This window comes from Streptomyces griseomycini (assembly GCF_014203535.1).
Lineage (GTDB): Bacteria > Actinomycetota > Actinomycetes > Streptomycetales > Streptomycetaceae > Streptomyces > Streptomyces griseomycini.
On record NZ_JACHJI010000006.1, the window covers coordinates 111,237 to 165,400 of the forward strand.

The window sequence follows — 54,164 nt, forward strand, 5'->3', positions numbered from 1 at the left end:
CCCATCTCCTGCGCCCGCCCCCGTCGCTGTCCGCCGCGCCCTCCCCTGGCTCGTCCAGTATGGCGACATCTCGCCCGAGTTTGTACCGCGCCGGGCGGCCGTGCCCCGTCCGGCGCACCGACGGCCTCCCCGGCCCGGCGGGCGTCCCCGGGCGGGGCGTGCGGTCCGGATCGCCCGGGCCGCTCAGTTCAGGGTGGTGAGGAAATCCGTGCAGGCCCGCGCGCAGGCCCGGCAGGCCTCCGCCGTGCGCTCCGCCCCGGGATGCGCGTCGAACACCTGCGCGCTCTCCAGGCACACCTGCCGGCACCACTCCACCTGGACCCGGATGGTCTCCTCGTCCACCTGGTTCTGCTCGGACAGCACGCGGCAGGTCGCGTCGCACACCTCCGCGCACATGATGCCCTTACGTCGTACGAGTTCCTGGTTCTCGGCGCCGTCCGGGTCCACGAGACTCGCCCGCGTCGCACAGGCACGCGCGCACTCGGTGCACGCCTGGGCGCACGCGAAACGGTCCTCCAGGAACCGGAACAGCTCCTCCTGGGATGTCGTCGTCACACTGCGCGGGTAGCCCCGGCCGTTGCGGTCAAACCCGGTGTTCCCAAGGGTTCCGCACGGTTTTCCGGACCCGCCGCCGGGCACTCGGGCGGCGCTCGGACCCGAGGAGGCACGGAGGTGGGACAGGTGCCCGGACGGCAGGAACTCCCCTCGACCCTGGAGCGCTCCTCCGAGGACGCCCAGCACACCTGGATCAAGGCGCACGACTCGGCCGTGGAGCAGTACGGCGAGGGCGAGCGGGCGCACCGCGTGGCCTACGGGGCGCTGAAGCACACCCACGAGAAGGTCGGGGACCACTGGGAGCGCAAGGAGGGCGGCCGCAGGGGACCGTCGGACCCGCGCTCGGCCCGGCCCCGGGAGCAGGGCGGCCGCAGCGGGGAGGGCGTGGACGAGCGGGCGTCGAAGCAGCACCTGTACGACGTCGCCCGGCGCCTCGGCGTCGAGGGACGGTCGCGGATGTCGAAGGCGGAACTGCTCGACGCGGTCCGCAAGGCGAACCGCTCCCGGACGCGCGCGTCGCGGTCGCAGTGAGCCGGTTCACCGGGAGGACCGGGGGTACTCGCGAGCCATGACGAACACCTCATGGATGCAGACGGCCGACCTCGCCGCGGGCCGCGGTGCCCTGGGCGCCGGGCTCGTGGTGGCGGCCGTGGTCGTCGTCGCCCTGCTGATCGGCGCGTTCGCCTTCGGCAGCCGCCGGGTCGCGCGCAGCCGGGTCCGCAGGCCCCGCCCCGAGGAGCAGCCCCGGACGCCCGGGGACGGACCGGTCCGCGAGGTCCGGGAGCACCGGGAACCCGACGGGGTGCCCAGGAGCGACGAGCGCCTGACGCCGCACGAGATGGACGGTTTCGGCAACTCCGGCACCCGCACCGGCGCGCCGCAGGAGCGGCCCCGCTGGGACGGGGGCAGCAGCGGGGGGTTCGGCAGCGGCGGTCCGGGCGGCCGCTGACCGTCCGCGCGGCCCGGCCGCCGTCGCGCCCCGCCACGTCGTGCACAGGGAAGTGAGGACCGTGACGGACCCCGCCCGGAACACCCTGCCGCTGCCCGGTTACGACCATCTGCCCATCGGCGGCCCGGAGAGCCGGATCCGTTCGCTGTCCGCGGGCGAGGTCGAGGAGATCCTGGTCCACGAGCGCTCGCACGCCGACCGGTTCCCGGTGACCGAGCTGCTGACGGCCCGGCTGGAGCGGCTGCGCGCGGGGGCCGAGCCGACGTCCGGCGATCCGGGCGCGCCGCGCCCCGAGCAGGGAGCGGGCCGCACGGGTTCCCCGGTGTCGCCCGCTACTTCGCCGCAGCCGTTCAGCCCGCCGCCGCACGGCACTCCGGACCGGTTCGGCAAGCCGAAGGGCGACCGCACTTAGCACCACGGCACCCGGAACCACTTCCGGGTCGTCCCGGGGCGGGTCGCGCGCCCCCGACCGTTCTCACGCGGTCGGGGGCGCGCGGCCCGCCCTTCGTCGTGCGCCCACCCCCTTCCCGCACGCCCGGGGTGAGGTGGATCACAGGGGTTCGGTGCATCGTTTCGCGGGGTCATGAGTCTTTGTCTGAGGTGTAAGGGCGTGTTCGGATACGGGGCGGTGGGGATGGAGCGGTTTCGGGCAGACGGCTTCGACGAGTTCGTGGCTGCCCGCTGGTCGGCGCTGCTCCATGTCGCGCGTCTGCTCACCGGCGGCGACCGCCAGCGGGCCGAGGACCTGCTCCAGGAGGCCCTCGTGAAGCTGTGGTTCGCCTGGCCGAAGGTCGCCGAGCAGGCTCCGGAGGCGTACGTCCGCAAGGTGCTCGTGCGGATGGCGGCCCGCTCCGCCCGGCGGCGCTGGTGGGGCGAGCGCCCGGTGGGTGAGCTGCCCGACCGTCCCGAGCCGGGCGACGTGTCCGCGACCGTGGCCGAACGCTCGCGCCTGGAGGCCGCGCTGGCCCTGCTGTCCCCCCGGCAGCGGGCCGCGGTGGTGCTGCGCTACTACGAGGACCTGCCCGAGGCCCAGGTGGCGCATGCCCTCGGCTGTCCGGTGGGCACCGCCCGGTCCCACGCGTCACGCGGGGTGGCGCGACTGCGGCAGCTCCTGTCCGACACCGTCAGGCCCGTGGGGTGAGGGGAGAAGCGATGGACGACTTCGAGCGGGAGCTGACCCGCATGATGCGCGACACCCGGCAGCAGGCCTCCTTCCCGCCCGAGCAGCGGCAACGCCTGTACGAGGGCATCCGGGCCCGTCGCCGGTCCCGGATGCTGTGGCGGGCCGGCGGCTCCGCCCTCGCCGTGACCGGGCTCAGCGTCGGGCTCGCCCTGCTGCCCTGGGCGGGGTCAGGGCCCACCGACGACCGGCCCCTGCCGGCGACCAGTCCGACACCGCCTCCGGCCGTCGGCCCGACGCCCACCGCATCGGTCCCGGGCGCCACCGCGAGCACGTCCCGGCCGGCCACGAGCCCGCCCGCGACCGCGGACGCCGGCACCACGGTCCCGGCCGGCGACAGCACGCCGACCTTCGCCCCGCCGCCCGCCGCGACCGCCGAGGGCGAGCGGGCGGCACCGACCTCCACACCTCCCGTCCCCCCACCGCCGACGTCTCCGCCTCCGTCGTCGTCGGAGCCCTCCGGGGAGCCCTCCGTCCCGGCCGGCCACGAGTCGGCCGGCAGCGGTTAGCGACCGCACCGCCGCCTCCGCCCGCGGGCCCCTCGGCCCCGGGTCGTCCACCCGACCACCGACTCGGGCGACCTCGGCATGCCTCTTCGGGCCCCACCGTGCCGTCCGCCGGAAAGAGACCGCGTACCCGTCATGAGAACCGCCAGGCGGTCCACGCCGATCGGCCGCCCCGCCCCCGCAGCGTCCGCGGACCCGGTGGCCCTGCCGCGCCGCACACCGCTGCCCGCCCGCCACCCGGAGCCCGTCCTGGACGTGGTCGTCCCCGTGCACAACGAGGAGACCGACCTGGAGCCGTGCGTCCGCCGGCTCCACGCGCACCTCGGCGAAACGTTCCCGTACCCGTTCCGGATCACCATCGCCGACAACGCCAGCACCGACCGCACCCCGCGGATCGCCGCCCGCCTGGCGCGGGAGCTGCCGGGGACGGACTGGATCCGGCTGGACGAGAAGGGACGCGGCCGGGCCCTGCACACCGCCTGGTCGCAGTCGTCGGCCCCGGTGCTGGCCTACCTGGACGTGGACCTGTCCACCGACCTCGCGGCCCTGCTGCCCCTGGTCGCCCCGCTGATCTCCGGGCACTCGGACATCGCGATCGGCACCCGGCTGGCCCGCGGCGCCCGGGTCGTGCGCGGGCCGAAGCGGGAGATCATCTCGCGCTGCTACAACGGCCTGCTGCGCTCCACCCTCGCCGTGGGCTTCTCCGACGCGCAGTGCGGCTTCAAGGCGGTGCGGCGGGACGTCGCCGAGCGGTTGCTGCCCCTGGTCGAGGACCGGGAGTGGTTCTTCGACACGGAGCTGCTGGTGATAGCCGAGCGGGCCGGCCTGCGCATCCACGAGGTGCCCGTGGACTGGGTGGACGACCCCGACAGCCGGGTCGACATCCTGGCGACGGCGCTGGCGGACCTGCGCGGCACGGCCCGGCTGGGCCGCGCCCTGGCCGACGGCCGGCTGCCGCTGGCGGCGCTGCGCCGCACCGGCGGGCCGGGCCAGGATCCCGAACTGCCGCCCGGCCTGGTCCCCCAGTTGCTCCGCTTCGCCGCCGTCGGCGTGGCCAGCACGCTGTTCTACCTGCTGCTCTACACCGTGCTCCGGCCCACGGCGGGCGCCCAGGCCGCCAACGCGCTCGCCCTGCTGGCCAGCGCCGTCGCCAACACCGCCGCGAACCGGCGGCTCACCTTCGGGGTGCGGGGCCGCGGCGGGATGATCCGGCATCAGGTCAAGGGCCTGGCGGCCTTCCTGGTCGGGCTCGCCCTCACCAGCGGGTCCCTGACCGTCCTGCACCACACCGCGCCCGGCGCCGGCCCGCGCGTGGAGCTGCTGACGCTGGTCCTCGCCAACCTCGCCGCGACCCTGCTGCGCTTCCTCCTCCTGCGGGCCTGGGTGTTCCCCGGCCACCGCTCCCGCCGTACGACAGGATCCTCCGCCTCATGACCACCGCCCGGACCAGCCCGGCCGTCCCGGCCCCGTCCTCCGAGGCCCGGCCCGACGTCTCCCCTCCCACGGCTCCGGGCCCGCGGGAGCGGCTGCGCCGCGCCGCCGTGCGCCACGGACCCGTCCTCGCGACCTACGGTGTGCTGAAGCTCGTGGGCTTCGCCGTCTTCATGTACCTGCTGGACTCGGCCGGCGACTTCCGCGAGAAGCATCCGCGCTTCGGCGGCGGCGCCCACACCTGGGACGTGCTGGGCAGCTGGGACGGCTGGTGGTACCAGCAGATCGCCCTGCACGGCTACGACCCCGCGCTGGAGCCGATACCCGGCGCCACCGGCCTGATCACCCTCGAGGGCAACTCGGCGGCGTTCTTCCCGCTCTACCCGGCACTGATGCGCATGGTCTCGGAGGTCACCGGCCTCGGCCCGTACGGCGCCGGCATGACCGTCTCGGTCCTCTCCTCGTTCGTCGCGGCGCTCGGGATACACGCCGTCACGGCCCGGCTGGGCGGCCGCAGGGCCGGTCTGATCGCCGTCGGGCTGTGGGCGGTGTGGCCCGGTTCCGGAGCGGAGTGGGCGGTGTACTCGGAGTCCGTGTACACGGCGCTGGCCGCCTGGGCCTGCTACGCCGTGATGACCCGCCGCTGGCTCACCGCCGGAGTGCTGACCTTCACCGCCGGGCTCGCCCGGCCCACCGCGGTCACCCTGGTCGCCGCCCTCGCCGTCGCCGGGCTGCTCGCGGTGTGGCGGCGTCAGGAGGGCATGCGCCGTCCCCTGGTCGCGGTGGCGATCGCGCCGCTGGGCGTGTTCGGCTACCTGGGCTGGGTCGGTTGGCGCATGGGTGACTGGAGCGGTTACAGCAAGCTCCAGGACGGCGCGTGGGCCCACAAGTTCGACTACGGCCGGCACACCCTCGACGTGCTCACCTCCGTCCCCGTGGGCCACAACGACTACCTCTTCGCGATGCCCTTCGAGGACATCATCGGGGTCGGGGTGGCGCTGACGGTGCCGGTGCTGACGGTGCTGCTGGCGCGGCTGCGCCCGCCGGCCGTGCTGGTCGTCTACACGGTGCTGTCCTACCTGATGGTGATGACCACCCAGCAGATCTTCGGCAACGTCTCCCGCTACCTGCTGCCCCTCTTCCCGCTGTTCATCCCGCTCGCCCTGGCCATGCGCCGCCTGAGGTGGCCCTCGCTGGCCACGGTGCTGGGCACGGCGGCCCTGGCCTCCGGGTCGTACGCGGGATACGTCCTGTTCGAACTCGGCGTGCCGTAGGCCGCGGGACGCGCGGCGGCGGCGTTCGCGCCCGCCCCGCCTCTTCGCGGCAGCGGTGAACGCGCCGGCGTGAGGCAACGCCACCGACACCACGGGTCCGTTTTTTTCGTACCGTCTATGTATGAGACGCATTGCACGGTTCACGGACCTCGGCGTGTCGACGGGTGCGGGGCGCGTGGGTGATGGACTCCGGGACTGAGCGGGTGGACTTCGAGCGGCAGCTGCTCGACCAGATCTTCGGCGGCCTCCTGCGGGAGGTGGGTGCGCACGTGGGCAGCGTCTACCTGTTCGACGAGGACCAGCAGGTGCTGGTGCTGGAGGTGACGGCGGGGGTGCCGCCCGAGGTCGCGGAGCTGTGGGGGCGGCTGCGGATCGGGGTGCCGCTCCCGGTGACCGACGCGGTCCGGCGGCGGACGCTGATGTGGGTCGGCTCGGAGGCCGACATGGCCGGCCGCTATCCGCGTGCCGCTCTCGTGCTGCCCTACCCGCTGGCGCTGGCGGCCGCGCCGATCCGCACGGGGACGACCGTCCGGGGCGCGGTGCTCCTGCTGTGGCCGAGTTCGCGGCCCGACGTGCTGAGCTCGCACGAGCGGGAGCGCATCGGCGCGGCCTGCGACCGGCTCGCCCGGCTGCTGGACCTGGCGGACGGGGCGGGGCAGCGGATACTGCCCGGTCCCCGGCCCCGCAGCCTGCCCCAGCCTCCCGCCGTTCCGGAAGGGCATGACGCGGATTCCGGCGCCGCCCTGCTGATCGACCGGCTCCCCGGCGGGACCTGCGCCCTCGACCGGCAGGGCCGGCTCACCTACGTCAGCTCCAAGGCCGCCGACCTCCTGGGCGTACCGGCGGACGGGCTGCTGGGGGCCCGGCTGTGGGAGGCGCTGCCCTGGCTGCGGGACCCCGTCCCCGAGGACCGCTACCTGGCGGCGCTGATCAGCCAGGAGTCCACCTCCTTCACCGCCCTGCGACCGCCCGACCGGCAGCTCGCCTTCGCACTCCACCCGGACGCCACCGGCATCAGCGTCCACATCACCCGTACCGCCGATGCCGTCCCGCAGCCGGCGCGTGCGGCCGGTCCGTCCCGGGCCGGCGCCCTCTACCACCTGATGCACCTGGCCGGAGCGCTGACCGAGGCCGTCGGCGTGCGGGACGTGGTGGACCTGGTCGCCGACCACATCCTCCCCGCCTACCACGCCCAGGCACTGGCCCTGCTCGTGGCCGAGGAGGGAAGACTGCGGATCGTCGGCTCGCACGGCTACAGCCGCGCCGACCGCGAGCGGTTCGACAACACGCCGCTGACCGCCCCCACCCCCGGCACCCGGGCCCTCACCGACGGCGTCCCCTCCTTCTTCGCCTCCCGCCGCCAACTGGAGGAGAGCTACCCCGAGATCGCCGACGCGGCGACGAACGCGGCCTGGGCCTTCCTCCCCCTGATCGCGTCCGGCCGCCCGGTGGGCTGCTGGCTGACCGCCTACGCCCAGCCGCATCCCTTCAGCGCGGAGGAACGCGCCGCGCTCACCTCCCTCAGCGGCCTGATCGCCCAGGCGCTGGACCGCGCCCGCACGTACGACCGGCAGAACCAGGTCGCCCGGGGTCTGCAGGCCGCCCTCCTGCCCCACGTCCTCCCCGCCGTCCCCGGTCTGGAAGTGGCCGCCCGCTACCTGCCCGCCACCCACGGCATGGACATCGGCGGCGACTTCTACGACCTCATCCGGCTGACCCGTCACACGGCCGCCGCCGTCATCGGCGACGTCCAGGGCCACAACGTCACCGCGGCGGCCCTCATGGGCCAGGTCCGCACCGGTGTGCACGCCCACGCCACCGCCGGGGCCGCCCCCGACCAGATCCTGACCCGCACCAACCGGCTCCTGGCCGACCTCGCCCCCGAGTTGTTCACCAGCTGCCTCTACGCCCACCTCGATCTGGCCCGGCACCTCGTCCGCCTCGCCACCGCGGGCCACCCCCCGCCCCTGCTGCGCCATCCCGACGGCCGCACCGAGATCCTCCACCCCGATCCCGGTCTGCTCCTGGGCATCGCCCCCCACGCCTCGTACACGACCCTGGACGTACCCCTGCCGCCGGGAGCGGTCCTCGCCCTGTACACCGACGGGCTCGTCGAGTCCCCCGGCACCGACCTCGAGCAGGTGCTGGCCGGCCTCGCCCGCCACCTCGCCCGCACGCCCGCCGAGTCCCTGGACGACATCGCCGACGACATGCTCCGGTACGCCGGGCACCGCATCTGGGAGCACACCGACGACATCGCCCTGCTCCTCGTCCGCCCCACCGCGGACCGGTGACCGCCCGGCCGCAAGCCGCGTCGGGGCGACCGGCAGGCCCCTTCTAACGGTCGGCGGGGTCCCCTCCCTCGTCGTCCGGCTCCCGCCGGTCGTGCTCCTCGGTCTCGACGCCCTCCAGGGGCTTGCCCGCCGTCGTGCCCCTCTGCGTCCGGTACCCCTCCTCGGCGCTCGCCGTGCCCGGCACGGACCGTTCCTGCGCCTGGCTCTCCGCGCCCGAGTGCGCTCCCGGCTCGTCGTGGCTGCGCGCCCGGTCGTAGCGGTCCCCGCGGTCGTTCTTCCGGCCGGTCATGTCCGCCCCTTCCCTCGGCGTCGGGTCCCCGCCGGGTTCCCCGGGGCGGACACCGGGAAACGGCCGCGTCAGCCGAGGAGGCCGGCGACCAGGGCGGCGAACTCGTCCGGGGTGGCGAGGCGGACGCCGAGTTGTCCGGCCTCGGCGCGCTTGGAACCGGCTCCCTCGCCCGCGACGACGGGGGAGGGCCTCCTGGAGACGCTGGAGGAGGAGCGACCGCCGGCCCTCTCGACGAGTTCGTTCACCTCGTTGCGGGAGAGCTTCTCCAGGCTCCCGGTCATCGCGCCGGTGACCACCACCGTCATCCCGGCCAGCGGGCCGTCCTCCGTCGGCGCCGCGGCCGTGCCGTCGTCCCCGGGAACGGCGTCGGCGGCCGGGGGCGGCGTGGCGCCGGGCCGACGCGGCGGGCCAGGGAAGCGGTCCAGGCGGTGAACTCCTCCGCGGAGAACACGTTGTCGAGGCTGAGCATCGGCACCGTGTGCGGCACGTCGCCCTCCACCGCACCGCCGGCCACCTTCCCCGTGGGGGAGTCCGGAAGCACCTGACCGGGGTGCGCCGCCTCCCAGTCGGCGATCCCGCGCACCAGCCGGTCCACCACTGACAACACCCCGGGCGGAGGTCGCCGGCGGGGTGCCCGGCGAGAGGGCCGCTGCAGGCGCGGCCCGGCCGTCGCGCACCCCCGGCCGCCTCACCTTCCCGTGCCGTGCCGGTCGGGGGCGGCCTGGTCCCGGACGCGCACCTCGAAGCCGCCGCGGCCGTCGAACCGCACCTCGTGCACCGCGTCGAACCCGTCCTCCGCCGAGGGTTCGCGGAGCTGCCTCGACGTGGCCAGGACGCCGACGTCCGGGACGCGGTCGCGGCCCTCGCGGGCGGCGTTGCGCCGCAGTGAGCCGGCCACGTCCGGCGGGAACCAGTACGCCGTCGCGGTGGCGCCGTGGGCGTGCGCCAGTTCCACCAGCGGGACCCACTCGTGCGGTGACGGGTTGGTGTTGTCCACGGCCACCGGCCGTCCGGCGGCCAGGTGCTCCTCCACCAGCCGCATCTGCCGCCGCTGCTTGTTGCGGGCGCCCCGCGGGAACAGGTCCTTGCTGACCAGCGCGTACCGGCCGGACAGGCGCTGGTCGTAGAAGGTGGACTTGCCGGACGCCTGCAGTCCGACGAACACGGCCACGTCCGTTCCTGTCGCCATACGGCCACGATGCCACGCCGTCCGGTGGCGGCGGGCCGCCGGAGCGATCACCGGCCGCGTCGCGCCCCGGCGCGCGCCCCGGCGTCACCCGGTCGGCCCCCTCCGCCCGCACCGCGCGGAGGGGAGCCCGGCGGTGCGCCGGTGGCCGGTCCCCCGTCGGAGCGGCCGCGTGGAGGGAGCAGGGGGAGCGGGTCCGGGGACGGGCGGGAACGCGTCCTCACCGTCGGAGCGGCCGCCGCCGTCACCGGCGGCCTGATCGCCACCCGGTGACACCCCCTTCCGGGCCGCACCGGAAGAGGCGGTCCCCAGGGGCCGGCACCGGGCTTGCCGGTGTAGCGGCGGCACCCCGGGTACTCGCCCGTCGTCCGACCGCCGGCCTTCTCGGACGGAACGCACCACGGGGAAGGACGCCCACCTCATGCAGCACGATGAGATGATCGGAAAAGTACAGGCGCTTGCTCAGTTGCCGGACCGGGGATCGGCCGAACAGGCGACGCGGACCGTACTGCGGACCCTGGCCGAGCGACTGCCGTCCGGACTCGCGGACCACATGGCCGCCCAGCTGCCGCCCACACTGGCCACCGCCGTCCGGGAGGCGACGGACTCCCCCGGTGACGGCCGCCCGGGCACCGCGGGCGAGCGATTCGACCTGACCGTGTTCGCGGGCCGGATCGCCGGTCGCGCGGCGACGGACGAGGACACGGCCGTACGCGAGGCCGCCGCCGTGCTGGAGGTACTGGACGCCGCCCTCGCTCCGGAACTGACGGAGAAGGTGGCCGGGGCGCTGCCCGCGGACATCCGCGAACTCATGCCCGCGCGCCGCACCGCCGACGACGCGGACTGACCCGGCGCGTACGCCGGCCGTGGTCCGGTTCCGGCGTCGTCACGCCTCCTCCACGACCCACGGCGACCCCGCCCGCCCCCGCTCGACGGCCTCCCCGGCCGTACCGGGGAGGCCGTCGAGCAGGGCCCCGCAGCGGACACCGGTCTCCCGTGCGAGGTCCCGCAGGTCCCGGACGCGCGCGAGGAGCTCCGGACGCCGCTGCGGGAACTCGTCCCACAGCCGGTCCAGCTCCGCCAGCAGCAGCCCGGACTGCTCGCGCGCCACGCCGACCAGCGTCGGTGCTCCCAGCCGGCGGGCGAAGTCGAACACCTTGCCGGCGTAGGGCAGGGGCAGCACCGGCAGGCCGGAGAGCGCCGCGAAGATCAGGAAGTGCAGGCGCATGCCGACGACCAGGTCCAGGTGGCGCATCAGTCCGAGGACCTGTCCGGGACTGTAGGAGCCGTTCAGGATCCGGCCCCGGTCGGGTGCCGCCATCCTGGACAGGACCGCGTGGGCGTGCCGGACGTCCTGGCGTTCCATCGGCACGAAGACCACGTGGGCGTCCAGGCGCCGTACCAGGAAGTCGGCGACGCCTGCGATCAGCGCGTGGTAGTCGCCCTCGTTCAGGTGCTCCGCCGCCCGGCCCGGCTCCCGCACCGACATCCCCACCAGGCGGGCGTCGGCCGGGACGCCCTCCTGGGCCATCATCTGCGCGGTGAACGGCTCCGGCGACAGCAGCAGCGCCGGGTCGGCGGTGACGGTGACGTCCCGCTCGACGCCGACCTCCTCCAGGACGAGCCGCGTCTCCTCGTCCCGCACCACGACCTCGTCCATGGCGGACAGCACCGTCCGCACCGCCTCCCGGTCGTCCGGCTCGCGCAGGGGCCCGGCGCCGACCGCGAAGGCGAAGGTCCGCACGCCGCCGAGCTGCGCCGCCCTGACCAGTCGCAGATAGCGGCGCGCCTCGCCGTCGTAGAGGATGCCGCCCCCGCCGAGCACCAGCAGGTCCAGGCCCGAGAGGGTCTCGAGCAGCGTCCGGTGCGGGACGCCCTCCCAGGCCGGCACCTCGTCCGCGAGCGGCTGGTGCGCGCGGGTGTGCCCGGCGTCGCGGCTGAAGACGACCAGGCGCGCCTGCGGGCGGAGGGCGCGCAGGCAGGTGAGGACACAGGTGAGGATCGCCTCGTCACCCGTGTTCAGGCCGCCGTACGAGCCGAGCACTCCGATACGCGGCTCCGGCGGGACGAGCGGGCTCCGAGTGGTCATGCGGATCTCCTGGGGGAAGCGCGGGGTGCGCGGGGCGGGGTGCGCGGGCGTCCGCCGGTCGGGGCCGTCACGGGCCCGGTGCCGGAAATCCTTCCACGAGGCGTGGACCTGCGCCGGACGGGTTTCCCCGGGCTCCGGGGGGCGCGAGGGTGACGGCCGACGTCGTCCGTGCCGAGTACGGCACGCCGTTCGAGGAGGCGGCCCGGCTGCTCGCCGAGCACCGGATCAGCGGCCCGCCGGTGGGTCGACACGCGTTCCGTGCCGTGGCTGGTGGACCCGATGAGGTCCGGACGCCTCCGGGCCGCGCCGCCGGTCACCGGCGTCCGGCCGCTCGCCGGGACACCGGACGTCGACGAGGCGTTCGCCCGCGGAGCGGAGACGGGCGACCTGAAGATCGTCGCCCTCCGCCGGACCGCCGTTCCCCGGCCTCTCCGGACGTCGCCTCACGTGACCTCCGCGGTCGCAAGGCCGATACTGCCCCCGTGGGACTCCTGCCGGCGCGCGGTCGACTCGCCGCAGGAGCCCGGCACCGCGTCACCGAAGTCAGCACCAGTACCGTCGGAACCCGCCCGCGACCGCCGCGGACCGCCGAGGTCGAGAACCGTCCACACCTGCCTCGACCGGCAAAAGCGCAGGTCGAGGACCCACCTGTCAAGCCCAGGAGGTACCCGTGAAGATGCTCATCAACGTCCCGGAGACCGTCGTAGCGGACGCGTTGCGCGGCATGGCGGCGGCCCATCCCGAACTGACGGTGGACGTGGAGAACCGGGTGGTCGTGCGCAAGGACGCGCCCGTGGCCGGGAAGGTGGCCCTGGTCTCCGGCGGGGGCTCCGGGCACGAGCCGCTGCACGGCGGGTTCGTGGGGCCGGGGATGCTGTCGGCGGCCTGTCCCGGTGAGGTGTTCACCTCGCCCGTGCCCGACCAGATGGTGCGGGCGGCGGCGGCCGTGGACAGCGGGGCCGGGGTGCTGTTCGTCGTGAAGAACTACACCGGTGACGTGCTCAACTTCGACATGGCCGCCGAACTGGCCGAGGACGAGGGCATCCAGGTCGCGAAGGTGCTGGTCGATGACGATGTCGCGGTGACCGACAGCCTCTACACGGCCGGGCGCCGGGGCACGGGGGCGACGCTGTTCGTGGAGAAGATCGCCGGCGCGGCGGCGGAGGAGGGCCTGCCGCTGGAGCGGGTGGAGGCCGTCGCCCGGCAGGTGAACGAGAACTCCCGCAGCTTCGGTGTCGCGCTGAGTGCCTGCACGACGCCCGCCAAGGGCAGCCCGACCTTCGACCTCCCCGCCGGTGAGCTGGAGTTGGGCATCGGCATCCACGGCGAGCCCGGCCGGGAGCGGCGGCCGATGATGACCTCCGGTGAGATCGCCGAGGTCGCCGTCGACGCGATCCTGGAGGACCTCGCCCCGCGCAGTCCCGTCCTGGTCCTGGTCAACGGCATGGGCGCGACCCCGCTGCTGGAACTGTACGGATTCAACGCCGAGGTGCAGCGGGTGCTCGGCGAGCGCGGTGTGCCCGTCGCCCGCGTGCTCGTCGGCAACTACGTCACGTCCCTGGACATGGCGGGCGCCTCGGTCACCCTGTGCCAGATCGACGAGGAACTGCTGCGGCTGTGGGACGCGCCGGTGCGGACCCCGGGGCTGCGCTGGGGTATGTGAGGGACGCCGGGGCAGTGGTTCACGAAGACCCAGTACACGAGGAGATCCCGTGCTCGACGCCGACTTCTTCCGCCGTTGGATGACGGTGACCGCCGCGTCCGTGGACCGCGAGGCGCAGCGGCTCACCGCCCTCGACTCGCCGATCGGCGACGCCGACCACGGCAGCAACCTCCAGCGCGGGTTCGCGGCGGTGCGGGCCGCGCTGGAGAAGGAGCCGCCCGCCACCCCCGGCGCGGTGCTGATCCAGTCCGGGCGGCTGCTCATCTCGACCGTGGGCGGCGCCTCGGGCCCGCTGTACGGGACGCTGCTGCGGCGCACCGGCAAGGCGCTCGGGGACGCCGCCGAGATCGATGAGCGGCGGCTGGCCGAGGCCCTGCGCGCCGGGGTGGACGCGGTGATGCAGCTCGGGGGCGCCACGGCGGGCGACAAGACGATGATCGACGCGCTGCTGCCCGCCGTGGACGCGCTCGGTGACTCGTTCGCCGCGGCCCGCACCGCCGCCGAGGAGGGCGCCGTGGCCACGACGCCGTTGCGGGCCCGCAAGGGCAGGGCCAGTTACCTCGGTGAGCGGAGCATGGGACACCAGGATCCGGGGGCCACGTCGGCGGCGCTGCTGATCGCCGCGCTGGCCGATGTCGCCGCGGAGGCGGGAGCCGGGGATGAGTGACGAGAAGCGGGTGGGGATCGTGCTGGTGTCGCACAGCGCGTCGGTGGCCGCGTCGGTGGCGGAGCTGGCGAAGGGGCTGGCGGGCGCCGGTGCCGCGGTGCCGGTGGCGCCGGCGGGCGGCACCGAGGGCGGCGGTCTCGGCACGAGCGCGGAGCTGATCGCCGCGGCGGCCGCGTCCGTCGACCGCGGGGCCGGCGTCGCCGTCCTGACCGACCTGGGCAGCGCGGTGCTCACGGTGAAGGCGCTGCTCGCGGAGGGCGACGAACTGCCCGGGAACACCCGTCTGGTGGACGCGCCGTTCGTGGAGGGCGCGGTGGCCGCGGTGGTCACGGCGGCCGCGGGAGCCGATCTGGCGGCGGTGGAGGCGGCGGCCGCGGAGGCGTACACGTACCGGAAGGTGTGAGGGGCCGGAGGGCGCGAGGGGCCGGGGGGCGGAGGCCCCCGCCCCCTCCGCTTCGCCTTCACCGCCCCCGTCGGCCGGTTCAGCCGCCGTCCACGAACCGCCGGGCCAGCCGCTCCCCCGCCGCCACCGCCGCCCCGTGGTCCTCGATGGGGGTCACCCGGCTGTCCCTGAACACGATGTAGGTGACGCCGGAGGGTGCGCCGCCGCCGTGCGGGTCGGGGTCGATGCCGAGGGTCTCGGCCATGGCGTAGGAGGCCTCGCCGATGATGCCCGCGGGGCCGGTGTCACCGACGACCCCGTACCGCACCCGGTCCCCGTACACCACCGCCGCGACCGATCCTCCGCGCACGCCGTGGGCCCGGTAGTCCCACACGGCGCTGGGCGCGGGCACCACCACGAAGGGCAGGCGCTCGGAGCTCAGCGGGCGGCCGTCGGACTGCGCGAAGGCCGTGGCGGCGGAGAAGTACGGGTCGGTCCGGGCGTTGCAGCGGCTGCCGGGACGGCCGTCGCAGTCGATGTCCATGTCGGCCTTCCAGAACACGGCGTCGTGCGTGCCGCACACCGGGACGGTGGCGCGGGAGCCGTGGTCCGTGCGGTAGAGGCCCCGGGAGACGGGCGTGCAGTCGCGCACCCCGGCCAGCAGTTCGGCCGCGGTGACGGAGGCCGCGCGCCGCGTGACCGGTTCGGTGCGGGGCTGCGGCGCGGCGGCGGCGGGGGACGCGGCGACGGCGGGGAGTGCCGTGGGGGCGAGCAGGACGGCACCGGCCATGGCCAGGGTGAACGACTGGACTCGGGACACGATCACGAGGGCCTCTCGTCGGGGGCACTGACGGTCACTCGGCCCCATTTGATCCCGCAGCGGTGGCGGCGCCACCTCGGCAGGGCCGGACGAGGCACGGTCGCACCAGTGGCCGCGACAGGGCCGGGGACCCGAGCCCGTGTCCGCTCCCGGCCCCCGGCCGCCCGCGCCGGCGCGGGATCTGCGACGACAGCGGTCCGCGCCACGGGCCTGAACTCCCGAGCCCTCATGGGCAGTTCAGCCGTTCGGACGCTCAGCATACGTAATGCGCCGGGACACCCGCCCACGACCGCCCTCTTGATGTGACCCCGCCAGCAGGGCCATATTGGTCCGGACCATTGCCCAGGCCGTTGCCCGGACCCCCGTCCGGGCGCCGTCCGGGCGACGGTCCGGACCCGTCCCGTGTGCCGCCCCGGGAGGCAGAGTCGTGCGAGGCGTCCCCGTCGCCGTGTCCCCGCGCCGTCTTGTCGCGCTCTGCGGGGTGTTCCTGCTGGTCGCCTCCTGCGGAGGGGACCGGTCGGGTGAGGCGGCGGCGGACCGGCCGCCCGGAGCGCCGACGGGCGTCACGGCCGAGGCCGGCAGCGCCACCAGCGTCCACGTCATGTGGAACGCGGTCGCCGCGGCCGACGCCGAGGTGAGCCGGTACGAGGTGTACCGGGGCGCCACCAAGGTCGGGGAAGTGCCCGGCTCCGCGCACATGGCGGATGTCACCAGGCTCCGTCCCTCGACCACGTACGTCTTCACCGTGCGGGCGCGCGACGCGGACGGGCGGCTCGGACCGAGCAGCCGGGAGGTCCGGGCGACGACCCCCGGGGCGGTGGCGGCCGACGACTCCGCCCCCACCCGTCCGGCGGAGCTGCGCGGCCGGGCGGCCGGGAGCCGGGCGGTCCAGCTGTCGTGGTCCGCCTCGACGGACGACCGGGGCGTGCTGTCGTACGACGTCCACCAGGGCGGAACGAAGATCCACAGCGTCGGCGGGAACCAGACGGCCGCCGTGGTCACGGGGCTGCGGCCGGGCACCCGCTACGTGTTCACCGTCCGGGCCCGGGACGCGGCCGGCAACCTCTCCCCGGCCGGTGCCGCCGTCCGCCTCACCACGGCCGGCAGCGGGGACGGCCGGGCCACCGCGCCCACCGGCTTCCGCGCCGCGAGCCACCGGTCCGACGGGGCGTACTACCTCGACCTGAGCTGGGTGCCGCCGCGGGTGGACGGGGTGGTCACCGAGTACGAGGTGCACCTGGACGGCCGTGCGGCCACCTCCCTCGTCCAGGGCGGCGACGCCCCGCGCGACCGGGCGACGTACCGCTTCTACGTGGGGCGGGACCCGGGGGTCACCCACCGGGTCCGGATCCGGGCGATGCTGCCGGACGGGACCTGGGGCGGCTTCTCGGCGGAGCGCACGGTGACGACGGGCGCGCGGGGCTGACCCGCGCCCTCCGGTCGGCCGGACGGCGCGGGGCGTCACCTGCCCGGCGGCGGCCGGAGTGCGCGCGGGGCCGGGTGCGTCTTGGCTGGCCTCGTGGCAGCACGGGCGTTCCCCGATTCTGGCGGCGCAAGGAACGTACCGCCGACCGTGCCGCCGGAAGGCAGTCCACATGCGCACTTCGAAGCCACTGTCCGGCTCCGGCCCGACCGCGGCGGCCGCCGCCGCGCTCGCCCTGGCCCTGACCGGTCCGGCCGCCGTCGCGAACACCGGGATCTCCGTCAGCACCACCGGGTCGACGGTCTCGGTCATCACCAGTGCGTGCACGCAGGTCGACGGAGGCTGGGGCACCGCCTCGCTGCTCACCAGCAGCCAGACGAGCTTCTCCCAGGGCCGTCAGGTGACGCTGTCGGGGACCGCCGCGGGACAGTCCGCCGCGTGGGGGGACGTCACCCCGGGCACGTACACGGTGATCGTGATGTGCTCGAACGGCAACCCCGCGGGCACGCAGTCCGTGGTCGTCTCCCCCGCGCCCAGCCCGTCGGCGGTCTCCCCCACGGCCTCGCCGTCCCGCGGGGTGATGGGCGGCATCGGCGGCGGCTCGGAGGACTACGGCACGGAGACGCTGGTGGCGGGCGGCGCGCTGGTCGGCACCGGCCTGCTCGCCACGGCCTGGTACATGCGCCGCCGCGGCAGGCCGCGCCACCTGTAGACCCGGCGCCGGCCGCCCTCACGTCCGACGCGCTCCGGTCGGGCGGCCGGCGTCGCCCCACCGGGTGGTGCGGCGGCTACGCCCGGGGCTCCCCGGACGGTTCCGCCTCCCCGGCGTCCGGCAGGTGCGCGAACTCCGACAGCGCGTGGCCGAGCCACTGGGTCCAGAAGGTCTCCAGGTCGATGCCGGCGCGCAGCACCAGGTGCCGCAGCCGGTCCTGGGGCCCGTTCTTGCCGGGCGGGAAGTCGCGCCGCTCGATCTCCCGGTACTCCGCCAACTGACGCTCGTGCAGCTCCAGATGGCGCCGCAGGTCGGCCTCGAGGCCCGCGGTGCCGACCACCGCCGCCGCCCTCAGCCGCAGCAGCAGCGCGTCGCGCACGGGTTTCGGGTCCTGGGCCGCGCCGGTCCAGCGGGCCAGTTCCGCGCGGCCCGGGGGCAGGACCTCGTAGGCCTTCTTCTGCCCCCGGGCCGGCTGCTCGGCGGGGAGGGCCCGGATCAGGCCCTCGGCCTCCAGTTTCCCCAGCTCGCGATAGATCTGCTGATGCGTCGCGGACCAGAAGTAGCCGATCGACTTGTCGAAGCGGCGGGTCAGCTCCAGTCCCGACGACGGCTTCTCGAGCAGGGCGGTGAGGATCGCGTGCGGGAGTGACATGGGGCTCATCCTAGGGACGGCCCCGCGGCTCCCCTACAGCGCCGCCGCCAGCTCCGTGCCCTGCTTGACGGCGCGCTTGGCGTCCAGTTCGGCGGCCACGTCGGCACCACCGATCAGGTGGACGGTCCGTCCGGCGGCGACCAGTTCCTCGTAGAGGTCGCGGCGCGGCTCCTGGCCGGTGCACAGCACGACCGTGTCGACCTCCAGGACGGTGCTCTCGCCGTCGACGGTGAGGTGCAGCCCGGCGTCGTCGATCCGGTCGTAGCGCACGCCCGGGACCATGGTGACGCCGCGGTGCTTGAGCTCGGTGCGGTGGATCCAGCCGGTGGTCCTGCCGAGGCCGGCGCCGACCTTGGACGTCTTGCGCTGCAGCAGGTGGACGGTGCGCGGCGGGGCGGGGCGCTCGGGGGCGGCGAGGCCCCCGGGGGCGCGGTAGTCGAGGTCGACGCCCCACCGGCGGAAGTACGTCTCGGGGTCCTCGTGCGCCTTGTCGCCGCCGTCGGTGAGGAACTCGGCGACGTCGAAGCCGATGCCGCCGGCGCCGAGGACCGCGACCCGGTCGCCGACGGGGGCGCCGTCCCGCAGCACGTCGAGGTAGCCGAGGACGCTCGGGTGGTCGACGCCGGGGATGTCGGGGACGCGGGGGGTGACGCCGGTGGCGACGACGACCTCGTCGTGGCCGGTCACGTCGTCGGCGGTGACGTGCGTGTCCAGGCGTACGTCGACGGCCAGTTCGGCGAGCCGGGTGCGGAAGTAGCGCAGGGTCTCGTCGAACTCCTGCTTGCCGGGGACCTTGCGGGCCACGTTGAGCTGGCCGCCGATCTCGCTCGCGGCGTCGAACAGGGTGACGTCGTGGCCGCGTTCGGCGGCGCTCACCGCGCAGGCGAGGCCGGCCGGGCCGGCTCCGACGACCGCGATCCGCTTGCGGCGGCGGGTCGGGGACAGCACGAGTTCGGTCTCGTGGCAGGCGCGCGGGTTGACCAGGCAGGAGGTGATCTGCCCGCTGAAGGTGTGGTCGAGGCAGGCCTGGTTGCAGCCGATGCAGGTGTTGATCGCCTCCGGGCGGCCGTCCGCGGCCTTGGCGACGAAGTCGGGGTCGGCGAGCATCGGGCGGGCCATCGACACCATGTCCGCCGATCCCTCGGCGAGCAGCCGCTCGGCGAGTTCGGGGGTGTTGATCCGGTTGGTGGTGACCAGCGGGACCGACACCTCGCCCATGAGGCGCTTGGTCACCCAGGTGTAGGCGCCGCGCGGGACCGAGGTGGCGATGGTGGGGATGCGGGCCTCGTGCCAGCCGATGCCGGTGTTGATGATGGTCGCCCCGGCGGCCTCGACGGCCTTGGCGAGCGTGATCACCTCGTCCAGGGTGGAGCCGCCGGGCACCAGGTCCAGCATGGAGAGCCGGTAGACGAGGATGAAGTCCTCGCCGACCGCCTCGCGCACCCGGCGGACGATCTCGACGGGAAAGCGCATCCGGTTCTCGTAGGAGCCGCCCCAGCGGTCGGTGCGGTGGTTGGTCTGCGCGGCGATGAACTCGTTGATCAGGTAGCCCTCGGAGCCCATGATCTCGACGCCGTCGTAGCCGGCCCGCCGGGCCAGGCGGGCGGCGCGGGCGTAGTCGTCGATGGTGCGCTCGACCTCGGCGTCGGTGAGCTCCCGGGGCGGGAAGGGGCTGATCGGCGCCTGCAGGGGGCTGGGGGCGACCAGGTCCCGGTGGTAGGCGTACCGGCCGAAGTGCAGGATCTGCATCGCGATGCGCCCGCCCTCGCGGTGCACGGCGTCGGTGACGGTCCGGTGCTGCTCGGCCTCGGCCTCGGTGGTGAGCTTGGCGCCGCCCTCGTAGGGCCGTCCCTCGTCGTTGGGGGCGATGCCGCCGGTGACGATGAGGCCCACCCCGCCGCGGGCGCGGGCGGCGTAGAACTCGGCCATGCGCGAGAAGCCGCCCTCGGCCTCCTCCAGGCCGACGTGCATGGAGCCCATGAGGACCCGGTTGGGCAGCGTGGTGAAGCCCAGGTCGAGAGGGGTCAGCAGGTGGGGGTAACGGCTCATCGGGCCCTCCGTGCGCGCGGTGTCGTGCCTCTGTTGTAGAGGACGCCCACCACCTTGTGCAACTAGTTGCATAAGGCGTGACGGAGGGCACAGCGGTCCGGTGGCACCCGCGTCTGCGGAGGTCCGGGGCCCGGGGCGCGTCAGCGGCTCTCGAGGCGCACGTGCAGTTCCTCCTCCTGGTCGCCGGGGACCTTGCTCAGGTCGTGCACCGTGAACAGGGAGTCCAGGGTGGTGCGGAACCGGTCGATCGCCCAGTAGCCGCCGTGCACGTCGGCGTCGACCGACGCGGACAGCCGGGCCGGGTGGGCGCCCTCGTGCGCGTCGGCGACGTCGAACGTGCCGAGCCACACGGTGGGACGGGTCTCGTGGAACTCCTCCGGCACGTCGTCGGAGCACCGGTCGGACGTGAAGCACGCGCACAGCGCGTCGAACACGATCCGAGCGTCGTGCTTGCTGCATCCGCTGATCTCGACCGAGACGGATTCCGGGTGCGGTCGCTCACTGCCCATCGTGATCGCTCCTCTCGTGGCCACGCCGCCGTGCCCCGCCCCTCCCCCAGGAAAGCACCACCCGCGGAGGAGCACTACCCGTGGACCGTCTCCCCGGCGCCGACGTCACGGCGCGCCCGGCGCATTGGTGCGGGATGGTGGAAACAGACGGCAGGAGCGGCGGAAAATCGTCCCCGCGCGCGGTAGAACAAGGGGAGTCGGCACGGTGACGGCGTGCCGTGAGGATCGGTGAAGGCGGGGCCTGGGATGAGTGCAGCGGGGTCACCCCCGGGCGACGGCGACGGGCCGGCGCGCGGACCGGTGCGTCCCAGCGGGCTGCTCGACGTACTGCGCGTGGCATCGGTGGTCCTGGACACCGAGGGACGGATCACCCTCTGGAGCCCTCAGGCCGAGGAGCTGTTCGGGTACGGCGCGCAGGAGGCGCTGGGCCAGTACGCCGCCCGGATCATGGTGCACGAGGAACACCTGGACCTCGTGGTGAAACTGTTCGCCGACGTCATGCGCACCGGGCAGAGCTGGGCCGGGGCCTTCCCGATCCGGTGCAAGGACGGCACCACGCGGCTCGTGGAGTTCCGCAACATGCGGCTGCTGGACGACCGGGGGCAGGTCTACGCCCTCGGTCTCGCGGTGGACCAGTCGACCGTGCGCCGGCTGGAGAGGGACGTGGCGCTGTCCTCGCGGATCGTCGCCCAGTCCCCCATCGGACTGGCCGTGCTGGACACCGGGCTGCGGTACGTCTCGGTCAACCCGGCGCTGGAGCAGATCAACGGCGTTCCGGCCGAGGAACACCTGGGCCGCACGATGCGCGAGGTGCTGCCGATGCTGGACACCGGGCCCTTCGAGGCCACCGCGCGCGAGGTGCTGGAGACCGGGCTGCCGGTGGTGGACCGGAAGACGGTCGGCCGCACCCCGGCCGATCCGGACGAGGACCACGCCTGGTCGGTCTCGCTGTACCGGCTGGAGGACGCGCTCGGCACGGCGCTGGGCGTGGCCCTGTCGATGGTGGACATCACCGAGCAGCACCGGGCGGGCATCGAGGCCGAGACCGCCCGGCGCCGGCTGGCCCTGATCGCCGACGCCTCCGCCCGGATCGGCACCACGCTGGACCTGGAGCACACGGCCGGCGAGCTCGCCGACGTGGCCGTGCCGGAGCTGGCCGACGTGGCGGCGGTGGATCTGCTGGACGCGGTGGTGCGGGGCCGCCGCAGCACCCTCGGCCCGGCCGAGTCGGCGCTGATCCGGGCGCTGGCGGTGCGCGGGGTGGACGCGGAGGAGGTGCTGCGGGCGGCCGACCCCCCGGGCCAGGTGACCCGGTACGCGCCGGACCGGCTGGTCACCGAGTGCGTGCGCACGGGGCAGCCCGTGATGGTGCCGCAGGTGAAGGACGAGGACCTGGCGCGGATCGCCCGCTCCCCCCAGACGGCCGAGTTGCTGGCCCGGTCGGGTGTCCACTCGTACCTGGCCGTGCCGCTGATCGCGCGCGGCGAGGTGCTGGGCGCCCTCGACCTCACGCGCACGCGCAATCCCGTGCCGTTCGACGAGGACGACCTGCTGCTCGCGCGGGAGCTCGCCTCCCGCGCGGCCGTGCAGATCGACAACGCCCGCTGGTACCAGAACGCCCGCGGCACCGCCCTGACCCTGCAGCGCAGTCTGCTGCCCAGCCATCCGCGCGTGACGGGGGGACTGGAGGTCGCCTCCCGCTACCAGCCGGCGGGCGCCACCAGCGAGGTGGGCGGCGACTGGTTCGACGTGATCCCGCTGGAGGGCGGCAAGACCGCCCTCGTCGTCGGGGACGTCATGGGCAGCGGCATCCCCGCGGCGGCCGCCATGGGCCGGCTGCGCACGGCGACCACGACCCTGGCCTCCCTCGACCTCGATCCGGCCGTGCTCCTGGAGCACCTGGACAGGATCACCGGCGGCCTGGACCAGGCCATCGCCACCTGTGTCTACGCCGTCCACGATCCCCGCGCGCGGCAGTGCACCCTCGCCAACGCCGGGCACCTGCCGCCGGTCCGGATCCGGGTCGGCCACGCCCCGGAACTGCTCGACCTGCCCACCGGGGTGCCGCTGGGGGTGGGCGGGGTCGGGTTCTCCACGACCACCGTCGAGCTGGAGCCGGGCGACCGGCTGGTGTTCTACACGGACGGTCTCGTCGAGACGCGGCGCCACCCGCTGGACGAACGCCTCGACCGGCTGCTCACCCTGCTGGACGGTCCCCCCGACCGCTCCCTGGAGGAGGTCTGCGACCTGCTCCTGCGCACCCTGCACGAACCCGACAACTTCGACGACGTGGCCCTGCTCATCGCCCGCGCCACGCCACCCGCCTGAGCGCACGCCCGCGACGCCGGCCGCCCCGTTCCCGTGAGGGGCGGGGCGGCCGGTACCGCGTCGGGTCCTAGGGCCCGACGGTGCCCCGGGGCATGACGCCGATCACGACGTGGGCGTACCGCTCCTCGGAGACGGCGAGGCGGGTCCGCAGTCCCGCGCCGGTGAAGGCGGCGACGGCGGCGGGCGCCTGACGGCGGCTCGTCTCGACCAGGAGGCAGCCGCCGGGCGCGAGCCAGCCGGGTGCCCCGGCGGCCACCCGGCGCAGCACGTCGAGGCCGTCCACGCCGCCGTCGAGCGCGACGCGCGGCTCGTGGTCGCGGGCCTCCGGGGGCAGCAGGCCGATCTCGTCCGTGGGCACGTACGGCACGTTGGCCGCCAGGACGTCGATCCGGCCCCGCAGTCCACCGGGGAGCGCCTCGAACAGGTCACCCGCGTGGACCTGCCCGCCGAGGTCCGCGACGTTGCGGCGGGCACAGCGCACGGCGGCCGGGTCGATGTCCGCGGCGTGCAGCTCGACCTCGCCGAGTCCGGCCGCCAGGGCAGCGCCGACGGCGCCGGAGCCGCAGCACAGGTCCACGACGACGGCCGCGCCGGGCGCCCGTGCGAGGGCCTGCTCGACGAGGAACTCGGTGCGGCGGCGGGGGACGAAGACACCGGGTTCCACGGTGATGCGCCGGCCCCGGAACTCGGCCCAGCCGACGACGAGTTCGAGGGGCAGTCCGGCCGCCCGGCGCTCGACCATCGGGGCGACGGCGTCCGGGGTGGGCGCGGCGGAGAGGATCAGCTCGGCCTCGTCCTCGGCGAAGACGCAGCCCGCGGCGCGCAGCGCGGCCACGACGGCGTCCCGGGACGCGGGCGAGGACCGCGGGACGGACGGGGAGGGGGGAGCGGACGAGGAGGACGGCGTGTGCGGCAAGAGCCTGGGCCTTTCGGGAGCCGAAGGGCGCTCTCGCGGTCACCTGCTACCGGTGATCCGCGTCGCTTCGAGAGGAGAGCACCCGACCTGACACAGCGGTGATGGGTCTCACCCCCTCGGCTTCCCGGCCGGGTCTCTCCGCAGCCGGACGGTCACACTACCCGACGATCTCCGCGGTTGTACGGTGCATGGAGAACCCCGGGTCCCGGAAGGAGGTGTCCGGGTGGACGCAGCCGAGGCCGTGGAGGTCATCCAGCGCGAGATGACGGTCTTCGCCCGCCGTGCCCGCGCGTCGGCCGGGCGCATGCACCCCGAGCTGTCGCTGGTGTCGTACGCGCTGCTCGGGCACCTGGAGACGAGCGGCGGCTGCCGGGCCACGGACCTGGCCGCCCACTACGCGCTGGACAAGTCCACCGTGAGCCGTCAGGTGGCCGCCCTGGAGCGGGCCGGCCTCGTCGAGCGGCGGGCCGATCCCGAGGACCACCGTGTCCAGGTGGTGCGGCTGACGCCGGCCGGCCGGCGCATCCTGGCGCGGGTGACCGAGAGCCGTCGCGCGGCCTTCGCGCAGCGGCTGGCCCACTGGCCGGAGGAGGACCTGCGGCGGTTCGCCGGCTACCTGGAGCGCTACAACGCGTGGTCCGCACCCGGGGAGCACTGAGCCCGGGGGCCGGCGGGTGTGCGGGCGGCCGCCCGCACACCGTACGGTTGAATACCGGAACCACTTGTGACCACCGGAACCACTTGAGCACCCCCGCAACGGAAACCACCGATCACGTGAACATCACCCGCGGCTTCACCGGCCGCCCCCGTGTGGACAACCCCGGCCTGCCGCCCGGCCAGTACGACGCGGGCGACGAATGGCCCGTCCTGTCCGCGGAGGTCACGCCCGACCTCGCGCCCGCCGACTGGACCTTCCGGATCGACGGGCTGGTGGCGGAGCCCCGCACCTGGGACTGGGAGCAGGCGCACGCGCTGCCGGCCTCGGCGTACGAGGGAGCGATCCACTGCGTGACGGGCTGGTCGAAGTTCGGGGTGCGGTTCGGCGGCGTCAGCCTGGACGCCTTCCTGGACGCCGTCCGGCCCCACGCCTCCGCCACCCACGTCGTCGCCTACGCGCACACCGGCTACACCACCGACCTCCCGCTCGCCGACGTGACCGGCGGCCGGGCCTGGATCGCCTGGGAGTACGACGGCCGGCCGCTCCCGCCCGAGCACGGCGGCCCGGCGCGGCTGCTGGTGCCGCACCTGTACTTCTGGAAGAGCGCCAAGTGGATCGCGGGCCTGCGGCTCCTGGACCACGACGAGCCGGGCTTCTGGGAGGGCAACGGCTACCACGCGCGCGGCAACCCCTGGGAGGAGCAGCGGTACTCCGGTGACTGAGACGTCGGCCGAGAACATGACGGGGACCGCGACACGCACCGTGGTGGAGAACGCGCCGGAGCGCTTCGCTCCGGCGACGCGGTTCGCCGTGCCCGGGCGCATCGGCGTGGACGAGCGGACCGCCTCGGTGTGGCGCACGGCCACCCTGACCGCGATCCGCCGCGAGACGCCGCGCGTGGCGACCTTCCGGTTCGCCGTGCCCGGCTGGCCGGGCCACCTGCCCGGCCAGCACCTGCTGCTGCGGCTGACCGCCGAGGACGGTTACACCGCCCAGCGCCACTATTCGATCGCGTCCGCGCCGGACGGCTCCGGTCACCTCGAGCTGACGCTGGACCACGTCGCGGACGGCGAGGTCTCGGGCTGGTTCCACACGGTGGCCCGGCCCGGCGACCGGGTGGAGGTGCGCGGCCCGCTCAGCGGCTTCTTCGCCTGGCCGGGCGACCGGCCCGCGCTGCTGGTGGGTGCCGGCTCCGGCGTGGTTCCGCTGATGTCGATGGTCCGGTACCACCGGGCCCGGGGCCTGACCGTGCCGCTGCGGCTGCTGGTGTCGGCGCGCAGCCCCGAGGAGTTGATCTACGCGCGGGAGTTCGGCGCGGAGACCACACCGGTGTTCACGCGGAGCGCGCCGGAGGGGGTGCCCGTGGGCCGTATGGCGGCCGCACATGTGGCGCCGCTCCTGGCCGAGCGACCTCCCGGTGGGTGGGAGGCCTATGTGTGCGGCTCCAACGCCTTCGCCGAGCACGCCTCCAGGCTGCTGGTGGCGGCCGGGCAGCCCGTGGACCGGATCCGCATCGAGCGCTTCGGCTGACCTCCCCGCGCCGGTTCCGGCCGACTCCGCCCCGCCGTTTCGCCCCGGCGCGTCCGGGCACCCCTGCCCGGGGATCGGTCGCGGTGACGGTGAGGAGGTCGACATGCGAACGCGGCTGCGCGACCGACGACGGCAGGGCAGTCCGCTGCGGCGCCGGTCGGACGTGGTCGAGGCGTGGACGGCGCTGGCCGTCGCCGTGCTGGTGTGCGCGGGGGCTCCGCTGGTGGGGGCGGCCGCCGCCTGGTGGGCCCACGGCGAGGCCCGGGCGACCGCGGCGGAGCAGCGCGCCGATCGTCACCGCGTGCGCGCGCAGGTCGTGGGGCGGCCCGCCGGGGCAGGACCCTCCGCCCGGGCGGGCGAGCAGCGCGTGCCCCGCGCGACCGTGCGCTGGACGGAGCCGGGCGAGGGGCGGCGCACCGCCGTCGCGCGCGTCCCCGCGGACGCGCGCCGCGGGGACGCGGTGCACGTGTGGTTCGACTCCCGGGGCCGCAGCGTGCCGCCCCCGGTCGACGGCGCCTCGGTGTGGCAGCACAGCATCGGCGTGGGCACCTGCGCCGCGGGGGTCTCGGCGGCCGGCGTGCTCCTGGTGCACCGGGCGGTGCGCGAGGTGGCGCTGCGCCGCCGGCTGGCGGAGTGGGAGCGGGCGTGGGCCCGTACGGAACCGGAGTGGACCCACCGCGGGGCCTGAGGACGGCCGCCGCACCGGACGTCTCCCGGGCCGCCGCCGGGTACTGGCCGGTGTCGATCGGGCACTGATCCGGCACCGATCGGGAGAAATCGCTTACTATGCCTTTCACCTGCGGGTCTCTCCACCGGTATCGGGCGCAGGAAGTACCGCGGAGCCCCTGGCAGTCCCTCCCGTGATCCACGTACGGTGTCACCGCTGCGCCCTGTCTCTTCGCAAAGGCGGTCCCCTATGGCCCTGTTCGACCTCCCCCTCGACGAACTGCGCGAGTACCGCAGCGGGTCCACCGCGCCCGAGGACTTCGACGCGTTCTGGTCCAAGACGCTCGAGGAGGCGCGCGACCACGATCTCGACGCCCGTTTCGAGCCGGTCGACACGGGGCTGTCCACGGTGCAGGTGTTCGACGTGACGTTCGCGGGGTTCGGCGGCCACCCCGTCAAGGGCTGGCTGACGCTGCCCGCCGGCGCCGACGCCCCGCTGCCGCTGGTGGTGGAGTTCATCGGCTACGGCGGCGGTCGCGGGCTGCCCCACGAGCACCTGCTGTGGGCGTCCACGGGCCGGGCCCACTTCGTGATGGACACCCGCGGCCAGGGCAGCGCCTGGGGCGCCGGCGGCGGCACCGCGGACCCGGTGGGCGGGGCGCCGGCGTACCCCGGGTTCATGACGCGCGGCATCGACGCGCCCGAGGACTACTACTACCGCCGGGTGTTCACCGACGCCGTGCGCGCGGTGGAGGCGGCCCGGTCGCACCCGCTGACCGACGAGCGGCGCACGGTGGCCGTGGGCGCCAGCCAGGGCGGCGGCATCACGCTCGCGGTGGGCGGCCTGGTCCCGGACCTGGCGGGCGTCGCGCCGGACGTGCCGTTCCTGTGCGACTTCCCGCGCGCGACGACGCTCACCGACCGGCACCCGTACCGGGAGATCGGCCTCTACCTCAAGACGCACCGCGGCCGCTTCGAGGACGCCCTGCGCACCCTGTCCTACTTCGACGGCGTGCACTTCGCCGCCCGCGGCCGGGCTCCCGCCCTGTTCTCGGCGGCCCTGGAGGACCAGACCTGCCCGCCCTCGACCGTCTTCGCGGCCTTCAACGCCTGGGCGCACGAGGACAAGGCGATCGAGGTGTACGACTTCAACGACCACGAGGGCGGCGGCCCCTTCCAGGAGGCGGCCAAGCTGCGCTGGATGCGCTCGTACGCCTGAGGCGCGTCCGGGACGGCGGCCCGCGCCGCGCCGGCGGTCTTCCGTCCGGTCCGACCAGTCGGTACGTTCCTGCTGCCCGGGGCGCGCCGTCGCGGTCCGGGCTTTCCGACGTCCGACGGAGGGCCCATGTCCGAGCACGAGGTACGAGTCCACGGTCACTGCGAGCCGCGCTTCGCGGCGGTGCGGGCGGCGTTCGAGGAGAACTTCCGGGAGCGGGAGGAGCTGGGCGCGGCGGTGGCCGTCACCGTGGCCGGCGAGACCGTGGTGGACCTGTGGGGCGGCTGGGCCGACCCGGCCCGCACCCGGCCCTGGGAGCGGGACACCCTGGTCAACGTGTGGTCGACGACCAAGGGCCCGGTGGCCCTGTGCGCGCACGTGCTCGCCGACCGCGGCCTGCTCGACCTCGACGCGCCGGTGGCCGCGTACTGGCCGGAGTTCGCCGCGGCGGGCAAGGAGAAGGTCCTGGTCCGCCATCTGCTGTCGCACCGCGCCGGACTGGCCGGGCTGCGCGAGCCGCACTCGCTGGCACAGCTCTGCGACTGGGAGCTGACCGTGCGGCGGCTCGCGGCGACGGAGCCCTGGTGGGAGCCGGGGACGCGGTCCGGGTACCACGCGCTGACCTACGGCCATCTGGTCGGCGAGGTGGTGCGGCGGGTGTCGGGGCTGCTGCCCGGGGCCTTCCTGGCGCGGGAGGTGACCGGGCCGCTGGGGATCGACTTCACCATCGGCCTGCCGGCCGAGGACGCCGGCCGGGTGGCCGAGCTGGTGCCGCCCCCGGTCCGGCAGGGCGCCGGACAGGCGGAGCTGTTCAGCCGGCTGGATCCGGCGGCCGTCGCGGCGCTGACCAATCCGGTGGTGGGCGCGGCGGGCGCGAACACGCCCGAGTGGCGGGCCGCCGAGATACCGGCCGCGAACGGCCACGGCACCGCGCGGGCCGTCGCCGCGCTGTACGCGGTCTTCGCGGGGCGCGGTGCGTACGGCGGCCGCCGCCTCCTCTCACCGCAGGCGGCCGAGCGGGTGCGTGAGGGGCAGGGCAGCTGCCGGGACCTGGTGCTCGGCGCCGGGTTCCGGCACGAGACCGAGGTCGGGCTCGGCCTGTGGCTCAGCGGGCCGAACGGCTCGTACGGACCGAACCCGCGGGCTTTCGGACACGACGGGTTCGGCGGCTCCTGCGGGCTGTCCGACCCGGAGGCGGGTGTCTCGCTGGGCTACACGATGAACCGGATGGGGCCTCATATCGCCGACGACCCGCGGAAGATGGCGCTGATCGACGCCCTGTACGGCGCACTGTGACGGGAGGGGCGCCGGGACGCGTTCCGGCCGAACTGCCGCCCCGCCCTTCCCTGCTGGTTTAGACCAATGGTAGATGTGGTGGCGCAACGAGCCCGCACGGCTACGGAACGTCATCACCAGGAGGCGCGGCATGGCCCGCACCACCCCGCACGACCATCCGCTCGGCGGAGGAACGCCCCTCTACCGGCGGATCGCGACGGAGTTGCTCGACGAACTGCGCGACGGAACCATTCCGCCCGGCGAACGGCTCCCCGGCGAACGGCAGTTGGCCGAACACTTCGGAGTCAGCCGGGAGACCGTGCGACAGGCGCTCCAACTGCTGCGCCGCGACGGGCTGGTCGCCACCGACCGGCGGGGCAGCCACGCCACCCTGCCCGGCCTGCCGAGGGAGACGCCGGCCTCCCTCGGCTTCCCGGTCGGTGCCCGGTGCGCCACCCGGGGCGCGGTGGCCCGGGCCACCGTCGCCTGGGAGACCCCGCCGCCCGGCCACGCCGAGGCCCTGGGCGTGGCCCCGGCCCGGCCGACGCTGGTGCACCGTTACTGGTCCGCGTCGGCCGACGGGCGGGAACTGCGGACGGCCGTGACCTCGTTCTCCGCCGTGGCCCTCGCGGAGGTCGAGGAACTGGCCCGCTACCGCGAGCGCGCCGACGGCACCGCCGCCGCGGAGCTGCGGCGGGCCTACGACTGGATGCGCCGGGCGGGCCTGACCCTGCACCACCGCGACACCATCACGCGGATCGCGGGGACCCCGTCGGTGCGGGTCACCCGGCGGGTGCACGACCAGTACGCCCGGCCGCTGGAGATCACCGAGCTGCTCGTGGACGCCCAACAGGACGCGTTGGTCTACGAGTTCACCGTACCGGCCGCGGTCTGACCGGACCGGGGACCGCCGGGCGGCCCACGGCCCCGTCACGCCCGCACCGCACGGGTCCGGCGGCCGACGGCCGGTCGCGGGAGGGGTTCCGGAGCACCACGGCGGTCCGGTGCCGGCCGGGGTCGGGAAGTGACCGGTCGGCGGGCGGTCAGCGCCGCGCGACGATCAGGCGCACGCGCGGACTGCCGTCCCGCCGCCGTCCGAACTCGGGCAGGGCGTGGAACTCCACCCCGAAGCCCGCCCGGGCCAGTTCGCGCCGGACGTCCCCGAAGCGGAACGCCCGGTAGTACATGACGAACGGCGGACGCTTGACCGCGTTGCGCAGCCGCATCACCGCGTCGAAGCCCAGCAGCGCGCCGTACGCGACCGAGCCCGGCCGGGGCGGTGCGACCACGGGGAAGACGAAACGGCCCCCCGGCCGCAGCACCGAGTGCACCTGCGCGAACAGTCCCGGCAGCTCACGCGGCAGGAAGTGCCCGAACGCCCCGAAGCTCACCACCAGGTCGAAGGCGGGCCGGAACGGCAGCGCCCGCGCGTCCGCCCGCACCCACGCGACCGGCTGCCCGGCCCGCCCGGCACGCTCCCGCGCGACGGCCAGCATGCCGGCGCTGAAGTCCACACCGGTGACGCTTCCCCGGCAGACCCGCCTCAGCACGCCGATGCCCGCGCCGGTGCCGCAGCACAGGTCGAGCCCGGCGCCGAAGGGCCCCATGCGCCGCAGCGCCGAGGCCGTGGCGTCGAGCACCGAGTCGGACGTGCGGAAGGGGGTGCGGTCGAACTTCGGCGCGAGGAGGTCGTAGCCGTGTTCCACCGACGACAGCGCCTGGACGGCGAGTTCGCGCAGGCCGGGGCCTTCGGGACCGAACACCGGATCACCCCTGGGGAACCCGCTGCCGCAGGACCGCCAGGACGCGCTCGCACCAGCGCAGGTTCTCCTCCTCGAAGGCGATCCCCGCCATCAGCGTGAGGTACGGTCCGATCCGGTCCGCCTCCCGCAGGTAACGCTCCTCCGGGCGGCCGTCCAGCAGTCGTTCGCGCACCCGCGCGTAGCGGGCGAGCTTGCCGCGCGCCCACGCCATCCTCTCCTCGACCAGCGCACAGGTCGCCCCGGGGTCCGCGTCGTCCATGGCCTGGATCTTGATCAGCAGTTCGTCGCGGACGGTGGTGGGCCGCCGGGGCGGCGCGGCGGCGAAGCCGCGCAGGTCCTCGCGGCCGGCCGCGGTGAGGGTGAACATCCTTTTGTCCGGACGCCGTTCCTGCCGGACCACCCGGGCCTCGACGAGTCCGTCCCGGGTCAGTCGCTCCAGTTCCCGGTAGAGCTGCTGCGGGGTGGAGGCCCAGAAGTTGGCGAACGAGACGTCGAAGACCTTGGACAGCTCGTAACCCGAGGCCTCGCCCTCCAGGAGGGCGGCCAGGACGGCGTACTTGAGGGACATGTGGACACGTTAACAGCGGATGACTACTCTCATACGCACCTATTCAACTAATTGACTATGGGGGTTGCGATGCAGGCATTCCGGAAGGCGGTCGAGGCCGGTGACCTCGACGCCGCCGCGGCGCTGCTGGCGCAGGACGTCGTCTTCACCAGCCCCGTCGTGTTCAAGCCGTACACCGGCAAGCCGGTCACCGCGGCGATCCTGCGGGCGGTCGCGGACGTCTTCGAGGACTTCCGCTACGTGCGCGAGCTCGCCGACGCGAGCGGCCGCGACCACGCCCTGGTCTTCACCGCGCGCGTGGGCGACCGCGAGATCGAGGGGTGCGACTTCATCCACGTCGGCGACGACGGTCTCATCGACCGACTCACGGTGATGGTGCGCCCGTTGTCGGGCGCACAGGCACTGGCGGCGGCCATGGGGGCGCGGTTCGAGCGGATCGCGCGGGAGGCGCAGGAGCACCCGGCCTGAACGGGCACGGGCGAGGGCTCACGCACGCCCGGCGTGCCGGTGCCCGCACATCGCCCCTCGGCACTCCGCACACCCCGGAATCCGGGCCCGCCGGTCGTCACCGGCGGGCCCTTCTTCCTTTTCCCGGCCCACACCACCGCACCGGGTGGTACGCTGCGAGCAGCACCCGTGGCACGCCCTGTTCGGGCGCCGGTGCCGATTCTTCCCGGGTTCCCCTTCGGTTCGCCGACCCGCCCGTCGTTCCGACCGGCACACCGGCTTTCCCCACCACCTCGTCGGCAGGGCCTCTCCCGCCGCGACCGAGGTGCTGTTCCCACCGCCCGGAGGCGCGCGTCCGCCCTCCCCGCGCGGTTCCCACCTTCCCACCGCACGCTCCCGCCCGTCGTCCACGAAAGGACCGGCCCTCATGACCACCACCGCACTCGACCACCCTCCCGTCCAACAGCGGCCCCGGCTCGTCACCGGCGTCCTCGACATCGACGCGGCCGGGAAGGGGCACCTGCGTGCCGAGAACTGCCTGCCCTCCCCCGCCGACCCTCCCGTCTCCCCCGCGCTGCTGCGCCGGTACGGCCTGCGCAAGGGCGACCGCGTCGAAGGCGTCCTCGGCGACCGGCGCGGACCGGCCGAGATCACCCGGGTCGACGGCCGCGCGCCCGACGCACTGCGCGGCCGTCCGCACTTCCGGGACCTGACCCCGCTCCACCCGCACGAACGGCTGCGCCTGGAGCACCCGGCGTCCGGGGCGGCCGGGCGGGTCGTCGACCTGTTCGCGCCGGTCGGCAAGGGGCAGCGCGGGCTGCTCGTGGCCCCGCCCAAGAGCGGCAAGACCGTCCTCCTCCAGCAGCTCGCGGCGGCCGTCGCCGGCAACCACCCCGAGTGCCGGCTGATGGTGGTGCTGCTCGACGAACGCCCCGAGGAGGTCACCGACATGCGGCGCTCGGTGCGCGGCGAGGTCTACGCCTCGACCTTCGACCGGCCCGCCGGGGAGCACATCGCCCTCGCCGAGCTGGTGGTCGAGCGGGCCAAACGGCTCGTCGAGGCGGGCGAGGACGTCGTCGTGCTGCTCGACTCGCTGACCCGGCTGTGCCGGGCGTACAACAACGCGGCCGCATCCGGTGGCCGCACCCTCAGCGGCGGCGTCGACGCGTCCGCGCTGGCCGGGCCGAAGCGGTTCTTCGGCGCGGCCCGCCGGACCGAGGAGGGCGGCTCGCTCACGATCCTCGCCTCGGCCCTGGTGGAGACCGGCTCCCGCGCCGACGAGTTCTACTTCGAGGAGCTCAAGAGCACCGGCAACATGGAGCTCCGGCTCAGCCGCGAGGCGGCGTCCCGCCGGCTGTTCCCCGCCGTCGACATCGGCCCCTCCGGCACCCGCCGCGAGGAACTGCTGCTCGCACCCGACGAGTTGGCCGCCGTACGGGGCCTGCGGCGCGTTCTGCGCTCCCCGTCCCGTGACGGGTGGGCCGCCCTGGAGACACTGCTGGGGCGGATGCGCGAGACCCCCGACAACGCGACGTTCCTGCGGCACGTCCGGCCCACCCTGCCCGGCGGCTGACACCGCGGCGTGCGGCATCCGGGTGCTCCCGGACGGTCTCCGGCCGGGGCAGCGCGGTGTTCCGGGCGTCCCTTCCTACGTTTGCGGTATGACTATCGGATTTGCTTCGCGGGCTGCCACGTCCACCTGCGCCCTCTGCACGGCGGGCCTGCTGGCGCTCGCACCCGCCGCGGCGACCTCCGGCACGAGGGAGGATCCCGGGCCGCGGCCCGGGACCGGGCCGCGGGCGGGAACACCACCGGCCTCCCTGCTGTACCGGTCCGGCACGCACGTCCGGCCGCACGCGGGGGCCCCCGAGGTCCCGGAGCTGTCCGCCAAGTCGTGGCTGGTGGCCGACGCCGCCACCGGCACGGTGCTCGCGGCGCACGACGCGCACCGCAGGCTGCCGCCCGCCAGCACCCTCAAGACCCTGTTCGCCCTCACCGTGCTGCCGGTCCTGCCGGCCGGCATCCGGCACGAGGTCAGCGAGCGGGAACTGGAGGGCATCGGCGCCGGCAGCAGCCTCGTCGGAGTCGCCGAGGACCGTACGTACCGGGTGTCGGACCTGTGGAACGGGGTCTTCCTCAGCTCCGGCAACGACGCCGTGCGGGTCCTGGCCTCGCTCAGCGGAGGCTGGCGGGCCACGGCCGAGCGCATGCAGGCCAAGGCCCGCGCCCTGGGCGCCCGCGACACCCGGGTGAAGTCGCCCGACGGCTACGACGCGCCCGGCCAGGTGTCGTCCGCGTTCGACCTGGCGGTGTTCGGCCGGGCCGGGCTGCGCAACCCCGAGTTCGCGCGGTACTGCGCCCGGGCCGAGGCCTGGTTCCCGGGCCGTGACGGCGACCCGTACGGGATCCGGAACACCAACCGGCTGCTCACCGGGGCGGACGGCGTCGAACGCTACCGGGGGCTGATCGGCGTCAAGAACGGCTACACCAGCAACGCCGGTCACACCCTCGTGGCCGCCGCGCGCCGGGACGGGCGCACCCTGGTGGTGACCGTCCTGAACCCCCGCTCGGGCGGCCCGCACGCGGTGTACGAGGAGGCGCGCTCGCTGCTGGACTGGGGGTTCGAGGCGGCCGGGCGGGTCGACCCGGTGGGCTCGCTGGACGCCCTGCGGGCCGGTCCGCTGCCCGGGCAGCAGGTGGAGCCCGCCGCGGTTCCGGTGGCACGGAGGGACGACGGCCCGGGCCGGCCGGTGTCCTGGACGATCGTCGGTGCCGCCCTGCTCGGCGGTGCGGGCGTGGCGCTGTTCCTGCGGCTCAAGTGGGGTCCGGTGCCGACGGATTGAGCGGCGGAACGCCGGGCGGAGAGGGCGGTGCCGGCCACACCCCCCTTCGGAGGGCCGACGTCGTCCTGCGCCCGCGAGACCGTTCCCGTGCCGGAGCGCGTGGCCGGTTCAGCGGTGTTCACGGACGTCCCTCGTCCCGGGCGACGGCCGGAACCGGCTGAGCGTCGCCCCCCAGGGCGCCGGGCCGGACTTCCTGCACCGCCCCGGGCAGGCCGGGGAGCCGTGCGCGAGGCCGGCCGACGGGCCCGGGCGACGCGCGCTACCCCCACACCGCCCCGGCCAGCGCCACGCCCGCGAACGCCGCGCCCAGGCCGGCCGCCACGCTCGCCGCGACGTTCACGGCCGCGTAGCGGCGGGCGCCGGCCTCGGCCAGGCGGAGGGTCTCGTAGGAGAAGGTGGAGTAGGTGGTCAGGGCGCCGCACAGACCGGTGCCGAGCAGCAGCTGGAGGCGGGGACCCGCGGCACCGGCGGCCACCGCGCCGGTGAGCAGGCCGAGGACCAGGCAGCCGGCGACGTTGACCGTGAAGGTCCCCCAGGGGAAGACCGAGTCGTGCCGGGACTGCACCGCACGGTCGGTGAGGTGGCGCAGGGGTGCCCCGACCATGGCGCCCAGGACCACGTACAGCCAGTTCACCGCGGCTGCCCGCCCTTCGGGTCCGTCGCGCCGGGGCCGTCGCCGCCACGGCCGGGGCACCGGACGACCCCGCAGTGGTCGAGGGTCACCAGCCCCTCGGTGACGAGCCCGTCGAGTTCCGGCAGGAAGGCCCGCACCCGCTCCTCGGTGTCGACGACGACCGCCACGGGAAGGTCCTCGCTCAGGGACAGCAGCCGGGAGGTGTGCACGAGGGAGGAGGTGCCGAAGCCCTCGATCCCGCGGAACACGCCGGCGCCCGCGAGCCCCGCCGCGTGGGCCCGGTGGACGATCTCCGCGTACAGGGGCCGGTGGTGCCGGGTGTCGTTCTCGCCGACGAGGACGGTCAGCCGCAGGGCCCGGCCGGTCGGTCGCGTCACGGGCGCCTCCCCCTCAGCGCACGGCGGGCCGCCGAGGCGGCCGTCCACACGGCGGCGAGCGCCGCGAGCGGCGTTGCCGCGAGGTACCCGAGACCGGCACCCGCGTGACCGCCGACGAGCAGGTCCCGGACGTCGACGGCGTACGTCGAGAAGGTGGTGAAACCGCCGAGGACGCCGGTGCCGAGGAAGGGGCGGACCAGCGGATGGGCGGCGCGGACCTCGGTGATCACCACCATGAGGACGCCGATCGCGGCGCAGCCGACGACGTTGACCCAGAGGATCGTCCAGGGGAATCCGCCCGCCGGCGCCGGCCACCCCAGGGAGGCCGCGTAGCGGGCCGCGGCTCCCGCTCCCCCGCCGAGCGCCACCACGGCGACGACGGGGGCCTGGGTCCGCCGGGCGGGGCGGGCGCGAAGGCCGTCGGTCTGCGGGGCTGTCACGGTCGTGCGTCTCCTCCTCGCTCGGCGGCCCGGACGGGCGGGCGCGCGCCTTCACGAGCAGGGACCGTCGGCGGCACCGGTGCCGCGGTTCGGGTGCGGCGGGCCCCACCGCCGCGCCGCGAGCGCGGGGTCGCGGCCGGGAACCAGCGTAACGCCCGGGGCCGGACGGGTCACTCCGGGCGTCACCAGCCCTTCTCGAACAACCGCGCCACCTCGGCGATCCGCACCTCGTCGCGCCGGTAGTACAGGCGGCCGGCGCCGCGTCCGGTGCGCAGCAGGCCGAGGGCCGCGAGCAGGCGGAGGTGGGTGTGGGCGACCGGGTGGGGCAGGGCGAACCTGGTGGCCACGGCGTCCACCGTGGCCCCGCGCTCCGCGGTACCCGGCTCCTTCAGCCACGCCAGGATGCGCAGTCGTGTCCCGTCTGCGGGAGTCCTCGGCATCGTGTCCACCTCCGCCCCGGGCTTCCTCTCCCCGGGAGCGCCTCCACTGTCCCGCGACCGGGGCCCCCGTGTCCCGGGCCCCGGAAGCTTGTCCGGGACCCGACCGCGACGGTGCGGCCGGGCCCCGGGGACACGGGTCCGGCCGCGGCCGGACCTCACGGTCTCACCGGTGGCGGAACCACGCCGTCGCGGGCAGCGCGCGGTCGTCGTAGCCGAACAGCGCCTGGTTCTCCCAGCCGTTGCCGGAGGACGGGTCGGCCGGGTCCCAGCCGTTGCCGGTGCGGGCGGTCCAGGTCGCCTCCCAGGAGAAGACGCCGAGGCCGAGGCCGTTCGGCACGGCCTCCACGATGCTCGCCACGTCGTTCATCCAGCGGGTCTGCCCGGCCGTGGACGCCGGGTAGCCCGGGACCAGCTCCTCGGCGCGGTCGATGATGTTCTCGTGCGCGTCCTCGCTGTCCAGCCGGAACGGGTAGGCCGTCTCGGCGACGAAGACGGGCTTGCGGTAGCGGGCGGCCGCGTCGTCCAGGGTGGTCTGGAAGTCGTGCAGCGTGCCGTGCCAGTAGCCGTAGTACGACAGGCCGATGGCGTCGAACCTCACGCCGTGGGACACCGCGTTGTCGAACCACCAGCGGGTGCCGTCGAGGTCACCGCCCTCGGCGAGGTGCAGCGCGGCGACCGTGGAGGGGCTGACCGCCTTGGCCGCGTCGTAGCCGGAGTTGAGCAGGCCGGCGAGCTGCGGCCAGTTGTCGGTGGAGCCCTCGTTCCACAGCATGCCGCCGTTGATCTCGTTGCCGATCTGGACCATGTCGGCGGTGGTGCCCTGGGCCTTGAGTGCGCTGAGCACGTCGTACGTGTGGTCGTACACGTCCTTCTTCAGCTGCCCGTAGCCGTGTCCGGCCCAGGCGGCGGGCTTGGTCTGCTTGCCCGGGTCGGCCCAGGAGTCCGAGTAGTGGAAGTCGACCAGCAGCTTCATGCCCCGTGCCTTGACCCGCTTGGCCATGGCCAGGACGCGCGCCTTGTCGTTGTAGCCGTCGGCCGGGTTCACCCAGACCTTCAGGCGGGCGTAGTTCATGCCGGCCGACCTCAGGATCGCGACCGGGTCGCCGGCGGTGCCGGAGGCGGTCCGGTAGACCCCGCCCCTGGCCTCGCTCTTGGGCAGGGAGGAGATGTCGGCGCCCTTGACGGACAGGCCCGAGGTGCCCGGGGCGAGGGTCAGGTCGTCGACGTTGATCCAGTTGCCCGCGTTCGCGTCGCTGGTGACGCTGACGGTGCACTGGTTGTTCGTCACCCTGACCGGTACGACGATCCGGATCCACCCGCCGGCGGACACCGGCAGATCGGTGCGCTGTTCGGCACCACCGCAGTTCTTCAGGGCGAGGTGGGCCGCGTTCTGGCCGCCGCCGGAGCGCACCCAGGCGGTGAGCCGGTAGTTCCCGTTGGCGAGCCCGGACAGGTACTGGTACGTCTCGACCTTGTAGGCCGAGGACGACCAGTGCGACAGGCGGTGACCGCCGCTGCGGCCGCCGGGCTCGGAGAACGAGGCGCCGGTGTCACCGTACTCGGACCAGCCGTTCGGGGTGGCCGCGCCCGAACCGCCGTCCTCGAAGCCCCCGTTGGTGAGTGTGCTCGCGGCCGTCGCGGCCGGGGCGGGCAGGGCGGTGAGGGCGAGTCCGGCCACGAGCGGCGGCAGCAGGGCCCGGAGCGTGCGTCTGGGATGGAACATGATCGTCCGTCGTCCCTTCGACGTGGGGAGGGGGATGCCCTGGCGCCCGGAGGGCGAGGGCCCCCTCCGCCCGCGGCCTGCGGTGCTCACACGGGCGGAGGGGAGTGGGGGGAGCCGCGGCTCAGCCGTCGAGCCGGACGACCCGGACGGCTCCGGCCGGGACCGCGAGGCGGCCCGCGGCGCGTTCGCCGGTCAGCAGCTCGGTGCCGGTGGTGTCCAGCGGCACCTCGGCGTCGCCGGCGGTGTGGTTGATCGCGAACAGGAAGGTGCCCGACTCGCCGGTGCGGCGCACCACTTCGACGTCGCGGGGCAGATCGGCGCGCGGGGTGAGACGCGTGTCCTCGATCGCCCGCCCGAGCAGGGCGTCCAGGCCCTCGGCGCCCAGGCGGGTGGAGACGTACCAGGCGGTGCCCTCGCCGAGGCGGTGCCGGGTGACGGCCGGGCGCCCGGCGGTGAGGCCGTCGGCGTAGGCCCAGACGGTCTCGGCGCCGCGCGGCACCACGAACTCCGTCCACACGTCGGCGCCGAGTTCGGAGCCGTCGGGGCCGGTCAGGCGCACCCGCTCGCCCGTCTGCAGCGGTGAGAACTCCTCGACGGTCAGGCCCAGGACGTCGCGCAGGGCGCCCGGGTACGGGCCCTCGTGCACGCCGTCGTGCTCGTCGACGATGCCGGAGAAGTACGACACGACGAGGGTGCCGCCGTCCTCCACGTACGCGCGGAGGTTGTCCCCGGCGGCCTCCGTCATCAGGTACAGGGCGGGCACGACGACCAGGGGGTACTCCGACAGGTCGGCTTCCGGGTGGGCGAAGTCGACGGTGAGGTGACGGTCGTAGAGGGCCTCGTAGAAGGCGTCGGCGCGCTCGCGGGCGTCGTGGTCCTCGCTGGGGCGCCAGTCGAGGTTCTGCGCCCACCAGGAGTGCCAGTCCCACAGCACCGCGACGTCGGCCTCGGTGCGGGTGCCGCGCAGGGACGCCAACGCGTCGACGGACGCGCCGAGCTCCACCACCTCGCGCCAGACGCGGGTGCCGGTGCCGCCCTGCGGCAGCATCGCGGAGTGGAACTTCTCGGCGCCGCGCCGGGACTGGCGCCACTGGAAGAACATCGCGCCGTCGGAGCCGCGGGCCACGTGCGCGAGGGAGTTGCGGGCCATCTGGCCGGGTGCCTTGGCGGGGTTGCGGGGCTGCCAGTTGACGCCCGAGGTGGAGTGTTCGAGCAGCAGCCAGGGGGCGCCGCCGGCGACGGAGCGGGTGAGGTCGGCGGCCATCGCGAGGTTGACGTGGGTGCGGCGGCCGTCGGTGATCAGGTAGTGGTCGTTGGTGACGAGGTCGACCTCGCGGCCCCAGGCCCAGTAGTCGACGGAGTCGCACTGGCTGAGGGCGGTCATGAAGTTGGTGGTCACCGGGACGCCCGGGGACAGGCGGTGCAGGATGTCCCGCTCGGCCGTGAAGTTCTCGCGCATGGTGGCGTCGGCGAACCGCCGGTAGTCCAGCGCCTGGGCGGGGTTGCCGACCGTCGGGGTCAGGCGCGGCGGGTCGATCTCCTCGAAGGAGGCGTAGCGCTGGCCCCAGAAGGCGGTGCCCCAGGCCTCGTTGACGGCGTCGACCGTGCCGTACGCCGCGGCGAGCCAGCGGCGGAAGTGGGCGGCGCAGGAGTCGCAGTAGCAGGCGGACACGGGGACGCCGTACTCGTTGTGGACGTGCCACATCGCGAGCGCGGGGTGGTCGCCGTAACGCTCGGCGAGCCGGGTGGTGATGTCCGCGGCGGCGGCCCGGTAGTCGGTGTTGCTGTGGCAGATGGCGCCGCGGGAGCCGAACGCGAGGCGCACGCCCTGAGCGGTGACGGGCAGCGCGTCGGGGTGGGCGCGGTAGAACCAGGCCGGCGGCACCACGGTGGGCGTGCCGAGGTCGACGCGGATGCCGTTCTCGTGCAGCAGGTCCAGGACGCGGTCGAGCCAGCCGAAGTCGTACGCGCCGGGCGAGGGCTCCAGCAGGGCCCAGGAGAAGATCCCGACGCTCACCATGGTGACACCGGCCTCCCGCATCAGCCGGACGTCCTCCTGCCAGACGCTTTCCGGCCACTGCTCGGGGTTGTAGTCCCCACCGAAGGCGAGCCCGGTGAGGCCCCTGGGGGTGGTCTCCGGCATGGATTCTCCCGATGTACTCGATCAATTGTGAACGTACACACACCTTGGCGGCGCTGCGAAGCCAACATAACCGCACAGCAACAACCATTGACAAGTGTCCGGGATGTTTCTCTACTGTGAACGCTCACAGAAGCATGGCAGGTCTCCGCAGCGGGCGGGGACCCCAGGTCAGGGGAGAGTTCCATGCCGTACACGAAGCGCCGTCGCCTCGTGAGTTCCGCCGTCGCCGTCGCGCTCGGCGCCACCGCACTCGCCGCCTGCGGCTCGTCGTCCGACGACGGCGAGGCGCAGTCGGGCCCGGTCTCACTGACGTACTGGACCTGGGCCCCCGGCATGGACAAGGTCGTGGACCTGTGGAACAAGGGGCCGGGCAAGAAGGAGCAGATCGAGGTCACGGTGAAGAAGCAGGCGTCCGGCGACACGCTGGTCACCAAGATCCTCACCGCGCACAAGGCCGGCAAGGCGCCCGACCTGGTGCAGGCGGAGTACCAGGCGCTGCCCACCCTGGTCAGCAACGACGCGCTCGCCGACATCGCGGAGAACGTGGGCGACGTGAAGGGCAAGTTCGCCGACGGCGTCTGGCAGCAGACCACGCTCGGCACGGACGCGGTCTACGCGGTCCCGCAGGACATCGGGCCGATGATGTTCTACTACCGCGAGGACCTGTTCGAGAAGTACGACCTGGCCGTGCCGGCGACCTGGGACGAGTTCGCCGAGACCGCGCGGAAGCTGAAGAAGGCCGCCCCCGACAAGGACCTGACCACCTTCTCCGCCAACGACTCCGGCCTGTTCGCGGGTCTCGCCCAGCAGGCCGGCGCGCAGTGGTGGACCACCTCCGGGGACAAGTGGAAGGTCGGCATCGACGACGAGGCGACCCGGAAGGTCGCCGAGTTCTGGGGCGGCCTGGTCGAGGAGGGCGCCATCGACAACCAGCCGATGTACACCCCGGCCTGGAACAAGGCGCTGAACACCGGCAAGCAGATCGCGTGGGTGAGTGCCGTGTGGGCGCCGGGCACGCTGACCACGGCCGCGCCCGACACCAAGGGCAAGTGGGCCATGGCCCCGCTGCCCCAGTGGTCGGACGGCGAGAGCCGCACCGGCAGCTGGGGCGGCTCCTCCACCGCCGTGACCACGGACTCGAAGCACAAGGACGCCGCCGCGAAGTTCGCCGCCTGGCTGAACACCGACGGTGACGCCCTCAACGCCCTGGCCAAGGAGAGCGGCATCTACCCGGCCTCCACCTCGGCGCAGCTCAGCGGCGCCTTCACCAGCCCGCCGGAGTACTTCTCCAACCAGCCCGACTTCTACCGCAAGGCCGCCGAGATCGCGGAGACCACCGCGCCGTCCGCCTGGGGCCCGAACGTCAACGTCGCCTACACGGCGTTCAAGGACGCCTTCGGTGCCGCCGCGAAGAACAAGTCGGACTTCACCGCCGCCCTGGACACCATGCAGGAGGAGACGGTCGCGGACCTGGAGAAGCAGGGCTTCGGGGTCGCTCGGTGAGATCCGCAAGCCGGAGGTCGTACGGGGTCAAGGGGGCCCCGTACCTCTTCCTCGTCCCCGCGACCGTCCTGTTCCTCCTGTTCTTCGCGCTGCCCATCGGGTACGCGGTCTGGCTCAGCTTCCGCAAGGTGCAGGTCTCCGGGCTCGGCCTGGGGTCCGGCGCCCGGAAGGAGGTCTGGGCCGGCCTGGAGAACTACACCGGCGCCCTGTCCGACAGCGAACTCCTGGACGGTGCGCTGCGCGTGCTCGGCTACGGCTGCATCGTGGTGCCGGTGATGCTGGGCCTCGCCCTGCTGTTCGCGCTGATGCTCGACTCCGAGAAGGTGCGGCTCGCCTCCTTCACCCGGCTCGCGATCTTCCTGCCGTACGCCGTCCCCGGCGTGGTGGCGGCCCTGCTGTGGGGCTTCCTGTACCTGCCGGACGTGAGCCCCTTCCACTTCGCGCTCGACAGGCTGGGCCTGCCGCAGCCGGACCTGCTGGACGGCGGCCCGCTGTACCTGGCGCTGTCGAACATCGCGGTCTGGGGCGGCACCGGCTTCAACATGATCGTCATCTACACCGCGCTGCAGGCCGTGCCTGCCGAGGTGTACGAGGCGGCGAAGCTGGACGGCGCCACCCCGCTGCAGATCGCCCTGCGGATCAAGATCCCGATGGTGGCGCCCTCGCTGGTGCTGACCTTCTTCTTCTCGATCATCGCGACGCTCCAGGTGTTCAACGAACCGACCACCCTCAAACCGCTCACCAACTCCGTGTCCACCACCTGGAGTCCGCTGATGAAGGTGTACCAGGACGCCTTCGGCAACGGCGACATCCACGCCGCCGCCGCGCAGGCGACCCTCATCGCGCTCGCCACCCTGGTGCTGTCCTTCGGCTTCCTGCGGGCCGCGAACCGACGCAACAAGCAGGAGGCTTCCCGATGAGCTCTCTCGCCCTGCGCGAGGCCGAGCCCGCGGCCGGCACCGCCCCCGGCACGGCCCGGGGCCCGGCGCGACGCCGCCGGATCGCGCTGGTCCCGACGCTGACGCTGCTGCTCGGCGCGCTCTACTGCCTGCTGCCGGTCGCCTGGGTGATCGTCGCGTCCACCAAGTCCGGCCGGGAGCTGTTCTCCACCTTCACGTTCTGGCCGGGCACCGGCTTCACCGGCAACCTCTCCGAGCTCAGCGCCTACCGCGACGGCGTCTACTGGCAGTGGATGGGCAACTCCGCCCTGTACGCCGGGCTCGGCGCGCTGCTGTCGACGTGCGTGTCGGCGGTCAGCGGCTACGCGCTGGCGACCTACCGCTTCCGGGGCCGCGAGACGCTGTTCAACGTGCTGCTCGCGGGCGTGCTGATGCCGCCGGTGATCCTCGCCGTCCCGCAGTACCTGCTCCTGGCGAAGGTCGACCTCACCGACTCCCACCTGTCGGTGCTGCTGCCGCAGATCCTCTCCCCGTACGGCGTCTACCTGGCCCGGATCTACGCCGCGGCCGCGGTGCCGGCCGACGTGGTGGAGGCCGGGCGGATGGACGGCGCGGGCGAGTGGCGGATCTTCACCCGGGTCGCGCTGCCGATGATGGTGCCCGGACTGGTGACGGTCTTCCTGTTCCAGTTCGTGGCGGTCTGGAACAACTTCCTGCTGCCGTACATCATGCTCAGCGACGACGAGAAGTTCCCGATCACCCTCGGTCTGTACACCCTGCTCGAGCAGGGCGCCAACACCCCGGCGCTGTACACGCTGGTGATCACGGGGGCGCTCCTCGCGGTGCTGCCGCTGGTCGCCCTCTTCCTGGTCGTCCAGCGGTTCTGGAGCCTGGACCTGCTCTCCGGGGCCGTAAAGTCATGACCATGAGCAACACGGGGGGCAGGCGCAAGCCGCCGACGATCCACGACGTGGCGCGCGAGGCCGGGGTCTCGCGCGGCACCGTCTCGCGGGTGCTCAACGGCGGCCACTACGTCAGTCCGGCCGCCACGGAGGCCGTCAACGCCGCGATCCGCAGGACGGGGTACGTCGTCAACCGGCACGCCCGCTCGCTGATCACCGGCCGTTCGGACTCGGTGGGCTTCCTCCTCACGGAGCCGCAGGAGCGGTTCTTCGAGGACCCCAACTTCAACGTCCTGCTGCGCGGCTGCACCCAGGCGCTGGCCGCGCACGACATCCCGCTGCTGCTGATGCTGGCCGGCACGGACGACGAACGGCGGCGCATCACGCGGTACATCACCGCCGGGCACGTCGACGGGGTGCTGCTGGTCTCCAGCCACTCCGGCGATCCCGTGGCCGAGGAGCTGCGGGCGGCGGGCGTGCCGCTGGTCGCCTGCGGCAAGCCGATCGGGCTGGGCTCGAAGGTGAGTTACGTGGCCGCCGACGACCGGGACGGCGCCCGTGACATGGTGCGGCACCTGCTGTCACTGGGGCGGCGGCGGATCGGCGTGGTGACCGGCCCGCTCGACACCCCGGGCGGTGTGGAGCGCCTCGCCGGGTACAAGGAGGTGCTCCTCGAAGCGGGCGTGGAGATCGACGAGCGGCTCGTCGTCCCCGGCGACTACAGCCGGGCCAGCGGTGAGGCGGGCGCGGAGCGGCTGCTGGCGCAGGCGCCGGACGTGGACGCCGTGTTCGTCGCCTCCGACCTGATGGCCCAGGGCGTGCTGACGGCGCTGCACCGCGCCGGGCGCCGGGTCCCGGAGGACGTCGCGGTCGGCGGCTTCGACGACTCCCCCGCCGCCGTCGCCGCCAGCCCGGAGCTCACCACCATCCGCCAGCCCTGGGACCGCATCAGCGCGGAGATGGTGCGGGTGCTGCTGGCCCAGATCGGGGGCGAGGACACGGCGGCGGTGATCCTGCCGACGGAACTGGTGAAGCGGGGGTCGACGTAGCCCGGAGTCCGTCGCGGGGTCCGTCCTGAAGTCCGTCGCCGTCCCCTCGGGTCGCGGACGCCACGAACACCGGGAGGGCCACGAACAGGCGGTCCTCCGCCGCGCGCGCCCGCTGCTCGGCGGTCCAGGCCTCCGCGCGGTCCCGGTCGACCGCGCCGGCCGAGACCGTGGCCCCGGCGAGCGCGGTGAGCAGCGGCAGGGCCTCCGGTCCGGTGAGGACGCTCGTGCGGACCTCGGCCGTCACCCGGTGGAACCCCGCGTCGAGGAGCAGGGCGCGGTGGGCGCGGGCGGCGCGGGGCGCGGTCACCAGGTCGGCACGGGCGTGCACGAGGGCGCGGGTGAGGGCGGGGTCGTCGGAGTCGATGACGACGGTGTCCCAGTCCTGGCCGGCCAGCACGACGCGGCCCCCGGGCGCGAGCACCCGGTGGGCCTCCGCCAACGCCCGTCGCGGGTCGGCCAGTTCGTGGAACACCTTGTCGGCGCGGTAGCCCTCCACCGAGTGGTCCGGCAACGGCAGCCGGTACGCGTCGCCGACGCGGAGGTCGAGGTGCGGCCGGCGGCTCCGTGCGACGCCGATCATCCGCGCGTCGCTGTCCACGCCCACGGCCGTCACACGCCGTGCGGCCAGTTCGGCGACGGCCCGCCCGGCTCCGCAGCCGACGTCCACGACGGAGGTGGCGTCGCCCAGCAACTCGTAGGTGAACGCCCGTAGTTCGGGCGCTCCCGGGAGTCGTTCGGCGGCGTCGAGGCGGGCGATCAGGTCGGCGGTGGGATCCGGTTGCTTGGTCATGCGGGCCAGACTGCGGGTTAATGCCGACATGAGGTCAAGCGAACCGAACGGCACCCTGGGCATCGGCGCTCTCGCGGAGCGTTTCGGACTGGCCCCGCACGTCCTGCGGTACTGGGAGTCGGTGGGGCTGCTGTCGCCCGCGCGGGACACGGCCGGACGTCGCGTGTACGGTGCCGGCGACGTGGTGCGGGTGGCGGTCGTCCTGCGCGGCAAGCGGGCGGGGCTGTCCCTCGACGCCATCCGCGCCCTGGCGACCGGCGGACCCGCCGACCGCCGGGCCGTGCTGCGGCGCGAGGCGGAGGAGCTGCGGGCCCGCGTCGCCGCCGCCCGGGACTCCCTGGCCCTGGTCGAGTGCGCGCTGCGCTGCGACCGCGAGGACATGACCGGATGCCGGCACTTCCGCGCGGTCGTGGGAGACACCACGACCGGCTCAGAGTAATTGAATACCGAACGATGTTACCGTTCGAGTATGGCAGCGGAGACGGCCGGGACCCGGCTCGAGGAGCGGTGGCGGGACATCCTCGCGGTGCACGCGCGCACCCTGGGCGAGATCGACCGCGCGCTGCACCCGTACGGTCTCGGCGCCTCCGACTTCGAGGTGCTCGACCTGCTCGCGACCGCGACGCCCGGGGAGGGCGAGCAGTGCCGGGTGCAGAACCTGGTGGGCCGGGTCCACCTCAGCCAGAGTGCGCTGTCCCGCCTCATCGCCCGGCTGGAGAAGGACCGCCTGGTCGAGCGGAGCGTGTGCGCGGAGGACCGGCGCGGCGTGTACGTGGCGCTCACGCGAAAGGGCCGCGACCTGCACGCCGAGGTGCTGCCGGTGCAGCGCGCCGCCCTGGCCCGCGGGCTGGGCGAGTAGGCGTACAGGTCGTCGGGGCCTTCGGGATCCGCCGGCCGGCCCTCACGGGCGGGCCAGCAGGGTGCGTACCCCCTCCGAGGTGAGCGTCAGACGGTGCTCGGAGCTGCCGTCGATGGTGAGGGACAGGTCCTCGGCCGGCCACTGCGCGGCGAGGGCCCCCAGCGGGACCAGGCGGTAGCGGGACACGAACGGCAGTAGCCCGGCCATCTCCAGCTCGGAGGTGAACACGGGCACCACCTGCGTGCCGCCCGGCTGCTCCAGCACCGGAAGCGCCACCGCGCCCGGGTCGGCCGCCCCCTCGTCGCCGGCGTCGTCCGGCACCGGGATCAGGACGTCGCTGTTCGCGAGGGCGTCCAGCGCCGCCGTGTCCTCGGTGTTCTCCACGAGGGCGTCCAGAGCCCGCTGGGCGGGTGTGGGGGCGTTGTTCTCGTGCGCGGGTGTTTCCATGGCAGATTCCCTGGTAGCGGCGGTCGTACGGCCCGCCCGGGACAAGATCCGCCCCGGCACGGTCCTGGACGCGTACCCGGTCGCGTGGGACGCAATCCTGCGGGCACCGGCGGGTTCACGGGACGGTGCCGCCTCCGCGCCGGCCGTCCCGGCTCGCCGCGTCCGCCCGGTCGCCCGACCACCCGGTGACGACGGTCTCCCCGCGGCGGGCGGGCCGGAGGTGTCCGTGGTGGCGGGCGCCCCGTGCACGGCCGGACGCGCGGCGAGTCCCCGGCACGGCGTCCGGCCGGCCGGGGCCGGCCACCACCCGGGTGAGCAGCCGGCCGGGTCCGGTGGACCGGGCGACACGGCGCCGGACGCGGTGGAGCCGGGGTGTCCGGTGCGCGCGGCCACGGCGGCCGGGCGCACCGACGCCTTCCGGCGGTCCGGCCGCGACGGCACCGGCCTGCCGCCCGGTGCTCCGGTGGCGCGCGAGGCCGGCGCGCCGGTCACCGACGCCCGCAGCCGGCCCGGACCGCCGCGCCCGGCGGTTCTCCGGCCGGACCGGGCGCCCTCCCGCCCCTCCCGCGGGCCGGAGGCACACCCCCTCCGAGCCCCGCCGAAGCCGTGGCTATCATATGAGCGCCGTCTAGCTCGAAAGATGATCCTGTGACTGTCAACGAAGACTCGTTCATCAACTGGAAGCACCGCGAGGAGATCGCGGAGTCGATGATCCCGATCATCGGGAAGCTGCACCGCGAGCGGGACGTCACCGTCCTGCTGCACAGCCGCTCCTTGGTGAACAAGTCGGTGGTCAGCATCCTCAAGACCCACCGCTTCGCCCGGCAGATCGCCGGCGAGGAACTCTCGGTCACCGAGACGCTGCCCTTCCTGCAGGCGCTCACCACGCTCGACCTCGGGCCGTCCCAGATCGACATCGGCATGCTCGCCGCGACCTACCGCGCCGACGACCGGGGCCTGTCGGTCGAGGAGTTCACCGCCGAGGCCGTCGCCGGCGCGACCGGCGCCGACAAGATCGACCGCCGTGAGCCGCGCGACGTGGTCCTCTACGGCTTCGGCCGCATCGGCCGCCTCCTCGCCCGCCTGCTCATCGAGAAGGCCGGCTCCGGCAACGGCCTGCGGCTGCGCGCCATCGTGGTCCGCCGGGGCGGCGCGCAGGACATCGTCAAGCGGGCCTCGCTGCTGCGCCGCGACTCCGTGCACGGCCAGTTCCAGGGCACGATCACGGTCGACGAGGCGAGCAGCACGATCGTCGCCAACGGCAACACCGTCAAGGTGATCTACGCGGGCGACCCGACGGAGATCGACTACACGGCGTACGGCATCAAGAACGCCATCCTCATCGACAACACCGGCAAGTGGCGCGACCGCGAGGGCCTGTCGCAGCACCTGCGCCCCGGTATCGACAAGGTGGTGCTGACCGCGCCCGGCAAGGGCGACGTGCCCAACATCGTGCACGGCGTCAACCACGACACCCTCAAGCCGGACGAGCGGATCCTGTCCTGCGCGTCCTGCACCACCAACGCGATCGTCCCGCCGCTGAAGGCGATGGCGGACGAGTACGGGGTGCTGAGCGGCCACGTGGAGACCGTCCACTCGTTCACCAACGACCAGAACCTGCTGGACAACTACCACAAGTCGGAGCGCCGAGGCCGTTCGGCGCCGCTCAACATGGTGATCACCGAGACCGGTGCCGCCTCGGCCGTCGCCAAGGCGCTGCCCGACCTCAAGGCGACCATCACCGGCAGCTCGATCCGGGTCCCCGTGCCGGACGTCTCGATCGCGATCCTCAACCTCCGGCTGGGCCGGGCGACCGACCGCCAGGAGGTCCTCGACTACCTGCGCGACGTGTCGCTGACCTCGCCGCTGAAGCGCCAGATCGACTTCATCAGCGCCCCCGACGCGGTCTCCAGCGACTTCATCGGCTCGCGCCACGCCTCGATCGTCGACGCCGGCGCCCTGAAGGTCGAGGGCGACAACGCGATCCTCTACCTCTGGTACGACAACGAGTTCGGCTACTCCTGCCAGGTCGTCCGGGTCGTCCAGCACGTCTCCGGGGTGGAGTACCCGACGTACCCGGCTCCGGCGGTCTGATCCGGGAGCGGGCGAGCGGCACCGGGCACGACCGCGGGGCGGGACCGGCGAGACGGCCGGTCCCGCCCCCTCCGTGCGCGGTGGCGGGCCGGGCTGACCGGCCGGTAAGGGGCAGATCGGTAACGATCGTCCCGCACGGGTTGCCGGGCCGCCCGTGGTTCCTAGTCTTCGGGCATGCCCCTCTTCAGCAGTCGCACCAGCAGACGTCCCCGCATCGCTTCGGCACTCGACGACGCCGATCTGGCACGTGTGCTCGGACGGTTGAGCAGGCGGAGCGGAGGCGGCAGGGCCCAGGACGTCGCACTCGTCTCCTCCCTGCTGGAGGAGACGGGGGACGACTGGGACCGCCGCGGCCACCGGACGTCCGTACTGGCCGAGGCGACGGCCGGGTCGGGGATCGCGGCGGCGTGGCTGGCCCGGGAGCCGCAGCACGCCGACGCCCTGGTGTTCCACTCGTGGGCCCGCCTGGCGTGCGGCCTGCGGGACGGACGCCTCGAGGACGCCGGGCAGGTGGTCTCCCAGTGCCACCGTGCCGCCGAGCTGAGACCGGAGGATCCGCTGCCGTGGGTGGTCCTGCTCGGCGTGGCGCGGATCGAGCGGTACGCGCAGCACGAGGTCAACGCCGTCTGGCGGGAGGCGACCGGACGCGACCGCTGGCACCGCGAGGCGTATCTGCAGATGCTCGCCTACCTGTCGCCGGAGGAAGGCGGTTCGAGCGCGGCCGTCCTCGACTTCGTCGACGTGGTGCGCACCCGCATCCCGGCGAACGCGCCGTGTGCGGCGGTCGAGCTGACCGCGGCCGTCCGGCAGTACCAGGGGCTGGTGGCGCAGGGTGGCGTCCGTGCCATGACGGCCGGTCAGCTGTGGGACGGCGGCCAGGTCGCGGCCGCGCTGGACCAGGCCGCCGCGCTGTGGGCGAAGCCGGGCTTCTTCCAGCACGCGGCGGCGCCGGCCGATCTGAACGTGCTGGCGTACGCGCTGTGCGCGGCCGGACGCGCCGCCGACGCGCACCACGTGTTCCAGACGCTGCAGGGCATGGTCACGCCCTGGCCGTGGAACGCCGACGGGCCCGCGCTCCAGCGGTTCGAGCAGCACCAGGCCAAGGCGGAACGGGGACGGCAGGGCGGCGTCGGCGGAACGTGACGCCCCGCCGACCGCCGCTCCCCCGTCAGTTCCGCGCCAGGATCGTGGCGACGGCCTCCCGGAGCACCGTCACCGGGTCCGGTACGGCTCCTTCGGAGCGCCAGGCGACGAAGCCGTCGGGGCGGACCAGCACCGCGCCGTCCGCGGTGACCCCGTGGGCCCGGGCCCAGTCGGCACCGTCCTCGGGGGTCAGTTCCGCGTCGGGACCGTCGCCCACCCGGTACGCGTCGAGCGGTACGGCCAGGTCGCTCGCGACCTTCGCCGCCGCGCCGTGCCAGTCGCAGACGCCGTTCGCGGAGCTCAGCAGCACGCACGAGCGCTCGTACAGGTCGAGCGTGGAGACCCGGGTGCCGGCGCGGTCCAGCCACAGGTGCGGGGCCCGGCTGCCGGGCTCGCCGGTCAGCATCACCCCGTCGGGGATGACCGGTGTCCCCGGGTCGGTGCCCAGGACCGCGCCGCGCGGATAGCGGTAGCAGAGCGCCACGTTGAGGATGCCGCCCGGCTTCATCCCGGGACCACCGGGACCACCGGGACCACCGGGACCACCGGGACCACCGGGACCACCGGGACCACCGGGACCACCGGCACCGGGGGCGGGGGCGCCGAGGGCAGGGGCCCCGGGGGCGGGCGTGTAGCCGGGGTGGCTGTGCTCGCTCGAGCGGGAGGAGGCGCGGGCGCTGGTCGCCTCCGCGACGGGCCGCCGTTCGGCGTCGTAGGACTCCAGCAGTCCGGGTGCGGCCCAGCCGCCGAGCACGGCGGCCAGCTTCCAGGCGAGGTTGTGGGCGTCCTGGATGCCGGTGTTGGAGCCGAACGCCCCGGTGGGCGACATCTCGTGGGCCGAGTCGCCGGCCAGGAACACCCGGCCGTCGGCGTACCGCTCGGCGACCCGCTCGGCGGCGTGCCAGGCGGCCCTGCCGGTGATCGTCACGTCGAGGTCCGGCACGCCGACCGCCTTGCGGATGTGGGCGACGCACCGCTCGTCGGTGAACTCCTCGAGCTTCTCGCCGTGCTCGGGGTGCCAGGGGGCGTGGAACACCCAGTTCTCCCGGTTGTCCACCGGCAGCAGGGCCCCGTCGGCCTCCGGGTTGGTCAGGTAGCAGACGATGAACTTCCGGTCCCCGACGAAGTCGGCGAGGGCGCGGGAGGCGAAGGTGAGGCTCACGTTGTGGAACAGGTCGCCCGGACCGTTCTGCCCGATGCCCAGGGACTCGCGGACGGGGCTGCGCGGGCCGTCGGCGGCGACGAGGTAGTCCGCCCGGATCCTCGTGCGCTCGCCGGTCTCCCGGTCCTCGACCAGCACCGTCACCCCCTTCGCGTCCTGCTCGAAGGACTTCATCTCCGTCCCGAAGCGCAGGTCCCCGCCGAGCTCGCGGGCCCCCTCGAGGAGCACCGGCTCCAGGTCGTTCTGGCTGCACAGGCACCATCCGCTGGGGCTGAAGCGGGCGATCCCGCCGCCGGGGTCGATCTCCTGGAGCAGCCACTCGCCGGCGTCGCCCACCAGGCTCGGGGTCTGCAGGATGCCGTGGTTGTCCGCCAGGACCGACGCGGCCCGGGCGATGCGCTCCTCGAGCCCTGCCGTCCGGAACAGCTCCATGGTGCGTACGTTGTTCCCCCGCCCGCGCGGGTGGATCGACGTGCCCGCATGGCGTTCGACGAGCGTGTGCGGCACGCCGAGGCGCCCCAGGAACAGGGACATGGACAGGCCCACCAGAGAGCCGCCGACGATGAGGACCGGCGTGCGGTGATCCGCTTGGCCGGCCGTATCCGATCGATTCATTGAAACGCCTCCAGCGTCGCCCTCGACGGGCTGTGGGTTGGGACGCACATTTCATGCCCGGTACGGGTCGGTTCGCGTCGAGGCGGCACCCGGATGGCGCGTGGTTCACCCACCTGCCCCGTGTCGCTCGCGCACACCGGAGGGTCGCGTCAACGATCGACTCATGGCGACCCCGGGCCATCGGACACGGCGGTCGTTCCTGACCTTCCGAAGAAGAGGAGAGGTGCGCCGGAATGACCATGTCGGCACGCGTATCGCAGTCGGCGTTCGACGGCTCGAGGCTGCGGGTGATCCTGCTGCTCGACCTGTACGAGGGGGCCCAGGAGCAGTTCCTCGACGCGTACGAGCACATGCGCAACAAGGTCGCCTCCGTCCCCGGCCACATCAGTGACCAGCTGTGCCAGTCGATCGAGAACCCCTCGCAGTGGCTGATCACCAGCGAGTGGGAGAGCGCCCTGCCGTTCCTCGCCTGGGTGAACAGCGAGGAGCACATCGAGCTCGTCCGGCCGATGCACAGCTGCGTCCGGGACACCCGGTCGATGCGCTACAGCGTCCTGCGCGAGACCCACCCGGAACGGCCGCTCACTCCCGAGGCCGCGAAGTCGGGCCTCCAGACGGAGGCCCGCGTGGGCCCCGGGGTGACCCGCCACGCCCTCACCTTCACCGTCAAGCCGGGATCCGAGTCCAAGGTCGTGGACATCCTGACCCACGAGGACACGCCCGAGACGCGGATCAACGGCATCACACGACTGCACCGCACCTCCATCTTCATGCACGGCAACCGCGTCGTGCGGACCATGGAGGTGGAGGGCGACCTGCTGGCCACCCTGTGCCACGTGGCCACCCAGCCCGAGGTCCGGGTGGTGGAGGACGCCATCAACCCCTATCTGGAGCAGGACCGGGATCTGAGCGAACCCGACTCCGCGCGGGTGTTCTTCACCCGGGCGGCGCTCCCGGCCATGCAGCACGTGACGGCCGGCCGCCCGGAACCCGCCCACCTGCGACGGCACATGCTGTACTACCCGGCCGTGGCGGGCCGCGGCCTGGAGCTGGCCCGGTTCCTCGCCCACCAGGACGAGGCCGCGGCGAACGACCCGGACAGCCCGGTGTACGCGAGCACCGTCTTCCAGCGCGAGGACGTCGTGACCCGCCTGATCGACGTCACCGGTGAGCTCGACCTCGACCCCGCCGCCGCCCTCGGCGTCAAGGGCCCGGGCAAGGCGGCCGAGCTGCAGCGTCTCCTGGACGGCGCCGCGATCGGCGTCGAGGGCTCCCTGGACTCCGAGCGCAACCTCAACCGGCTCCTGGCCCACGCCGACATGATGCCCGTCACCGACCGCAGCTCGGCGGATTCCTGACGGCCGACCGTGGTGGTGCCCGGCCGTGCACGCCCGGACGTCACCGCTCCCACCCGGAGGTATCAACCATGTCCAAACAGCATCCACGCATCGTGGACCTGAGCGAGACGGAACCCAACCGAAGGCGCGGAGGTGACCTCAGGACCCTGCTCACGCCGGCCACCGTGGGGTCCACCAGCGGCTTCATGGGCCTGGCCATCATCCAGCCCGGCGAGCGCATCGGCGAGCACTACCACCCGTACTCCGAGGAGTTCGTGTACGTCGTCAGCGGCGCGCTCGAAGTGGACCTGGACGGCGAGCCGTTCGCGCTCCGGGCCGACCAGGGGCTGATGATCCCCGTCGACATGCGGCACCGCTTCCGCAACGTCGGCGACCGGGAGGCCCGCATGGTCTTCCACCTGGGTCCGCTCGCCCCGCACCCGAGCCTCGGCCACGTCGACACGGAGGAGACCGAAGGAGCGGCGTCCGGGCCGCAGTTGACGGTCGGCGGACCGGAGCAGGACCGGCCGTCCGAGCCCAGTGGGGCCATAAAATGACCCGGCGGGTGGCCGTCACCGGTATAGGTGTGGTCGCTCCCGGCGGCATCGGCGCACCGGCCTTCTGGGACCTCCTCGCCTCCGGCCGCACCGCGACGCGCGGCATCTCCCTGTTCGATCCGGTGGGGCTGCGCTCCCGCATAGCCGCCGAGTGCGACTTCGACCCGTACGGGCACGGCCTGGACGAGGACCTGTGCCGGCACGCGGACC

Annotated in this window: 58 protein-coding genes and 1 pseudogene (2 of these 59 cut by a window edge); 36 read left to right on the forward strand and 23 right to left on the reverse strand. The window is 74.2% G+C overall.

What is annotated here, in order from left to right:
* Window positions 1-5, reverse strand: the start of a protein-coding gene (locus FHS37_RS40530; protein WP_184822406.1) for a serine/threonine-protein kinase. 2,251 nt of this gene lie to the left of the window's left edge; only the first 5 of its 2,256 coding nucleotides appear in the window; the start codon lies at window positions 3-5; the stop codon falls past the left edge of the window.
* 178 nt (window positions 6-183) lie between these two features.
* The gene (locus FHS37_RS18110; protein ID WP_184822408.1) at window positions 184-555 is read right to left on the reverse strand and encodes a four-helix bundle copper-binding protein; all 372 of its coding nucleotides are present in this window, start codon (window positions 553-555) and stop codon (window positions 184-186) included.
* A 126-nt stretch (window positions 556-681) separates the two neighbouring features.
* On the opposite strand from FHS37_RS18110, the gene FHS37_RS18115 reads away from it, so the two are divergent.
* From FHS37_RS18115 to FHS37_RS18150, 8 genes are all read left to right on the forward strand, one after another.
* A complete protein-coding gene (locus FHS37_RS18115; protein ID WP_184823222.1) occupies window positions 682-1,086 on the forward strand; it encodes a ChaB family protein in 405 nt (134 codons plus the stop codon).
* 37 nt (window positions 1,087-1,123) lie between these two features.
* On the forward strand, window positions 1,124-1,504 hold the full coding sequence (locus tag FHS37_RS18120) for a DUF6479 family protein (protein ID WP_184822411.1): 381 nt from the start codon (window positions 1,124-1,126) through the stop codon (window positions 1,502-1,504).
* A 61-nt stretch (window positions 1,505-1,565) separates the two neighbouring features.
* Entirely contained in the window at window positions 1,566-1,916 is a 351-nt protein-coding gene (locus tag FHS37_RS18125; RefSeq protein WP_184822412.1) for a DUF8129 domain-containing protein, read from the forward strand.
* Between the two features lie 222 nt (window positions 1,917-2,138).
* The gene (locus tag FHS37_RS18130; RefSeq protein ID WP_184823225.1) at window positions 2,139-2,645 is read left to right on the forward strand and encodes a SigE family RNA polymerase sigma factor; all 507 of its coding nucleotides are present in this window, start codon (window positions 2,139-2,141) and stop codon (window positions 2,643-2,645) included.
* Window positions 2,646-2,656: 11 nt separating this feature from the next.
* The gene (locus FHS37_RS18135; RefSeq protein ID WP_184822414.1) at window positions 2,657-3,193 is read left to right on the forward strand and encodes a cellulase; all 537 of its coding nucleotides are present in this window, start codon (window positions 2,657-2,659) and stop codon (window positions 3,191-3,193) included.
* 132 nt (window positions 3,194-3,325) lie between these two features.
* A complete protein-coding gene (locus tag FHS37_RS18140) occupies window positions 3,326-4,624 on the forward strand; it encodes a bifunctional glycosyltransferase family 2/GtrA family protein (protein WP_184822416.1) in 1,299 nt (432 codons plus the stop codon).
* The gene (locus FHS37_RS18145; RefSeq protein ID WP_184822418.1) at window positions 4,621-5,895 is read left to right on the forward strand and encodes a putative hexosyltransferase; all 1,275 of its coding nucleotides are present in this window, start codon (window positions 4,621-4,623) and stop codon (window positions 5,893-5,895) included. Before FHS37_RS18140 ends, FHS37_RS18145 begins: the two co-directional genes overlap by 4 nt.
* A 182-nt stretch (window positions 5,896-6,077) precedes the next feature.
* Window positions 6,078-8,189, forward strand: a complete 2,112-nt coding sequence (locus tag FHS37_RS18150; RefSeq protein WP_184822420.1) for a SpoIIE family protein phosphatase — start codon at window positions 6,078-6,080, stop codon at window positions 8,187-8,189.
* A gap of 43 nt (window positions 8,190-8,232) precedes the next feature.
* On the opposite strand, the gene FHS37_RS18155 is transcribed toward FHS37_RS18150, so the two are convergent.
* The 4 genes and pseudogenes from FHS37_RS18155 to FHS37_RS18170 all read right to left on the reverse strand — a co-directional run bounded on the left by FHS37_RS18155 (window position 8,233) and on the right by FHS37_RS18170 (window position 9,667).
* Window positions 8,233-8,478, reverse strand: a complete 246-nt coding sequence (locus FHS37_RS18155; RefSeq protein ID WP_184822422.1) for a hypothetical protein — start codon at window positions 8,476-8,478, stop codon at window positions 8,233-8,235.
* A 68-nt stretch (window positions 8,479-8,546) separates the two neighbouring features.
* Window positions 8,547-8,873: pseudogene (locus FHS37_RS18160) on the reverse strand (BRCT domain-containing protein); the annotation flags it as partial.
* A complete protein-coding gene (locus FHS37_RS18165) occupies window positions 8,780-9,076 on the reverse strand; it encodes a hypothetical protein (RefSeq protein ID WP_184822424.1) in 297 nt (98 codons plus the stop codon). The pseudogene FHS37_RS18160 and the gene FHS37_RS18165, both read right to left, overlap by 94 nt.
* A gap of 90 nt (window positions 9,077-9,166) precedes the next feature.
* On the reverse strand, window positions 9,167-9,667 hold the full coding sequence (locus FHS37_RS18170) for an AAA family ATPase (RefSeq protein WP_184822426.1): 501 nt from the start codon (window positions 9,665-9,667) through the stop codon (window positions 9,167-9,169).
* Window positions 9,668-10,085: 418 nt separating this feature from the next.
* Between FHS37_RS18170 and FHS37_RS18175 the strand changes: the two genes are divergently transcribed.
* Entirely contained in the window at window positions 10,086-10,511 is a 426-nt protein-coding gene (locus FHS37_RS18175; RefSeq protein WP_184822428.1) for a DUF2267 domain-containing protein, read from the forward strand.
* A gap of 39 nt (window positions 10,512-10,550) precedes the next feature.
* On the opposite strand, the gene FHS37_RS18180 is transcribed toward FHS37_RS18175, so the two are convergent.
* Window positions 10,551-11,753, reverse strand: a complete 1,203-nt coding sequence (locus tag FHS37_RS18180) for a polysaccharide pyruvyl transferase family protein (RefSeq protein ID WP_184822430.1) — start codon at window positions 11,751-11,753, stop codon at window positions 10,551-10,553.
* Window positions 11,754-12,423: 670 nt separating this feature from the next.
* Between FHS37_RS18180 and dhaK the strand changes: the two genes are divergently transcribed.
* From dhaK to FHS37_RS18195, 3 genes are read left to right on the forward strand one after another with little or no spacing between them, the layout of a single operon-like run.
* Entirely contained in the window at window positions 12,424-13,416 is a 993-nt protein-coding gene (gene dhaK, locus FHS37_RS18185) for a dihydroxyacetone kinase subunit DhaK (RefSeq protein ID WP_184822432.1), read from the forward strand.
* Window positions 13,417-13,465: 49 nt separating this feature from the next.
* Entirely contained in the window at window positions 13,466-14,083 is a 618-nt protein-coding gene (gene dhaL / locus FHS37_RS18190; RefSeq protein WP_184822434.1) for a dihydroxyacetone kinase subunit DhaL, read from the forward strand.
* Window positions 14,076-14,486, forward strand: coding sequence for a PTS sugar transporter subunit IIA domain-containing protein (locus FHS37_RS18195; protein WP_184822436.1), 411 nt, complete (start codon window positions 14,076-14,078; stop codon window positions 14,484-14,486). Before dhaL ends, FHS37_RS18195 begins: the two co-directional genes overlap by 8 nt.
* Before the next feature lie 79 nt (window positions 14,487-14,565).
* On the opposite strand, the gene FHS37_RS18200 is transcribed toward FHS37_RS18195, so the two are convergent.
* Window positions 14,566-15,255 (reverse strand): glycoside hydrolase family 75 protein, encoded by a 690-nt coding sequence (locus tag FHS37_RS18200; RefSeq protein ID WP_184823227.1) that lies wholly within the window; start codon window positions 15,253-15,255, stop codon window positions 14,566-14,568.
* A 457-nt stretch (window positions 15,256-15,712) separates the two neighbouring features.
* Here FHS37_RS18200 and FHS37_RS18205 point away from each other — a divergent pair, with 457 nt between their 5' ends.
* Window positions 15,713-16,711 (forward strand): fibronectin type III domain-containing protein, encoded by a 999-nt coding sequence (locus FHS37_RS18205; protein ID WP_184822438.1) that lies wholly within the window; start codon window positions 15,713-15,715, stop codon window positions 16,709-16,711.
* A 169-nt stretch (window positions 16,712-16,880) separates the two neighbouring features.
* Window positions 16,881-17,420, forward strand: a complete 540-nt coding sequence (locus tag FHS37_RS18210) for a hypothetical protein (protein ID WP_184822440.1) — start codon at window positions 16,881-16,883, stop codon at window positions 17,418-17,420.
* 76 nt (window positions 17,421-17,496) lie between these two features.
* Here FHS37_RS18210 and FHS37_RS18215 read toward each other — a convergent pair whose 3' ends face one another.
* The 3 genes from FHS37_RS18215 to FHS37_RS18225 all read right to left on the reverse strand — a co-directional run bounded on the left by FHS37_RS18215 (window position 17,497) and on the right by FHS37_RS18225 (window position 20,630).
* The gene (locus FHS37_RS18215) at window positions 17,497-18,072 is read right to left on the reverse strand and encodes a PadR family transcriptional regulator (RefSeq protein WP_184822442.1); all 576 of its coding nucleotides are present in this window, start codon (window positions 18,070-18,072) and stop codon (window positions 17,497-17,499) included.
* A gap of 33 nt (window positions 18,073-18,105) precedes the next feature.
* Window positions 18,106-20,121: an FAD-dependent oxidoreductase gene (locus FHS37_RS18220; RefSeq protein ID WP_184822445.1), complete on the reverse strand. Its 2,016-nt coding sequence runs from the start codon at window positions 20,119-20,121 to the stop codon at window positions 18,106-18,108.
* A 140-nt stretch (window positions 20,122-20,261) separates the two neighbouring features.
* Entirely contained in the window at window positions 20,262-20,630 is a 369-nt protein-coding gene (locus tag FHS37_RS18225) for a hypothetical protein (RefSeq protein ID WP_184822446.1), read from the reverse strand.
* Between the two features lie 246 nt (window positions 20,631-20,876).
* On the opposite strand from FHS37_RS18225, the gene FHS37_RS18230 reads away from it, so the two are divergent.
* Window positions 20,877-22,958, forward strand: a complete 2,082-nt coding sequence (locus tag FHS37_RS18230; protein WP_184822448.1) for a SpoIIE family protein phosphatase — start codon at window positions 20,877-20,879, stop codon at window positions 22,956-22,958.
* A 67-nt stretch (window positions 22,959-23,025) separates the two neighbouring features.
* Here the strand turns inward: FHS37_RS18230 and FHS37_RS18235 are convergent, their stop codons facing one another.
* Window positions 23,026-23,793, reverse strand: coding sequence for a putative protein N(5)-glutamine methyltransferase (locus FHS37_RS18235; RefSeq protein ID WP_184822450.1), 768 nt, complete (start codon window positions 23,791-23,793; stop codon window positions 23,026-23,028).
* Between the two features lie 304 nt (window positions 23,794-24,097).
* Between FHS37_RS18235 and FHS37_RS18240 the strand changes: the two genes are divergently transcribed.
* The 7 genes from FHS37_RS18240 to FHS37_RS18270 all read left to right on the forward strand — a co-directional run bounded on the left by FHS37_RS18240 (window position 24,098) and on the right by FHS37_RS18270 (window position 30,114).
* Window positions 24,098-24,532, forward strand: a complete 435-nt coding sequence (locus tag FHS37_RS18240) for a MarR family winged helix-turn-helix transcriptional regulator (protein ID WP_184822452.1) — start codon at window positions 24,098-24,100, stop codon at window positions 24,530-24,532.
* 116 nt (window positions 24,533-24,648) lie between these two features.
* Entirely contained in the window at window positions 24,649-25,254 is a 606-nt protein-coding gene (locus FHS37_RS18245) for a sulfite oxidase-like oxidoreductase (protein WP_184822454.1), read from the forward strand.
* A 16-nt stretch (window positions 25,255-25,270) separates the two neighbouring features.
* Window positions 25,271-26,062, forward strand: coding sequence for a ferredoxin reductase (locus FHS37_RS18250; RefSeq protein WP_184823229.1), 792 nt, complete (start codon window positions 25,271-25,273; stop codon window positions 26,060-26,062).
* 103 nt (window positions 26,063-26,165) lie between these two features.
* Window positions 26,166-26,750 carry an Rv1733c family protein gene (locus FHS37_RS18255; RefSeq protein WP_184822456.1) on the forward strand — a complete coding sequence of 195 codons (585 nt, stop codon included), beginning with the start codon at window positions 26,166-26,168 and terminating at the stop codon, window positions 26,748-26,750.
* Between the two features lie 228 nt (window positions 26,751-26,978).
* A complete protein-coding gene (locus FHS37_RS18260) occupies window positions 26,979-27,947 on the forward strand; it encodes an acetylxylan esterase (protein WP_184822458.1) in 969 nt (322 codons plus the stop codon).
* A 126-nt stretch (window positions 27,948-28,073) separates the two neighbouring features.
* A complete protein-coding gene (locus FHS37_RS18265; protein WP_184822461.1) occupies window positions 28,074-29,240 on the forward strand; it encodes a serine hydrolase domain-containing protein in 1,167 nt (388 codons plus the stop codon).
* Window positions 29,241-29,370: 130 nt separating this feature from the next.
* The gene (locus tag FHS37_RS18270; RefSeq protein WP_184822462.1) at window positions 29,371-30,114 is read left to right on the forward strand and encodes a GntR family transcriptional regulator; all 744 of its coding nucleotides are present in this window, start codon (window positions 29,371-29,373) and stop codon (window positions 30,112-30,114) included.
* A gap of 148 nt (window positions 30,115-30,262) precedes the next feature.
* On the opposite strand, the gene FHS37_RS18275 is transcribed toward FHS37_RS18270, so the two are convergent.
* Window positions 30,263-30,982, reverse strand: coding sequence for a class I SAM-dependent methyltransferase (locus FHS37_RS18275; RefSeq protein ID WP_184822464.1), 720 nt, complete (start codon window positions 30,980-30,982; stop codon window positions 30,263-30,265).
* Between the two features lie 4 nt (window positions 30,983-30,986).
* The gene (locus tag FHS37_RS18280) at window positions 30,987-31,550 is read right to left on the reverse strand and encodes a PadR family transcriptional regulator (RefSeq protein ID WP_184822466.1); all 564 of its coding nucleotides are present in this window, start codon (window positions 31,548-31,550) and stop codon (window positions 30,987-30,989) included.
* A gap of 69 nt (window positions 31,551-31,619) precedes the next feature.
* Between FHS37_RS18280 and FHS37_RS18285 the strand changes: the two genes are divergently transcribed.
* The 3 genes from FHS37_RS18285 to FHS37_RS18295 all read left to right on the forward strand — a co-directional run bounded on the left by FHS37_RS18285 (window position 31,620) and on the right by FHS37_RS18295 (window position 34,840).
* Window positions 31,620-32,018: a nuclear transport factor 2 family protein gene (locus tag FHS37_RS18285; RefSeq protein ID WP_184822468.1), complete on the forward strand. Its 399-nt coding sequence runs from the start codon at window positions 31,620-31,622 to the stop codon at window positions 32,016-32,018.
* A gap of 406 nt (window positions 32,019-32,424) precedes the next feature.
* Window positions 32,425-33,570 (forward strand): transcription termination factor Rho, encoded by a 1,146-nt coding sequence (gene rho, locus FHS37_RS18290; protein WP_184822470.1) that lies wholly within the window; start codon window positions 32,425-32,427, stop codon window positions 33,568-33,570.
* 88 nt (window positions 33,571-33,658) lie between these two features.
* A complete protein-coding gene (locus FHS37_RS18295; protein ID WP_184822473.1) occupies window positions 33,659-34,840 on the forward strand; it encodes a D-alanyl-D-alanine carboxypeptidase family protein in 1,182 nt (393 codons plus the stop codon).
* Window positions 34,841-35,099: 259 nt separating this feature from the next.
* Here the strand turns inward: FHS37_RS18295 and crcB are convergent, their stop codons facing one another.
* From crcB to FHS37_RS18325, 6 genes are all read right to left on the reverse strand, one after another.
* Entirely contained in the window at window positions 35,100-35,474 is a 375-nt protein-coding gene (gene crcB, locus FHS37_RS18300; RefSeq protein ID WP_184822475.1) for a fluoride efflux transporter CrcB, read from the reverse strand.
* The gene (locus tag FHS37_RS18305) at window positions 35,471-35,851 is read right to left on the reverse strand and encodes a DUF190 domain-containing protein (RefSeq protein ID WP_184822477.1); all 381 of its coding nucleotides are present in this window, start codon (window positions 35,849-35,851) and stop codon (window positions 35,471-35,473) included. Before FHS37_RS18305 ends, crcB begins: the two co-directional genes overlap by 4 nt.
* Entirely contained in the window at window positions 35,848-36,291 is a 444-nt protein-coding gene (locus FHS37_RS18310; protein ID WP_184822479.1) for a FluC/FEX family fluoride channel, read from the reverse strand. Before FHS37_RS18310 ends, FHS37_RS18305 begins: the two co-directional genes overlap by 4 nt.
* A 182-nt stretch (window positions 36,292-36,473) precedes the next feature.
* Window positions 36,474-36,731, reverse strand: coding sequence for a helix-turn-helix domain-containing protein (locus FHS37_RS18315; protein WP_184822481.1), 258 nt, complete (start codon window positions 36,729-36,731; stop codon window positions 36,474-36,476).
* A gap of 163 nt (window positions 36,732-36,894) precedes the next feature.
* Window positions 36,895-38,454: a glycoside hydrolase family 53 protein gene (locus FHS37_RS18320; protein WP_184822483.1), complete on the reverse strand. Its 1,560-nt coding sequence runs from the start codon at window positions 38,452-38,454 to the stop codon at window positions 36,895-36,897.
* 121 nt (window positions 38,455-38,575) lie between these two features.
* Window positions 38,576-40,597, reverse strand: coding sequence for a beta-galactosidase (locus tag FHS37_RS18325; RefSeq protein ID WP_184822485.1), 2,022 nt, complete (start codon window positions 40,595-40,597; stop codon window positions 38,576-38,578).
* Window positions 40,598-40,780: 183 nt separating this feature from the next.
* Between FHS37_RS18325 and FHS37_RS18330 the strand changes: the two genes are divergently transcribed.
* Genes FHS37_RS18330 through FHS37_RS18345 form a run of 4 tightly spaced genes read left to right on the forward strand, consistent with a single transcriptional unit; the run spans window position 40,781 to window position 44,950 of the window.
* On the forward strand, window positions 40,781-42,100 hold the full coding sequence (locus FHS37_RS18330) for an ABC transporter substrate-binding protein (protein ID WP_184822493.1): 1,320 nt from the start codon (window positions 40,781-40,783) through the stop codon (window positions 42,098-42,100).
* Window positions 42,097-43,020: a carbohydrate ABC transporter permease gene (locus FHS37_RS18335; RefSeq protein WP_184822495.1), complete on the forward strand. Its 924-nt coding sequence runs from the start codon at window positions 42,097-42,099 to the stop codon at window positions 43,018-43,020. The genes FHS37_RS18330 and FHS37_RS18335 overlap by 4 nt, the downstream gene beginning before the upstream one ends.
* Window positions 43,017-43,922: a carbohydrate ABC transporter permease gene (locus tag FHS37_RS18340; protein ID WP_184822497.1), complete on the forward strand. Its 906-nt coding sequence runs from the start codon at window positions 43,017-43,019 to the stop codon at window positions 43,920-43,922. Before FHS37_RS18335 ends, FHS37_RS18340 begins: the two co-directional genes overlap by 4 nt.
* Window positions 43,919-44,950, forward strand: coding sequence for a LacI family DNA-binding transcriptional regulator (locus FHS37_RS18345; RefSeq protein WP_184822499.1), 1,032 nt, complete (start codon window positions 43,919-43,921; stop codon window positions 44,948-44,950). The genes FHS37_RS18340 and FHS37_RS18345 overlap by 4 nt, the downstream gene beginning before the upstream one ends.
* On the opposite strand, the gene FHS37_RS18350 is transcribed toward FHS37_RS18345, so the two are convergent.
* Window positions 44,850-45,740 (reverse strand): methyltransferase domain-containing protein, encoded by an 891-nt coding sequence (locus tag FHS37_RS18350; RefSeq protein ID WP_184822501.1) that lies wholly within the window; start codon window positions 45,738-45,740, stop codon window positions 44,850-44,852. The two genes, FHS37_RS18345 and FHS37_RS18350, sit on opposite strands and share 101 nt — an antisense overlap.
* A 28-nt stretch (window positions 45,741-45,768) precedes the next feature.
* Between FHS37_RS18350 and FHS37_RS18355 the strand changes: the two genes are divergently transcribed.
* The gene (locus tag FHS37_RS18355; RefSeq protein WP_184822503.1) at window positions 45,769-46,179 is read left to right on the forward strand and encodes a helix-turn-helix domain-containing protein; all 411 of its coding nucleotides are present in this window, start codon (window positions 45,769-45,771) and stop codon (window positions 46,177-46,179) included.
* 30 nt (window positions 46,180-46,209) lie between these two features.
* A complete protein-coding gene (locus FHS37_RS18360) occupies window positions 46,210-46,599 on the forward strand; it encodes a MarR family winged helix-turn-helix transcriptional regulator (protein WP_184822504.1) in 390 nt (129 codons plus the stop codon).
* A 42-nt stretch (window positions 46,600-46,641) separates the two neighbouring features.
* Here the strand turns inward: FHS37_RS18360 and FHS37_RS18365 are convergent, their stop codons facing one another.
* Window positions 46,642-47,046 (reverse strand): SseB family protein, encoded by a 405-nt coding sequence (locus FHS37_RS18365; protein WP_184822507.1) that lies wholly within the window; start codon window positions 47,044-47,046, stop codon window positions 46,642-46,644.
* 648 nt (window positions 47,047-47,694) lie between these two features.
* Here FHS37_RS18365 and FHS37_RS18370 point away from each other — a divergent pair.
* Window positions 47,695-49,140, forward strand: a complete 1,446-nt coding sequence (locus FHS37_RS18370; protein ID WP_184822509.1) for a glyceraldehyde-3-phosphate dehydrogenase — start codon at window positions 47,695-47,697, stop codon at window positions 49,138-49,140.
* 174 nt (window positions 49,141-49,314) lie between these two features.
* Entirely contained in the window at window positions 49,315-50,283 is a 969-nt protein-coding gene (locus tag FHS37_RS18375) for a tetratricopeptide repeat protein (protein WP_184822511.1), read from the forward strand.
* A 25-nt stretch (window positions 50,284-50,308) separates the two neighbouring features.
* Here FHS37_RS18375 and FHS37_RS18380 read toward each other — a convergent pair whose 3' ends face one another.
* Window positions 50,309-52,060 (reverse strand): FAD-dependent oxidoreductase, encoded by a 1,752-nt coding sequence (locus FHS37_RS18380; protein ID WP_184822513.1) that lies wholly within the window; start codon window positions 52,058-52,060, stop codon window positions 50,309-50,311.
* 233 nt (window positions 52,061-52,293) lie between these two features.
* On the opposite strand from FHS37_RS18380, the gene FHS37_RS18385 reads away from it, so the two are divergent.
* The 3 genes from FHS37_RS18385 to FHS37_RS18395 form a co-directional block, all read left to right on the forward strand.
* Complete coding sequence (locus tag FHS37_RS18385) at window positions 52,294-53,418, forward strand: SchA/CurD-like domain-containing protein (RefSeq protein WP_184822515.1); 1,125 nt, start codon at window positions 52,294-52,296, stop codon at window positions 53,416-53,418.
* A 68-nt stretch (window positions 53,419-53,486) separates the two neighbouring features.
* Window positions 53,487-53,954 carry a cupin domain-containing protein gene (locus tag FHS37_RS18390; protein WP_184822517.1) on the forward strand — a complete coding sequence of 156 codons (468 nt, stop codon included), beginning with the start codon at window positions 53,487-53,489 and terminating at the stop codon, window positions 53,952-53,954.
* Window positions 53,951-54,164: the 5' end (the start) of a beta-ketoacyl-[acyl-carrier-protein] synthase family protein gene (locus FHS37_RS18395; RefSeq protein WP_184822519.1), read on the forward strand. 1,055 nt of this gene lie beyond the right edge of the window; the window shows 214 of its 1,269 coding nt (coding positions 1-214); it begins with the start codon at window positions 53,951-53,953; its stop codon lies off the right edge, out of view. The genes FHS37_RS18390 and FHS37_RS18395 overlap by 4 nt, the downstream gene beginning before the upstream one ends.

What these genes read in the sequence shown, in the direction of transcription:
- FHS37_RS18120 (WP_184822411.1), top strand. Translation starts at nt 1,124, where the DNA reads ATGACGAACACCTCATGGATGCAGACGGCCGACCTCGCCGCGGGCCGC.
- FHS37_RS18130 (WP_184823225.1), top strand. Translation starts at nt 2,139, where the DNA reads ATGGAGCGGTTTCGGGCAGACGGCTTCGACGAGTTCGTGGCTGCCCGC.
- FHS37_RS18135 (WP_184822414.1), top strand. Translation starts at nt 2,657, where the DNA reads ATGGACGACTTCGAGCGGGAGCTGACCCGCATGATGCGCGACACCCGG.
- FHS37_RS18140 (WP_184822416.1), top strand. Translation starts at nt 3,326, where the DNA reads ATGAGAACCGCCAGGCGGTCCACGCCGATCGGCCGCCCCGCCCCCGCA.
- FHS37_RS18145 (WP_184822418.1), top strand. Translation starts at nt 4,621, where the DNA reads ATGACCACCGCCCGGACCAGCCCGGCCGTCCCGGCCCCGTCCTCCGAG.
- FHS37_RS18150 (WP_184822420.1), top strand. Translation starts at nt 6,078, where the DNA reads ATGGACTCCGGGACTGAGCGGGTGGACTTCGAGCGGCAGCTGCTCGAC.
- FHS37_RS18155 (WP_184822422.1), bottom strand. Translation starts at nt 8,478, where the DNA reads ATGACCGGCCGGAAGAACGACCGCGGGGACCGCTACGACCGGGCGCGC.
- FHS37_RS18170 (WP_184822426.1), bottom strand. Translation starts at nt 9,667, where the DNA reads ATGGCGACAGGAACGGACGTGGCCGTGTTCGTCGGACTGCAGGCGTCC.
- FHS37_RS18175 (WP_184822428.1), top strand. Translation starts at nt 10,086, where the DNA reads ATGCAGCACGATGAGATGATCGGAAAAGTACAGGCGCTTGCTCAGTTG.
- FHS37_RS18180 (WP_184822430.1), bottom strand. Translation starts at nt 11,753, where the DNA reads ATGACCACTCGGAGCCCGCTCGTCCCGCCGGAGCCGCGTATCGGAGTG.
- FHS37_RS18195 (WP_184822436.1), top strand. Translation starts at nt 14,076, where the DNA reads ATGAGTGACGAGAAGCGGGTGGGGATCGTGCTGGTGTCGCACAGCGCG.
- FHS37_RS18200 (WP_184823227.1), bottom strand. Translation starts at nt 15,255, where the DNA reads ATGGCCGGTGCCGTCCTGCTCGCCCCCACGGCACTCCCCGCCGTCGCC.
- FHS37_RS18210 (WP_184822440.1), top strand. Translation starts at nt 16,881, where the DNA reads ATGCGCACTTCGAAGCCACTGTCCGGCTCCGGCCCGACCGCGGCGGCC.
- FHS37_RS18215 (WP_184822442.1), bottom strand. Translation starts at nt 18,072, where the DNA reads ATGTCACTCCCGCACGCGATCCTCACCGCCCTGCTCGAGAAGCCGTCG.
- FHS37_RS18220 (WP_184822445.1), bottom strand. Translation starts at nt 20,121, where the DNA reads ATGAGCCGTTACCCCCACCTGCTGACCCCTCTCGACCTGGGCTTCACC.
- FHS37_RS18225 (WP_184822446.1), bottom strand. Translation starts at nt 20,630, where the DNA reads ATGGGCAGTGAGCGACCGCACCCGGAATCCGTCTCGGTCGAGATCAGC.
- FHS37_RS18230 (WP_184822448.1), top strand. Translation starts at nt 20,877, where the DNA reads ATGAGTGCAGCGGGGTCACCCCCGGGCGACGGCGACGGGCCGGCGCGC.
- FHS37_RS18250 (WP_184823229.1), top strand. Translation starts at nt 25,271, where the DNA reads ATGACGGGGACCGCGACACGCACCGTGGTGGAGAACGCGCCGGAGCGC.
- FHS37_RS18255 (WP_184822456.1), top strand. Translation starts at nt 26,166, where the DNA reads ATGCGAACGCGGCTGCGCGACCGACGACGGCAGGGCAGTCCGCTGCGG.
- FHS37_RS18260 (WP_184822458.1), top strand. Translation starts at nt 26,979, where the DNA reads ATGGCCCTGTTCGACCTCCCCCTCGACGAACTGCGCGAGTACCGCAGC.
- FHS37_RS18265 (WP_184822461.1), top strand. Translation starts at nt 28,074, where the DNA reads ATGTCCGAGCACGAGGTACGAGTCCACGGTCACTGCGAGCCGCGCTTC.
- FHS37_RS18270 (WP_184822462.1), top strand. Translation starts at nt 29,371, where the DNA reads ATGGCCCGCACCACCCCGCACGACCATCCGCTCGGCGGAGGAACGCCC.
- FHS37_RS18280 (WP_184822466.1), bottom strand. Translation starts at nt 31,550, where the DNA reads ATGTCCCTCAAGTACGCCGTCCTGGCCGCCCTCCTGGAGGGCGAGGCC.
- FHS37_RS18285 (WP_184822468.1), top strand. Translation starts at nt 31,620, where the DNA reads ATGCAGGCATTCCGGAAGGCGGTCGAGGCCGGTGACCTCGACGCCGCC.
- rho (WP_184822470.1), top strand. Translation starts at nt 32,425, where the DNA reads ATGACCACCACCGCACTCGACCACCCTCCCGTCCAACAGCGGCCCCGG.
- FHS37_RS18295 (WP_184822473.1), top strand. Translation starts at nt 33,659, where the DNA reads ATGACTATCGGATTTGCTTCGCGGGCTGCCACGTCCACCTGCGCCCTC.
- FHS37_RS18315 (WP_184822481.1), bottom strand. Translation starts at nt 36,731, where the DNA reads ATGCCGAGGACTCCCGCAGACGGGACACGACTGCGCATCCTGGCGTGG.
- FHS37_RS18320 (WP_184822483.1), bottom strand. Translation starts at nt 38,454, where the DNA reads ATGTTCCATCCCAGACGCACGCTCCGGGCCCTGCTGCCGCCGCTCGTG.
- FHS37_RS18325 (WP_184822485.1), bottom strand. Translation starts at nt 40,597, where the DNA reads ATGCCGGAGACCACCCCCAGGGGCCTCACCGGGCTCGCCTTCGGTGGG.
- FHS37_RS18330 (WP_184822493.1), top strand. Translation starts at nt 40,781, where the DNA reads ATGCCGTACACGAAGCGCCGTCGCCTCGTGAGTTCCGCCGTCGCCGTC.
- FHS37_RS18340 (WP_184822497.1), top strand. Translation starts at nt 43,017, where the DNA reads ATGAGCTCTCTCGCCCTGCGCGAGGCCGAGCCCGCGGCCGGCACCGCC.
- FHS37_RS18345 (WP_184822499.1), top strand. Translation starts at nt 43,919, where the DNA reads ATGACCATGAGCAACACGGGGGGCAGGCGCAAGCCGCCGACGATCCAC.
- FHS37_RS18350 (WP_184822501.1), bottom strand. Translation starts at nt 45,740, where the DNA reads ATGACCAAGCAACCGGATCCCACCGCCGACCTGATCGCCCGCCTCGAC.
- FHS37_RS18355 (WP_184822503.1), top strand. Translation starts at nt 45,769, where the DNA reads ATGAGGTCAAGCGAACCGAACGGCACCCTGGGCATCGGCGCTCTCGCG.
- FHS37_RS18360 (WP_184822504.1), top strand. Translation starts at nt 46,210, where the DNA reads ATGGCAGCGGAGACGGCCGGGACCCGGCTCGAGGAGCGGTGGCGGGAC.
- FHS37_RS18365 (WP_184822507.1), bottom strand. Translation starts at nt 47,046, where the DNA reads ATGGAAACACCCGCGCACGAGAACAACGCCCCCACACCCGCCCAGCGG.
- FHS37_RS18375 (WP_184822511.1), top strand. Translation starts at nt 49,315, where the DNA reads ATGCCCCTCTTCAGCAGTCGCACCAGCAGACGTCCCCGCATCGCTTCG.
- FHS37_RS18380 (WP_184822513.1), bottom strand. Translation starts at nt 52,060, where the DNA reads ATGAATCGATCGGATACGGCCGGCCAAGCGGATCACCGCACGCCGGTC.
- FHS37_RS18385 (WP_184822515.1), top strand. Translation starts at nt 52,294, where the DNA reads ATGACCATGTCGGCACGCGTATCGCAGTCGGCGTTCGACGGCTCGAGG.
- FHS37_RS18390 (WP_184822517.1), top strand. Translation starts at nt 53,487, where the DNA reads ATGTCCAAACAGCATCCACGCATCGTGGACCTGAGCGAGACGGAACCC.